The organism is Cylindrospermum sp. FACHB-282 (assembly GCF_014697195.1).
In the GTDB taxonomy this organism is placed as follows: domain Bacteria; phylum Cyanobacteriota; class Cyanobacteriia; order Cyanobacteriales; family Nostocaceae; genus Cylindrospermum.
The window spans coordinates 1-57,671 of the sequence record NZ_JACJRJ010000039.1 but is presented as its reverse complement, the minus strand read 5'-3'; the positions used below and the strand labels follow the sequence as shown (position 1 = coordinate 57,671).

43 protein-coding genes and 1 pseudogene (1 of these 44 running past the window's edge) are annotated in these 57,671 nt (G+C 40.7%); 22 read left to right on the top strand and 22 right to left on the bottom strand.

The genetic code is table 11. From position 1 onward, the window contains the following. The 8 genes from nuoH to H6G32_RS19085 form a co-directional block, all read left to right on the top strand. Positions 1 to 1,059, top strand: partial view of an NADH-quinone oxidoreductase subunit NuoH gene (gene nuoH, locus H6G32_RS19120; RefSeq protein ID WP_190461081.1) — the 3' portion only. Its footprint begins 60 nt before the window's first position; the window shows 1,059 of its 1,119 coding nt (coding positions 61-1,119); its start codon lies beyond the left edge, outside the window; its stop codon occupies positions 1,057 to 1,059. Positions 1,060 to 1,165: 106 nt separating this feature from the next. Then, entirely contained in the window at positions 1,166 to 1,747 is a 582-nt protein-coding gene (gene ndhI, locus H6G32_RS19115) for an NAD(P)H-quinone oxidoreductase subunit I (protein ID WP_190461079.1), read from the top strand. Positions 1,748 to 1,820: 73 nt separating this feature from the next. After that, positions 1,821 to 2,417 carry an NADH-quinone oxidoreductase subunit J gene (locus tag H6G32_RS19110; protein WP_190461093.1) on the top strand — a complete coding sequence of 199 codons (597 nt, stop codon included), beginning with the start codon at positions 1,821 to 1,823 and terminating at the stop codon, positions 2,415 to 2,417. A 47-nt stretch (positions 2,418 to 2,464) separates the two neighbouring features. After that, the gene (gene nuoK, locus H6G32_RS19105; protein ID WP_015209496.1) at positions 2,465 to 2,770 is read left to right on the top strand and encodes an NADH-quinone oxidoreductase subunit NuoK; all 306 of its coding nucleotides are present in this window, start codon (positions 2,465 to 2,467) and stop codon (positions 2,768 to 2,770) included. A gap of 6 nt (positions 2,771 to 2,776) precedes the next feature. Next, a complete protein-coding gene (locus tag H6G32_RS19100; protein ID WP_190461078.1) occupies positions 2,777 to 3,697 on the top strand; it encodes an NAD(+) kinase in 921 nt (306 codons plus the stop codon). 453 nt (positions 3,698 to 4,150) lie between these two features. Further along, positions 4,151 to 4,945, top strand: coding sequence for a GNAT family N-acetyltransferase (locus H6G32_RS19095; RefSeq protein WP_190461075.1), 795 nt, complete (start codon positions 4,151 to 4,153; stop codon positions 4,943 to 4,945). 136 nt (positions 4,946 to 5,081) lie between these two features. Then, positions 5,082 to 6,719, top strand: a complete 1,638-nt coding sequence (locus H6G32_RS19090; protein ID WP_190461074.1) for a glycosyltransferase family 39 protein — start codon at positions 5,082 to 5,084, stop codon at positions 6,717 to 6,719. Between the two features lie 304 nt (positions 6,720 to 7,023). After that, positions 7,024 to 7,482, top strand: a complete 459-nt coding sequence (locus H6G32_RS19085; RefSeq protein ID WP_190461072.1) for a DM13 domain-containing protein — start codon at positions 7,024 to 7,026, stop codon at positions 7,480 to 7,482. A gap of 254 nt (positions 7,483 to 7,736) precedes the next feature. Here H6G32_RS19085 and H6G32_RS19080 read toward each other — a convergent pair whose 3' ends face one another. Next, on the bottom strand, positions 7,737 to 7,934 hold the full coding sequence (locus H6G32_RS19080) for a hypothetical protein (protein ID WP_190461070.1): 198 nt from the start codon (positions 7,932 to 7,934) through the stop codon (positions 7,737 to 7,739). A 298-nt stretch (positions 7,935 to 8,232) separates the two neighbouring features. On the opposite strand from H6G32_RS19080, the gene H6G32_RS19075 reads away from it, so the two are divergent. From H6G32_RS19075 to H6G32_RS19035, 9 genes are all read left to right on the top strand, one after another. Next, the gene (locus tag H6G32_RS19075) at positions 8,233 to 8,520 is read left to right on the top strand and encodes a Mo-dependent nitrogenase C-terminal domain-containing protein (protein WP_190461068.1); all 288 of its coding nucleotides are present in this window, start codon (positions 8,233 to 8,235) and stop codon (positions 8,518 to 8,520) included. Between the two features lie 192 nt (positions 8,521 to 8,712). Next, positions 8,713 to 9,393: a response regulator transcription factor gene (locus H6G32_RS19070; protein WP_190461066.1), complete on the top strand. Its 681-nt coding sequence runs from the start codon at positions 8,713 to 8,715 to the stop codon at positions 9,391 to 9,393. 933 nt (positions 9,394 to 10,326) lie between these two features. Continuing rightward, positions 10,327 to 11,295: an arsenosugar biosynthesis arsenite methyltransferase ArsM gene (gene arsM / locus H6G32_RS19065; protein WP_190461064.1), complete on the top strand. Its 969-nt coding sequence runs from the start codon at positions 10,327 to 10,329 to the stop codon at positions 11,293 to 11,295. A 46-nt stretch (positions 11,296 to 11,341) separates the two neighbouring features. Continuing rightward, entirely contained in the window at positions 11,342 to 12,328 is a 987-nt protein-coding gene (gene arsS, locus H6G32_RS19060) for an arsenosugar biosynthesis radical SAM (seleno)protein ArsS (protein WP_190461062.1), read from the top strand. 907 nt (positions 12,329 to 13,235) lie between these two features. Further along, a complete protein-coding gene (locus H6G32_RS19055) occupies positions 13,236 to 13,709 on the top strand; it encodes a MerR family transcriptional regulator (RefSeq protein ID WP_190461060.1) in 474 nt (157 codons plus the stop codon). 37 nt (positions 13,710 to 13,746) lie between these two features. Continuing rightward, the gene (locus H6G32_RS19050; protein ID WP_190461058.1) at positions 13,747 to 16,767 is read left to right on the top strand and encodes an HsdM family class I SAM-dependent methyltransferase; all 3,021 of its coding nucleotides are present in this window, start codon (positions 13,747 to 13,749) and stop codon (positions 16,765 to 16,767) included. Positions 16,768 to 16,770: 3 nt separating this feature from the next. Next, positions 16,771 to 17,427: a hypothetical protein gene (locus tag H6G32_RS19045; RefSeq protein ID WP_190461056.1), complete on the top strand. Its 657-nt coding sequence runs from the start codon at positions 16,771 to 16,773 to the stop codon at positions 17,425 to 17,427. Between the two features lie 128 nt (positions 17,428 to 17,555). Then, a complete protein-coding gene (locus H6G32_RS19040) occupies positions 17,556 to 18,557 on the top strand; it encodes a zinc-dependent alcohol dehydrogenase family protein (protein ID WP_190461054.1) in 1,002 nt (333 codons plus the stop codon). A gap of 12 nt (positions 18,558 to 18,569) precedes the next feature. Further along, positions 18,570 to 20,795, top strand: a complete 2,226-nt coding sequence (locus tag H6G32_RS19035; protein WP_190461052.1) for a pentapeptide repeat-containing protein — start codon at positions 18,570 to 18,572, stop codon at positions 20,793 to 20,795. A gap of 13 nt (positions 20,796 to 20,808) precedes the next feature. Here H6G32_RS19035 and H6G32_RS19030 read toward each other — a convergent pair whose 3' ends face one another. From H6G32_RS19030 to ilvN, 13 genes are all read right to left on the bottom strand, one after another. Beyond that, the gene (locus H6G32_RS19030) at positions 20,809 to 23,001 is read right to left on the bottom strand and encodes a GumC family protein (protein WP_190461050.1); all 2,193 of its coding nucleotides are present in this window, start codon (positions 22,999 to 23,001) and stop codon (positions 20,809 to 20,811) included. A 39-nt stretch (positions 23,002 to 23,040) separates the two neighbouring features. Further along, positions 23,041 to 24,252 carry a DegT/DnrJ/EryC1/StrS family aminotransferase gene (locus tag H6G32_RS19025; protein WP_309232610.1) on the bottom strand — a complete coding sequence of 404 codons (1,212 nt, stop codon included), beginning with the start codon at positions 24,250 to 24,252 and terminating at the stop codon, positions 23,041 to 23,043. A 72-nt stretch (positions 24,253 to 24,324) separates the two neighbouring features. Continuing rightward, complete coding sequence (locus H6G32_RS19020; protein ID WP_190461048.1) at positions 24,325 to 25,344, bottom strand: ATP-grasp domain-containing protein; 1,020 nt, start codon at positions 25,342 to 25,344, stop codon at positions 24,325 to 24,327. Between the two features lie 60 nt (positions 25,345 to 25,404). After that, the gene (locus H6G32_RS19015; protein ID WP_190461047.1) at positions 25,405 to 26,748 is read right to left on the bottom strand and encodes a phenylacetate--CoA ligase family protein; all 1,344 of its coding nucleotides are present in this window, start codon (positions 26,746 to 26,748) and stop codon (positions 25,405 to 25,407) included. Between the two features lie 82 nt (positions 26,749 to 26,830). Continuing rightward, complete coding sequence (locus H6G32_RS19010; protein WP_190461045.1) at positions 26,831 to 27,496, bottom strand: sugar transferase; 666 nt, start codon at positions 27,494 to 27,496, stop codon at positions 26,831 to 26,833. A gap of 470 nt (positions 27,497 to 27,966) precedes the next feature. Further along, positions 27,967 to 29,238 (bottom strand): glycosyltransferase family 4 protein, encoded by a 1,272-nt coding sequence (locus H6G32_RS19005; RefSeq protein WP_190461043.1) that lies wholly within the window; start codon positions 29,236 to 29,238, stop codon positions 27,967 to 27,969. Between the two features lie 85 nt (positions 29,239 to 29,323). After that, positions 29,324 to 30,469 carry a glycosyltransferase gene (locus H6G32_RS19000; RefSeq protein WP_190461041.1) on the bottom strand — a complete coding sequence of 382 codons (1,146 nt, stop codon included), beginning with the start codon at positions 30,467 to 30,469 and terminating at the stop codon, positions 29,324 to 29,326. 3 nt (positions 30,470 to 30,472) lie between these two features. After that, on the bottom strand, positions 30,473 to 31,651 hold the full coding sequence (locus H6G32_RS18995) for a hypothetical protein (RefSeq protein ID WP_190461039.1): 1,179 nt from the start codon (positions 31,649 to 31,651) through the stop codon (positions 30,473 to 30,475). A gap of 50 nt (positions 31,652 to 31,701) precedes the next feature. After that, positions 31,702 to 32,910: an O-antigen ligase family protein gene (locus H6G32_RS18990; protein ID WP_190461037.1), complete on the bottom strand. Its 1,209-nt coding sequence runs from the start codon at positions 32,908 to 32,910 to the stop codon at positions 31,702 to 31,704. Positions 32,911 to 32,963: 53 nt separating this feature from the next. Further along, positions 32,964 to 34,124 (bottom strand): glycosyltransferase family 1 protein, encoded by a 1,161-nt coding sequence (locus tag H6G32_RS18985; protein ID WP_190461035.1) that lies wholly within the window; start codon positions 34,122 to 34,124, stop codon positions 32,964 to 32,966. Then, positions 34,121 to 35,392: an oligosaccharide flippase family protein gene (locus tag H6G32_RS18980; RefSeq protein ID WP_190461033.1), complete on the bottom strand. Its 1,272-nt coding sequence runs from the start codon at positions 35,390 to 35,392 to the stop codon at positions 34,121 to 34,123. Before H6G32_RS18980 ends, H6G32_RS18985 begins: the two co-directional genes overlap by 4 nt. 386 nt (positions 35,393 to 35,778) lie before the next feature. After that, positions 35,779 to 37,827: a polysaccharide biosynthesis protein gene (locus H6G32_RS18975; RefSeq protein ID WP_190461031.1), complete on the bottom strand. Its 2,049-nt coding sequence runs from the start codon at positions 37,825 to 37,827 to the stop codon at positions 35,779 to 35,781. A gap of 984 nt (positions 37,828 to 38,811) precedes the next feature. Further along, on the bottom strand, positions 38,812 to 39,330 hold the full coding sequence (gene ilvN, locus H6G32_RS18970; protein ID WP_190461029.1) for an acetolactate synthase small subunit: 519 nt from the start codon (positions 39,328 to 39,330) through the stop codon (positions 38,812 to 38,814). 274 nt (positions 39,331 to 39,604) lie between these two features. Here ilvN and H6G32_RS18965 point away from each other — a divergent pair, with 274 nt between their 5' ends. Next, positions 39,605 to 39,967 carry a phospholipid-binding protein gene (locus H6G32_RS18965; RefSeq protein WP_190461027.1) on the top strand — a complete coding sequence of 121 codons (363 nt, stop codon included), beginning with the start codon at positions 39,605 to 39,607 and terminating at the stop codon, positions 39,965 to 39,967. Positions 39,968 to 40,057: 90 nt separating this feature from the next. On the opposite strand, the gene H6G32_RS18960 is transcribed toward H6G32_RS18965, so the two are convergent. Further along, a complete protein-coding gene (locus H6G32_RS18960; RefSeq protein WP_190461024.1) occupies positions 40,058 to 40,975 on the bottom strand; it encodes an alpha/beta fold hydrolase in 918 nt (305 codons plus the stop codon). Between the two features lie 510 nt (positions 40,976 to 41,485). On the opposite strand from H6G32_RS18960, the gene infC reads away from it, so the two are divergent. Beyond that, a complete protein-coding gene (infC, locus tag H6G32_RS18955) occupies positions 41,486 to 42,019 on the top strand; it encodes a translation initiation factor IF-3 (protein ID WP_190461022.1) in 534 nt (177 codons plus the stop codon). Positions 42,020 to 42,225: 206 nt separating this feature from the next. Then, entirely contained in the window at positions 42,226 to 45,231 is a 3,006-nt protein-coding gene (locus H6G32_RS18950; RefSeq protein WP_190461020.1) for an MFS transporter, read from the top strand. A gap of 173 nt (positions 45,232 to 45,404) precedes the next feature. Here the strand turns inward: H6G32_RS18950 and H6G32_RS18945 are convergent, their stop codons facing one another. From H6G32_RS18945 to queA, 4 genes and pseudogenes are all read right to left on the bottom strand, one after another. Further along, positions 45,405 to 46,400, bottom strand: a complete 996-nt coding sequence (locus H6G32_RS18945; protein ID WP_190461019.1) for a DUF389 domain-containing protein — start codon at positions 46,398 to 46,400, stop codon at positions 45,405 to 45,407. Positions 46,401 to 46,553: 153 nt separating this feature from the next. Continuing rightward, positions 46,554 to 46,688 (bottom strand): annotated as a pseudogene (locus H6G32_RS26835) (AI-2E family transporter); the annotation flags it as partial. Positions 46,689 to 46,745: 57 nt separating this feature from the next. Beyond that, entirely contained in the window at positions 46,746 to 47,066 is a 321-nt protein-coding gene (gene cutA, locus H6G32_RS18940; protein WP_190461016.1) for a divalent-cation tolerance protein CutA, read from the bottom strand. A gap of 91 nt (positions 47,067 to 47,157) precedes the next feature. After that, positions 47,158 to 48,297: a tRNA preQ1(34) S-adenosylmethionine ribosyltransferase-isomerase QueA gene (gene queA / locus H6G32_RS18935; protein ID WP_190461014.1), complete on the bottom strand. Its 1,140-nt coding sequence runs from the start codon at positions 48,295 to 48,297 to the stop codon at positions 47,158 to 47,160. A gap of 1,348 nt (positions 48,298 to 49,645) precedes the next feature. Here queA and H6G32_RS18930 point away from each other — a divergent pair. Continuing rightward, the gene (locus tag H6G32_RS18930) at positions 49,646 to 50,074 is read left to right on the top strand and encodes a hypothetical protein (RefSeq protein ID WP_190461011.1); all 429 of its coding nucleotides are present in this window, start codon (positions 49,646 to 49,648) and stop codon (positions 50,072 to 50,074) included. A gap of 318 nt (positions 50,075 to 50,392) precedes the next feature. Here the strand turns inward: H6G32_RS18930 and H6G32_RS18925 are convergent, their stop codons facing one another. Both H6G32_RS18925 and H6G32_RS18920 read right to left on the bottom strand, forming a co-directional pair. Continuing rightward, positions 50,393 to 51,271 (bottom strand): hypothetical protein, encoded by an 879-nt coding sequence (locus tag H6G32_RS18925; RefSeq protein ID WP_190461010.1) that lies wholly within the window; start codon positions 51,269 to 51,271, stop codon positions 50,393 to 50,395. A 707-nt stretch (positions 51,272 to 51,978) separates the two neighbouring features. Next, entirely contained in the window at positions 51,979 to 54,984 is a 3,006-nt protein-coding gene (locus H6G32_RS18920) for a UPF0182 family protein (protein WP_190461008.1), read from the bottom strand. A 421-nt stretch (positions 54,985 to 55,405) separates the two neighbouring features. Here H6G32_RS18920 and H6G32_RS18915 point away from each other — a divergent pair, with 421 nt between their 5' ends. Further along, positions 55,406 to 55,849 (top strand): cyclic nucleotide-binding domain-containing protein, encoded by a 444-nt coding sequence (locus tag H6G32_RS18915; RefSeq protein WP_190461006.1) that lies wholly within the window; start codon positions 55,406 to 55,408, stop codon positions 55,847 to 55,849. Between the two features lie 105 nt (positions 55,850 to 55,954). Here H6G32_RS18915 and H6G32_RS18910 read toward each other — a convergent pair whose 3' ends face one another. Next, on the bottom strand, positions 55,955 to 57,316 hold the full coding sequence (locus H6G32_RS18910; protein WP_190461004.1) for a cobyrinate a,c-diamide synthase: 1,362 nt from the start codon (positions 57,314 to 57,316) through the stop codon (positions 55,955 to 55,957). Positions 57,317 to 57,671 lie beyond the last annotated feature (355 nt).

Genomic DNA, 57,671 nt, shown 5'->3' with positions numbered 1-57,671 from the left:
CCACCAGGGGCAGCCAAAGCTATTTGGATGCCATTACCTATGATACTGATGCTAATTGCGGCAACGGTGGGGGTACTAGTCTCCACCTGGCTAGAGCGGAAAATTTCCGCCGCCGCACAGCAGCGGATTGGTCCAGAATACATGGGTCCTTTTGGGTTGCTGGTGCCTGTAGCGGATGGACTGAAGCTGGTATTTAAAGAAGATGTAGTACCAGCCAATTCAGATGCCTTTCTGTTTACTCTCGGCCCAATTATTGTTGTAATTCCGGTATTTCTGTCATTTCTGATTGTTCCCTTTGGACAGAATATCGTCATTAGCAATGTGGGAATGGGGGTATTTTTGTGGATTGCTTTGTCCAGTATTCAGCCGATTGGCTTGTTGATGGCTGGCTACGCATCTAATAACAAATACTCCCTGTTAGGGGGCTTGCGGGCCGCAGCGCAGTCCATTAGTTACGAGATTCCTTTGGCGCTGAGTGTGCTGGCGATCGTCATGATGTCTAACAGCCTCAGCACCGTTGATATTGTCAATCAGCAATCTGGGTACGGCATCCTGGGTTGGAACATTTGGCGGCAACCAGTCGGTTTTCTGATCTTTTGGATCGCCGTCCTTGCCGAATGCGAACGCTTGCCCTTTGACCTACCAGAAGCGGAAGAAGAACTAGTAGCAGGGTATCAAACTGAATACACGGGGATGAAATTCGGTTTGTTCTACCTAGGTTCCTACGTTAACTTAATACTTTCTTCCCTGTTGGTAGCAATTTTGTACTTAGGCGGTTGGGATTTTCCCCTTCCCCTCAACCTGATAGCTAATTTGCTGGGAGTAAGTGAAGCAAATCCTGTGTTGCAGATAGTGGCTGCTTCATTGGGTATCACCATGACCATACTCAAAGCCTACTTCCTAGTGTTTATTGCCATCCTGTTGCGCTGGACAGTGCCACGGGTGCGGATTGACCAATTGCTAGATTTAGGGTGGAAGTTCTTGTTACCACTTGGTTTGGCTAATCTCCTATTAACCGCCGCCCTGAAACTAGCTTTTCCCGTCGCCTTTGGCGGCTAATGCGTGATGGGTAATAGGTAATGGGTAATAGTTTTTTCCTTTTTCCCAATTACCTTTTTCCTTTTTCTCAATCATCTGTCACCTGAAAGGAGTAGAAACACAAACAATGCTAAAGTTCCTGAAACAAGTTGGTGATTACGCCAAAGAAGCAGTACAAGCTGGTCGTTATATTGGTCAGGGGCTGTCTGTCACCTTCGACCACATGCGGCGGCGTCCAGTTACCGTACAGTACCCTTACGAAAAACTGATTCCTGGCGAACGGTTTCGCGGTAGGATTCACTTTGAATTTGATAAGTGCATCGCTTGCGAAGTTTGTGTTCGCGTTTGTCCGATCAACCTACCTGTAGTTGATTGGGAATTCGACAAAGCCAGCAAGAAGAAAAAACTCAACCACTACAGCATCGACTTTGGAGTTTGTATCTTCTGCGGTAATTGCGTGGAATATTGCCCGACTAACTGTTTATCGATGACAGAAGAATACGAGCTTGCCACTTACGATCGCCACGAACTGAACTATGACAGCGTCGCCCTGGGTCGCTTGCCTTATAAAGTAACAGATGACCCAATGGTAACGCCACTGCGCGAACTGGTTTACCTACCCAAGGGCGTCTTCGATCCCCATGATTTGCCTGCCGATGCTCCTCGTGGTGGTTCACGCCCAGAAGACCTAGTAGAAACAGAAAAATAAATGTCTTGAGTCAAGAGTCAAACTAATGACGAATGACGAATGACCAATGAACAATGACAGAGGACAAAAAACAGTGAATTTAGCGGAAGGAGTTCAGTTTGTTTCATTTAGCGTACTGGGTGTGATGATGATTGGGGCAGCCCTTGGGGTGGTGCTGTTCTCCAACATCGTTTATTCCGCCTTTTTGCTGGGGGGAGTATTCATCAGCATGGCGGGCATCTACTTGTTGCTAAATGGTGATTTTGTAGCAACAGCACAAGTGCTGATTTACGTTGGGGCAATTAACGTACTGATTTTGTTTGCCATTATGTTGGTCAACAAGCGGCAGCCTTTTACAACCTTGCCCACAGCCTGGGTGCGGACAGTAATCACGGCTGTAGTAAGTTTAGGATTGTTTGCCCTGTTGAGTACAATGGTGCTGGCGACTCCTTGGGCTTATTCCACTCTTCCTCCGACTCGCGAAAGTTCTATAGTTTTGATTGGTGAGCATTTCTTCACTGATTTTTTACTACCGTTTGAACTCGCTTCGATTTTGTTGTTGATAGCGATGGTGGGAGCGATTATTTTGGCACGTCGCGAGTATTTCCCATCTGACATACAGCGAACGGTTTTGACTTTGCCAGAACGCCCCAGAGAACTAGTCTCAGCAAGTAGCGAAACAAAAGAGTAAGATTTGCAGTTAAGCAGCCAAATGTTTCAGAAGGGATACCCAGATTCATGCAACTCCAGTACTTTTTAATACTAGCAGCAGCTTTGTTCTGCATCGGCATCTATGGGTTAATTACCAGCCGCAACGCTGTGCGGGTGCTGATGTCAATTGAGTTGCTGCTGAATGCTGTTAATCTGAATTTAATGGCATTTTCCAACTTCCTCGACCCAATATTAATTAAAGGCCAGGTTTTCACGGTTTTTGTGATCACTGTGGCTGCTGCTGAGGCGGCGGTGGGTTTAGCGATCGTGCTAGCCATTTATCGCAACCGTGATACCGTCGATATGGAGCAATTTAATCTCCTGAAGTGGTAACTGTGCGTGCAACTCAAGCAGGTAATCATTGCTTATAAAGCGCGAGATTCCCAGAGCAAACGCTGGGCTGAACTCTGTGCTAAACAACTAGAAAATCGTCAGTGCCAGGTGTTGATGGGGCCTAGTGGGCCCAAAGATAACCCTTATCCAGTGTTTTTGGCGTCAGCGAGTCAACCAATTGATCTAGCTTTGGTACTCGGTGGTGATGGCACTGTTTTAACTGGTGCCAGACAGTTAGCCCCTGCTGGCATCCCCATTCTGGGAGTGAATGTGGGAGGTCATCTGGGGTTTTTAACTGAGTCAGTAGATGAGTTTGAGGATACAGAGAAAGTTTGGTACCGGCTGTTGGAAGATCGCTATGCTATCCAGCGGCGGATGATGTTGCAGGCAGCGGTGTTTGAGGGTCATGGGTCTAATTTAGAACCGGTGACTGAACGCTATCTCGCTTTGAACGAATTTTGTGTCAAACCCGCCTCTGCTGACCGGATGATTACCTCAATTCTAGAAATGGAAATCGACGGTGAGGTAATCGATCAATATGTGGGGGATGGGTTGATTATTTCCACTCCCACAGGTTCCACAGGTTACACCGTATCTGCCAATGGCCCAATTATGCACGATGGGATGGAGGCGATTACTATCACTCCCATTTGTCCCATGAGTCTATCTAGTCGCCCCCTCGTCTTACCCCCTGGTTCCGTGGTCAGTATTTGGCCTTTGGGAGATTACGATTTAAGTACTAAATTATGGATGGATGGGGTGTTATCTACTTCAATTTGGCCTGGTCACCGCGTTGATGTGCGGATGGCTGATTGTCGGGCCAAGTTTATTATTTTGCGAGAGAACAATTCATATTATCAAACGCTACGGGAGAAGTTGCTCTGGGCAGGTACCAGGGTTCGCTACAGCAATAATCACCGAAATTAATTGAGGTATCTTCCTAGCGCTTGTGCCATTACTCGCCTGTAAACCCAAAATTATACTAGCCCCTGCGGTGCATCCGGGGGCTTTTTAGCTCTATTGTGACGAATAATAAAGTATCTGAGCAGAGCATTTTGTATCTTATTACCAGATTTTTTTGGCGGTCATGTGCATAATAAAAGCACTCTATCCTTAAGGCGATTCAGATAGCTATGTTAATCCTACAAATATCCCCTCTAGCCCCACTCAAAAAGGGGGGATTTTAGCCCTCTGATTAAGGAGGGAGTAAATCCTATCTGCACAGAGTTATCTAATTTAAATCTTTTAAAGCTTGAAAAAAAGGTTTATGAAGGATAGGTTATCGAAAATTGCTCCTATAATGCTGCGCCAAATTAGTTTATTTTGTATTAGCTAAATTCTCATAGGATGGATATTTCACTAATCTAAGTAGGAAAACAGATGGAAATTTCTGATCATCATCTCAAGTACGCACTGAATCCTCCTGATTTTCCCGTCTTGCAAACTGAAAAATATATCCTCCGGCTGGCTTCGACTGAAGAAGAGTTAGAATCCGTTTTCCGCTTGCGCTTTGAAGTTTTTAATCTGGAGCTAGGTTTAGGATTCTCTAGTTCTAATCTTACCCAAATGAATCGAGACAAGTTTGATGAAGTTTGCCATCATTTGATACTGATTACCAAACATACTGGTAAAACAATTGGCACTTATCGGATGCAAACCTATACAATGGCTGCTCAATGTTTAGGGTTTGATGCTGCCGATATATTTAATCTTCATGGGATTCCCGATTCTGTGCTTCAGGCATCTGTGGAAGTTGGATGTGCATGTGTAGCTCAAGAATACCGTAACAGTCAGACGCTTTTACTACTATGGGAGGGGCTAGCAAATTATCTCATTTGGAGTAGAAACCAATATTTTATTGGCTGTGCATCATTACTCACACAATCTCCTTGGGAAGCTGCTTGTGCTTATAATTATTTTCAGCAGCATGGCTTGATGCATCCGAGTATTTTGGTTTATCCTAATTCAGAATGTTGTTTGGAACTTCACCAAGATTGTGCAGATTCTTGTAAGGTAGAACTTCCTAAGATTTTGCAGGCATATTTAAGTATCGGAGCTAAAATATGCAGCCTTCCAGCAATTGATCGGCAGTTTAAAACTATTGATTTTTTAATTATATCGAATATCAAAAATCTAGCTAGATGGCATTACCCAAATCTGGTCAAAAATCTATAATTCTACATCTTGACTGATAGCATCGGCTTGAACGTATGAAGTGTGATCATCTATGGTAGGCCGAGTGCTTATCGCACTTCATCTAGTATATTTAACTTAAATATGTAATCTTAGAGACGTATTAACCAACTAACTTATGCGGCATCTTACACTCATTCCGAGTTGGTTGCGGTTTTTAATTGTTGTCTTGTTGGTAGTGGGTATATTTTTTCGCTTTTTTAACCTTGGCGGCAAAGTTTACTGGCACGATGAGACTTATACATCTTTGCGGATTTCTGGTTACACTGCGACTGAAGTAAAACAGCAAATATTTAATGGGCGGGTAATTTATAGAGAAAGTTTTGGCAGGTTCCAACGTCCTAATTTAGAAAAAGGTTTAAGTGACACGATTAAGTCTTTAGCAGTTGAAGAACCCCAGCATCCACCACTTTATTACATAATAGCTCGACTTTGGGTAGGAATTTTTGGTTCCTCGGTGACAACTATCAGAAGTTTATCTGTATTTATTAGTTTGCTAGTTTTTCCCTGTGTTTATTGGCTATGCCGAGAATTATTTAATGTGCCGTTATCGGTGCCATTTTTAGCGATCGCACTTATGGCTATCTCCCCCATTCACCTCGTCTATGCCCAGGAAGCGGGAGAATATATGCTTTGGTTAGTAAGTATATTACTATGCAGTGCAGCACTTCTGCGAGCTATGGGGCTAGAGTCAAAAGATAGAAATGCACGCATTTTTAACTGGGTGATTTATGCAGTAACTTTGGCTCTGAGCCTCTATACATTTTTGTTAAGTGGATTTGTGTCAGTTGCTCATGGAATTTATGTGATTACCATTGCCAGATTTCAGTTGACTCAAACCGTTAAAAATTATCTTCTAGCATCCTTGGCTGGGTTTATTGCCTTCATGCCTTGGATGCTGGTGATAATAGATAAATTTGGGCAGTTTCAGCAGTCAATAGATGGGGAAACAATGCAGTTACCCCTGATAAATTTAATTCAATCTTGGCTGATGCAGTTAAGCCGAATTTTTTTTGATTTAAACTTTGGCTTTGAAAATCCTGTTAGCTATTTAATTACGCCAATATTTTTAATTTTCGTTGGATATGCAATTTATTTTCTTTGTCAGACAACTAACATCAAAGTTTGGTTATTTATCATCACATTGATTGTGGTACCAGCATTTCCCTTGATGTTACCAGATTTACTTTTTGGAGGGACTCGCTCACTTGCTGAACGCCATTTAATCCCTGCTTATTTAGGTATGCAATTAGCTGTGGCTTATCTACTAGCTAACCAGCTATATAATGGCAGTTCGTCGCGCCGCATAATTTGGCAAATGATCCTGGCATTCGTAATTATTTGTGGACTTGTATCTTATCGGGTAAGTTGTCAGGCAGATACCTGGTGGAATAAGGCAATTAGCTATAACCATCCGCAGGTTGCTAAAATCATCAATCAGTCTTCTCGCCCACTTGTAATTAGTAATTCTTTTGGCACTAATTATGGAAATATATTTTCTTTGAGTTATCTTGTGGAGCCAAATGTGCGGTTTCAATTGTTCAAAGGTGAAGTTATTCCCAAAATTGCTGATGTTTTTACAGATGTATTTTTATTTAATCCTTCAGATGCTTGGCGTAATGAAATCAAGATAAAATATCGGTTTAAATCCCACATTATTTATGGTAATGATCATTACTTAGTCTGGAAACTAATAAAGCCTCGTGTCTTGCGTCGGCGTAATATTCCCCGCCAAAACAAATTATTCGGTGGTTGATAATGTAATCAAAATCAGAACCTACTATTTAGTATACTCTTGTAAAAATATGGTTTTATGACTAAATATAGCAATTACCATTCAAGTGAGGTAGAGAAAGAAATAATTAACCGCAGATAAACGCAGATAAACACAGATAACTTTGTACCTCATTAGATTAGGAAACGCTATATTGATACAGGTTATTAGAATCAAATAAATATAACCAGAGTAAATATTAAACGAATTCTCAGCTTAAATTAATATTAGTGAGGGCAAATGGCTTTAAATTGTCATTAGAGATAAATTTTGGCAGGATAAAGCGATGAAGTTTCAGCATTTAGCTCTGGGTATTGCTACCGTTTTAAGCATCGGCTGTACAAAAGAAGTAAACTCAAGTCCCATAGTTAACAAGAGTCCATCCGCTACAACTGTCAGTAGTCCAGTAGCTGTAGCAAAGTCTGGAAACTTTAAGGCTGGGGAACACTCCACTCAGGGAACAGTCAGCGTCGTTACAAAACAGGGGAAACGGTACCTAGAGTTTGATCAGCGTTTCAAAACTAATGAAGGCCCTGATGTATTTGTGATTTTATATCGTTCTGATATGCCGCCAATATATGGTATTAAAAAGAAGGATTATATGAGTATTGCTCGTTTACAAAAGACAAGCGGTTCTCAACGTTATGCATTACCTGATAATGTGAAGCTGGCAGATTTTCGCTCTGTGGCGGTATGGTGTCGCAAATTCAATGCTACTTTTGGCTATGCTCCTTTACCAGGGTGAATGCAAAAATGATTTTGCTAATAAAAATTGTCTTTCACCCAATCCTCTAATTACAAAAGTGAAACAAATTAGCAAAATTTGGCAGCAAACTGTGATAACAGATTTTCTGTTAATGCTAACTCCATGTAGATTTTCTCCCTACTGCATCACTCACGAAAAAAAGAGTGGATAATCGCAGCTGTTACACCACATTATCCACTCGGAAATTACTGAATTAGAGTCTGACTATTTCAACTAGCAAAAATCCCCACCAATTAACGCGACTCAGTACCTTGATTAGGACTACCTGCTACAGAATCTTCTCCTGGTGCTTCTGGTGTAGCGGTAGGTCTAGCATCACTTTTTTCAGCATCGCCAGTTTTGCGAATATCTTCTTGGAGTGGGGTTTGATAGCCACCTGATGCAGTCGGTGTACTCTCTTTCTTCTCAGATTTTTGTTTTTGTTTTGTCATGATTACAGTCCTACTATTTAACCTAGGAACAATATTAAAAGTTAAGGAATGTAAAAACATCTATCTACAATCTAGTGATCACTGATGGAGCTATCTGTCTTAAGTATTATCTACTAAGTACTTAAATCTCAACAAATATAACCCTATGATTGCTTAGATATAGCCTGAAAGCAGGGTGGGTCAGCAAGCGATCGCAGTCACTGCATAAATCTGTATCAATCAACCGTATATAACTATAGAGATGCAAATCCAATAAACTTCACCAACTTTGAAATTCTTAATTATGAGGTGAGTAATTATGCTCCACTTTACTCAAACTTCTTTACACAACGACCTCCTCCACCCAATCCGCCAATGGTTGGAATCCATCGAAATTCATAACTCCAATCTCGCGCATTTCTTGTGTAAATCAATCCCTGCTCAATGTCCATTTGAACGAGACATCAAACTGTTTGGCCGCCAGTTATTTCACATTCCGCCTATGTGTAAATTAAATCCCCTTTACGAGCAAGTCGTGGGACTGCGTTTCAAAGCCCTCTGTTATCTTGCTGATGAATGCGGTGAAGATGTTACAGTCTATTGCTAATAGCTAGTGAGGGCGTCTTCTGATTTAGCAGTTAAGGGTAATTACAGACTTACGGTTGTTACTTACTCAGCTTTATACTAAGCTAACGTAGACCTAATTGAATGTCTGGCTATTGAGTAGCTAGTACATCTCTAAAGAGTTCTTAGTCTGTGTTACTGCTTACCATCCCCTGCTGAAATCATTAACATCATCATGACGCACATCTTACTGGTTGAAGATGAAGTCAAATTGGCTCGATTTATAGAATTGGAACTGAATTATGAAGGTTATCAAGTCAGCGTCGCCTACGATGGATTAACCGCACTCACCGCAGCGGAAAAGTTGCGTCCGGATTTAGTCATTTTAGCGTCGATGCTGCCTGGTGTATCGGGGTTGGAAATTTGCCGCCGCTTACGAAGTACGGGTGATCAAGTGCCGATAATTTTATTAACCGCCAAAGATCAAGTAGGCGATCGCCTTGCCGACTTAGATGCTGGTGCTGATGACTACATCCTTAAACCCTTCAGTGTTGAAGAATTATTAGCCAGAGTCCGGGCCAACCTGGGAAGAACCAATTTAAGGGACACCGCAGATATCTTAGAGTTTGCAGACCTGAGTTTAAATCGTCGCACAAGGGAAGTACATCGGGGCCAGCGGTTAATTGAGTTAACTGCTAAAGAATTTGACTTACTAGACTATTTACTCGCTCATCCCCAACAGGTGATTACAAGCGATCGCATTTTACAAGAAGTCTGGGGTTCCCACTTCATCAGCGATACCAACATGATTGAACAAAACATTCGCTACTTATGCCTAAAACTCGAAGCTAACCACGAAACGCCCTTACTGCAAACAGTCCATGGTGTCGGCTACGTCTTGCGGGATGGTGCCTGATCAAATTATCACTAGGATACTACAAAGATCAACCCCGAACGAAACCAGAACTTACGCATTGACAAAAAATGGTAAGTATGTTTATCGATTTTATTCATTGAAAGTCCTATAAATTGTGCGTTAGGGAACGCACACTACGCGTAGGATGCGTAACTCGAAGCTAACCACGAAACGCCCTTACTGCAAACAGTCCATGGTGTCGGCTACGTCTTGCGGGATGGTGCCTGATCAAATTATCACTAGGATACTACAAAGATCAACCCCGAACGAAACCAGAACTTACGCATTGACAAAAAATGGTAAGTATGTTTATCGATTTTATTCATTGAAAGTCCTATAAATTGTGCGTTAGGGAACGCACACTACGCGTAGGATGCGTAACTCGAAGCTAACCACGAAACGCCCTTACTGCAAACAGTCTATGGTGTCGGCTACGTCTTGCGGGATGGTGCCTGATCAAATTATCACTAGGATACTACAAAGATCAACCCCGAACGAAACCAGAACTTACGCATTGACAAAAAATGGTAAGTATGTTTATCGATTTTATTCATTGAAAGTCCTATAAATTGTGCGTTAGGGAACGCACACTACGCGTAGGATGCGTAAAGAGACGCATCGAAAAAGCTTGAAAAGAGGGTAAATTTGTACAGTGTACAGTGCGTAAGTCCTAGAAACTACTCCCTGAAAGCAAAACCTAGCTAAAGCTAACCAAAAACAACACTTAACCCGTTTTAAAGGGTTAAAGCTTTAAGCCGGAAATTTATTTCCAGGCTAACTGAAAGCAAAACCTAGCTAAAGCTAACCAAAAACAACACTTAACCCGTTTTAAAGGGTTAAAGCTTTAAGCCGGAAATTTATTTCCAGGCTAACTGAAAGCAAAAATTCAGCCAATTATATTAGGATGCAAAAAGCTAACTCCACACTAGTGCAATGACTTATTTAGAAACAGCGGCGCAGTTTTACCACGAAGTTGCTCAAACACCACAAGTAGGACTTTGTTGTGTCCAAAGTACACCCCTGCAATTACCAGGGCTGAAAATTCCTTTGTCCATGCAAGCAATGAACTATGGTTGCGGCACAACAGTTCACCCCACCGAACTCTTCAACCAACCCACCGTCCTCTATATCGGCGTTGGTGGTGGCTTAGAAGCATTGCAATTTGCTTACTTTTCCCGCCGTGCAGGTGCTGTAATTGCCATTGAGCCGGTTGATTCCATGAAAGAAGCCGCCACCCGCAACCTAGAAATAGCCGCTCAAGAAAACCCCTGGTTTGACACCAGCTTTGTAGAAATTCGCCCCGGTGACGCCTTTAATTTACCAGTTGCCGATGCTTCTGTAGATATAGTGGCGCAAAATTGCCTCTTCAACATCTTTGAACCAGAAGATTTAACCCGTGCATTAAAAGAAGCATATCGGGTATTAAAACCTGGTGGACGCTTGCAGATGAGCGATCCAATTGCTACACGTCCCATACCCGCACATTTACAACAAAATGAACAGCTACGCGCCATGTGTTTATCAGGCGCAATCACATATCAAGAGTACACTCAACGCATCATTAATGCTGGCTTTGGTCAAATTGAAATTCGTGCCCGTCGCCCTTATCGGCTGCTAGATACCCAGACTTATCACCTAGAAGAACATTTACTTCTAGAAAGTCTCGATTCTGTCTCCTTCAAAGTTGCTATTCCTGAAGATGGTGCTTGTATATTCACCGGAAAAACAGCAATTTATACCGGGACTGAACCATTCTTTGATGATTCAGCCGGACATTTACTGCAACGAGGTATTCCCGCCGCCGTGTGTGATAAAACCGCTGGTAAACTTGCAGCTTTCAACCCAGCAGAAATCATGATTACAGATTCTACCTGGTATTATGACGGCGGTGGTTGTTGTTAACATTTCAGAAATGGACAATTTCACCTTGCCACACCAATAATTAACTATGGTTCAAACAGCAATCACACCTTTCATCCATAAATTAAATACCCCCTTGACGAAAAGAGGAATCACGGTTTTACAAATTAATCTCGGTAAGCGCTGTAACCTCGCCTGTACACATTGCCATGTAGAAGCTGGGCCAAAACGGACAGAAGAGCTTTCCCCAGAAATTTGCCAACAGTTGATGTCCTTAATTCACAAATATCCAGAAATTCAAATTGTGGATTTGACTGGTGGCGCACCAGAAATGAATTATGGATTTAAGCCGTTGGTAGCAGCGGCAAGGGAAACAGGTAAACAGATAATTGTCCGGTCTAATTTGACCATTTATTTTGTCGATGGATTTGGTGATTTACCAGAATACTTTGCTAAAAACCAAATTAGAGTTGTAGCTTCTCTCCCCTGCTATCTAGCAGATAATGTTGATAAAATGCGGGGTACAGGGGTTTTTGATGAGTCAATTAAAGCCTTGCAATGGCTTAACCAACTGGGTTATGCAAAAGAGCCAAATTTAATTGTGGATTTAGTTTTTAATCCCCAATTGCCCAGCAGCGAAAAATTTTCCTTAGCGCCTGAACAGACTAACCTAGAACGAGATTATAAAATGTTCTTACAAGAACATTTTGATATTGTGTTTAACAACCTCTTCACCATCACTAACTTACCCGTTGGCAGAACTAAATTACATTTAGAGCGTAAAAAACTGTACGCCAGCTACTTGCAGTTTTTAGAGTTGCAATTTAATGCCGATACAATTGAGCATTTAATGTGTCGCGATGAGCTTTCTATTGATTATTTGGGAAATGTTTATGATTGCGACTTTAACCAGATGATGAATTTACCTGCAAAAACGCCCAATGGTGAAACCTTGACAGTTGCCAAATTGCTAGAAGCCGGTAGTTTAGACTTGATTAAAGAAGTGCAAACTGCTGCCTATTGTTATGGTTGTAGTGCTGGCTGTGGTTCTAGTTGTGGTGGTGCTTTGGTGTAAAGTTTTCTAAAGAGTGGCAAAATTTTCATCCTAGCTAAAGGTTATATCCTTGATTTGTCCATGGATTTGGCATGGGGGATTGATTGATTAAAAAAGTATTTATGTCATCAAAAAACAACTATGTAACAAAAGTTGTGGCGCTGGCATAGTAAATAGTCAAATGGGTTTATGATGAGGTGAGTTAAGTCTCCTCACACCACACCAAAAGTCCGTGGATTATTCTCAAATTCCACGGTTTTATTTTTTCACTAGTGATAATCAAAGAAGAAAAGCCAGGGCGAATAGAATTCGCGGCTACACAAACAAAGTCCACCGACCTGGACTGTCGCAGATAGATGAGACTTGATTCAAGTTCGTAGTTATCGCTTCAGCGCTAATTCTCACCATCAAAGCTATTAGTTGCGGTGGCGTCATCCTCAAAAAGTTCTGTTACCAAAACTGTTACGAAGGCGTTGCTTTTGGACAGTTACTTTATGATAGTAAATAGTTAAACTCCTCACACCACACTGAAAGCCGCAAAACTCCATGTTTCGCGGTTTTTTTTGATCTACGGTAGTAGAAACGTTGTATGCAACATCTCTACATTGGTTAGCGGTTTTTTTATTATGGCCAATTAAACGGACATCATATAATCTCTGCGATCGCCCGAACAACCTTTGCAACTGGCAAAGTTCGACAAGTAAGCGGCCCTAGAGGCTCTCTAAAATAAGCAAAAATCGCTACTAAGTATAAGTTGCTTAAGCCTAACTAATTACCTTTGATCACCGCTAAGACAGCATTATATAACATTTTTTAAACAAATATTTCAAAAAATCTTATTTTAGGATATGTTTATAACAAGTGTTTAAAAGTTAAACTAAAATTTAAACAAAACAGTGCTGTATTTCGATGGAGTACAAAACCTTTTATGGCTAGTGGATTTACTAGACAAGAAACCATCGCTTTGACTGGTATAAGCTCTGGCAGACTAAGCTACTTAGATCGAACTAGGTTAGTAGTACCAGAAAAGTTTGGTAATCCTCAACACCCTAAAGTTATTTATAACTGGCAGCAAATTCTAGAAATCAAAACTATTGAAAGACTGAGAGAGAGACTTTCATTACAGGAAATTAGAAAAGTTTTAGATTTTTTAAAGTTAAGAAATTATGAATATTCATTTTTTCAGCATCGCCTTGTTTTTGTTAATTCCCAACTTTATTTAATTGAGAATATGCAAGATTTTGGACTTATGGTTTTAGAAACATCTGGAAAAAATCAGGGTCAAGTCGTAATTAACGAAATTGGAGAAATTGGAGATGTAATTACAGAATTAGCAATAGAAGCAGAGAAACATCATGTTTTAGATTTTGATAAACGGACAGGAATAGTTTTAAAGAGGTAAGAGAAACACATACAAGGATGGGAAGGAGAAACCAGTCATGAGTTCTAATATAGCTGCAAATCAAATATATCAGCGAGTAATGGAGCATACTGGCTTCTATCGTCATGGTGTACCAACTACAGGAGTTACAGAAGCAGAAGATATTCGCAAGAATTTAGAAAAGTTGATTAAATACAGTGCGGTAATTAATCCTGAGCAAATTAACGCTACAGCAATATATGAATTATCTGGCTCGCCCTGTATTTATTTTACTCAATTAAATGAACCTAATCCTACAGAGTTAGCTAAACTACATAAACTGTCTTGGAATCATGGTTTAGCACCTATGTTGTGGGTAATTACTCCTGATGAGGTTTTACTTTATAACTCTTATTCTCAACCAAGAGAACAGGATGAAATTGATCCAAATCGGAATTTAATTGAGAGATTTAAAACAACAGAAAGCGACTTAAAACGTATGAATAAATACGCTAGTCGTTTGCAAATTGAATCGGGTAAATTTTGGCAGTGGGAAAAAGCTAAAAAAATTAATCGTCAACAAAGAGTAGATTCAGTTCTTGTAAAAGATTTAAATGACGCTGAGAAAGAATTGACTAAAGATCAAAAATTAGATCGTCAATTTGCTCACGCGCTTTTAATACGTTCTGTTTTTATTGCTTATTTGCAAGATAGAGGTATTTTAAATCAAGCCTTTTTTAGCAATCGCTTTGGAGTAGAATCGTTTAACACATTACTAAATAATAAATTAGCAACTTATAATTTGTTTGAGTGGTTACAAACAATTTTCAATGGAGATTTATTTCCTGTTTCTCCAGAAGAAAAAAATGCTATAGATAACAAACATCTCAAAATTGCACAAAGTTTAATAGGTGGTGTAGAAACAATAGCAACAGGACAACAACGTTTATGGCGTTTTTATGATTTTAAAGTCATTCCCATAGAATTGATTAGCTCAATTTATGAAAGTTTTATTTATGCTACAGATGCAAAAACAGCAAAAGAAAATAGTACACACTATACACCTATTAATTTAGTTGATTTGGTACTGTCTGAAGTATTTAGAGAATTAGATGGTGATGCTAAAGTTCTAGACTTGTCCTGTGGTTCAGGTGTATTTTTGGTTGAATCTTTGCGGAGATTAGTTGTTAAGCGTTGTACTAACGGAGAAATTCCCACTCGTCGTCTAATTAGAGAAACTTTATATAATCAAATCTTTGGCGTAGATATAGAACCGAAAGCTGTTCAAATTGCTGCTTTTAGTCTTTATTTAACGGCTTTAGAATTAGATTATGAATTAGAAGAAAATCGTCAATTAACAGATGATTTAAAATTTGAAAAGCTGATTGGTAAAAATCTATTTACTAGCGACGTATTTAATGAAGAAGCAGAATTTAACAAAATAGAAACTTTTGCACAAAAACAATTTCATGCAATTGTTGGTAATCCACCTTGGACAAAGCCTAAATCAAATAAATCACCAGAACAGTATTGTAAGCGCAAGCGTCCTGAATCTGGTTATTCAGGTGGATATCCTACAGCTTATGGTACACCTCCAGATCAAGCATTTTTATGGCGTATTGGCGACTTTGCTAATGATAAATCTTGTATTGGCTTAATTTTACATGGTAAACCATTTTTCAGTAATCACTCAGCAGCTAAAAAAGCAAAAGAATCTCTGTTAATGAGATATAAGCCAAAAGTTATTGTTAACTTATCTAAACTGCGTCTAGATGATTTATTTCCTAATGCTAAAGCTCCAGCGATGATTTTAATAGCAGAAGGTAAACGTTCAGAACAGAGAGATTATTTTTACTTTGTATGTCCAGATCGCTCTGTTGATTTTCAACGACATGGCATTGTTGAAATTGGAGCAGAATATATTAAAAAACTTCCTGTTTTTAGCACAGCATTAGATCCAGATATGCTGAAACTTGCTACTTGGGGTAGTGCGAGGGATATGTCCTTGCTTCAAAAATTACGGTCTTTCTCAAGTATTAGAAAAATCGCAGACAATGAACTCAAAAATGGATTTAAAAATGGTAATCATGAAGCAGTACCACACGAGTTAATAGGTAAAAAATGGCTATACTCTGGCCAAATGCCTAAATATCAGATGAATATAGATGACTTAGCTATTTTGCCATATCACAGAATGGAGGCTTCAAGAAAGCCTGAAATTTACAAAGCTCCATTGGTTATAATCTCACAAAGTATTGATGAAAATCAGGCATTTTCTGCTTTTAGTCAAGAAGATATTGTTTACACACAAAAGTATTGTGGTATTTCTTTCCCAACAGAAAAAGTAGATATTGCTCACTATCTCAATGGTGTCATCAATTCCTCACTCATAAGCTATTTTTTGTTCTTGACAGCTTCATCCTGGGGTATTGAGCGTGAAGAAGTTACAAAACAAGATTTAAAACGTATTTGTCTTCCTCAACTTAACAAAAATAACGAAAGATTAATTACTAAAATTATCGAAATAGAAAGTACATTGCGCGAATCTCCCACTAAGTCCGTTGAAAAAGATTTGAAAAAACAACTTGATAAAGCTGTATTTGATCTCTATGATTTAAATGATGATGAACGTGTTTTAGTTGAAGATACTACACAAATCACGATTGATTTATATATGAATCGTGAAAAATCAACAAAATTAAGAGAACCTAAAATTAGTGAGTTAGAAGCGTATGCTTTACATTTTATGAGTGTGATTGAACCATTTTTTGACACGCTCAAAGAAAGAAGTATAGCTGCTGATATATTTGATATTGCTAATACACCATTACAGGTGGTTAAATTTAGAATACTACCATATTCAGGTCGTGAGCAAATTGTACAAACTGTTCAGGCTGAGGATTTAATAACTGTGCTGAAAAGCATTGCGAAACAACTACCACCAAAATTTGGTGATCGTGTTTTTACACGACGCAATTTAAAAGTTTATGTTGGTGAAAATATTTATATCATTAAACCTTGTCAACTTCGTTACTGGAGCCGTTCTGCTGGGTTGAATGATGCTGATTCTGTTTTACTTGAAAATTTAAGGATGAATTAAGTTATGTTGTTGCCATTGGATGATTCAGGTACTGCTGGACAACCATCATTTATTAATCGCAGAGACATTATTGCAACAGTATTTGATATTATCCAATCAGCTTGGATTCAAGTATGTCAAAAACCAGAGATTAATACCAAAAGTGACGAAGATACTATTGCTGGTGCTTTACATAATCAAATGTGGATAGAAAAGGAAAATCGTGGGATAAACGGACCACCAATAATTGTGAATGAAGCTGCAACAAGACGTTCTCAACGCAGTTTCAAACCTGATGGTTTTATTGATTTTAAAATAGTTTATTCCTGGGGTATTGAAGATTATTTTGGTATAGAGTGTAAGCGAGTTAGCAGCACAAACCCAAATAGACATTTAGCAACAGATTATGTTAGAAAAGGTGTAAAAAGATTTGTTGAATGTACATACAGTATAGGTCATGACTATGCAGCAATGTTAGGTTTTGTAATTGATGGTACAGTTCAAGACTGTATTGATTTAATTCGCGATCGCTTGAATAAATATAAAACAGAAATTTGCTTAAAAGAAGATTGGACTAACGAAAAAAGTTTTGGTGCAAAACAAGATATGTATCGCACTCGTCACCTGCAAAATGGACACAATATAATGTCTATCCTCCATTTATTTCTTGTAGTTAATTAATTCTGATACTTCCAGCGTGATAGTCGCGGATCGGTGCGATCGCCTTTTCCTCCTCTTGACAGTTTAAATCCAACCCTACCCAATTAGGCTAAAGTTGCAAATAACCGTGCATCTAGGAGGAAAAAATCATGAAAGCAGTCTTAATGACAGCAGCAGGAAAACCCGAAGTACTGCAACTACAAGAAATCCCCAAACCCACACCGGGAAATAGAGAACTATTAGTCCGCTTAGTAGCAGCCGGCATTAACCCCCTTGATACCAAAATACGAAGCCGCAGCACATTCTACCCCGAACAAATGCCAGCCATTTTAGGATGTGATGGTGCTGGTATTGTGGAAGCTGTAGGGGCTGACGTTCAGCAATTCCGCTTAGGAGATGAGGTATATTTTTGCTATGGCGGCTTAGGGGCACACCAGGGCAATTACGCAGAATACACCACCGTAGATGAGCGGTTTGTGGCCCGTAAACCCGCTTCCGTCTCCTTTGCCGAAGCAGCAGCCGCCCCGCTAGTATTAATCACCGCTTGGGAAGCTTTGTATGAACGGGGACGACTAGAACCAGGGGAAAAAGTTTTGATTCATGCCGGTGCTGGTGGTGTCGGCCATGTAGCGATTCAACTGGCAAAACTCAAAGGTGCAAATGTCGCCACAACTATCGGTTCAGAAGATAAAGCAAACTTCGCCAAACAATTAGGTGCTGAGGAGACAATTTTTTACAAACAAACAGACTTTGTCCAAGCGGTATTAAATTGGACAAAGGGCGAAGGCGTAGATTTGGCTTTTGATACTGTCGGCGGCGAAATTTTTCACCAAACCTTCCCCGCAGTCCGGGTATATGGCGATATTGTCACCATTTTGGAACCAAAGGCCAATACAGTTTGGAAAACTGCCAGAGAACGTAATCTCCGCATTGGTTTAGAATTAATGCTTACACCAATGCTGCTAGGATTAACAGAAGGTCTTGAGCACCACGGCGAAATACTCAAACAATGCGCCACCTGGATAGATGAAGGTAAGTTAAAAATTCACGTTAGTCACAAATTCCCCCTTGCAGAAGCAGCAAAAGCTCACCAATTACTGGAAACTGGGTCTATCACAGGTAAAATTGTTTTGCTGATGAGTGATGAATAATAAGCAAGCAATTTGAACAAATTTTGTTTTCAACCGGGAGGAACGCAGAGGTTAAACGCAGAGGTTCGCAAAGTTTCTCTGGGTACCTTTGCGCTTTCTTTAGCTATCTGGTGGGTTGTACTCTTTTCTCTGCCAGTAGCGGCACAACCAGAACGCACACCCTTAACTCTGGAACTCTTACAAGAACGACTACATACGCCCATAGTCAGAGAAGGTAATTTAACTGTAGATTTACGGCAAATGCTGATAGATTTACGACCAGAGAATACTGGCTTCCGCGATGCTTTTTATCAAACTTTGCGAAAAGAATTGCAAAAAACTAGTGCAAAACCGTTGGGTTTAGATTTGAGTAATTCTCTGATTCAGGGGGATTTTGTGGGTAGCGATTTGGGTTTGAAAACACCTCTCTATGCCCAAGAAATAGCCCCCATTTTTACTGCTACTGAACAAGAACAACTGGAACGGTTGCGCTTGGTTTGTTTGCAATCATTAGCGATCGCCTTACCCAACTCTAAAGACTGTAGATCCCTTTTGGCACCTGAGTCAACTACCTCCAGTCAACTCACTGTTTTCCGTGGGGCCTTGACACTGGTGCAAACTCGCTTCAATGGGGAGGTGCAGTTCCTCAATACATTCTTTCTTCAGTCTGTGGATGCCCAAGGTGCCACTTTTCTCCAACCCACTAACTGGACAGAAAGCAGATTTAGCCGTCCTGTCAGTTTCACATCTGCCATTTTCCGGCAACCAACTAAGTTTCAGGGTAGTATTTTTTTTAATAAAGTTAATTTTAAAGCAGCCACATTTCAAGAAACTGCCGATTTTCAAGGTAGCATCTTTACCAATAATGCCAACTTTAACCAAGCGAAATTTAAGCAGTTGGCTAAATTTAGTAATGGGATATGGCAAGGAAATGCAGATTTTTCTGGGGTAGATTTTGCTAACCAGGCACAGTTTACAAAAGCGGATTTTCATCAGTTTCTCTTGTTCACAGAAGCAATTTTTGAGCAAGCTGTGAGTTTCCGAGAAACCCAATTTAATCAATCTGTAAATTTGCAGGGTACTAGCATTCTCAATCAAGCAGATTTTAGTGATGCTAGGTTTGCCAAAACGGCTTTTTTAAATGTACCTGGTCTAACTTTTAACTCTAACCGAGCGAAAATTTTGGGCAATCCTGGTCAGATTGGCGAGAGGTTTTGTATACCTAGCTTGCAAGGTAATCAAAATATTTTGCGAAATTTGGGGCAAAATTTCCGTCAGCAGCAGCAAATTGCTGATGCAAATCAGTTGGAGTACACAAAACAGCGATTACGATTAATAGAATTAAGCCGCCGTTTGGTAGGGACTAATATTAATAGTGCAAACCTTAGGAGGTTGATTAATTTGGGTTTTTCTCCCACTCAGGCATTAGCTATAAAACACCGCCGTCAGATACAACTGTTTCGCAATAGCCGAGAGTTATTGACTTTAGCAGATATCGATTTAAAATCGTACAATCAAATTAGCGATCGCCTAGTTGTGAGTGAACCCCTTTCTCTGGGAGGGTGGTTATTGCAAGCTTGGATTTGGTTAGGGTTGAGTGTGCTGTTGCTGTTAAGTGGCTATGGTACAGATTTTTGGTTAGTTTTTGGGGTGGGGGGAATTGCGATCGCCTATTTTGGCTTGCTATTTTGGCTAGTTGACCGCTACCGCCGTTTGCGCCCTGTAGCAATTATTCCCACATATTACGAAACTATTTCTATCTTAACTAGCTTTAGCTCTTTAACATTCTTTAGCTTATTAGCCATCTTTCGCAATGCCGAACAGCCTTGGCTTACCTTAGGATGTCTTTTAATTATTATTTTACCCTTACCCATAACTTTATTATGCCGACTTTATCAACAAGGGCGTTATCACGACTTAATGAATGTTTCTTACTTCACAGAAGACGGTACTTTCCGGCAGTTACGATTACTAATTGGACGTTTACCAGTAATCCCTAGAAATCCCACATTCCGCGAAAGATATATGTCCCTGTTGTGGAATCGCCGTTGGAACTGGCTCAACTACTACGACTTTAGTCTCAATAACCTAGTGCGATTAGGATTTAATGATATCCGCCTACGGGACGAACATCTTCCTGGCATTATCGCCGCACTTGCTTGGTATCAGTGGAGTTTAGGCTTACTTTATATTACCCTAGTTTTGTGGACTCTCTCCCGCACAATTCCCGGATTAAATTTGTTGATTTATCTGAAGTAACTCTGATGTAGTTTTATTTTTTAAGTTTGATTTTTTTAACTTGATTAATACTTGCTTCAGGGTAATCTTGCTTAGAGAAATAGTAGTAGCTGTAGGGTTCATTTTCAGGAATTACACCATTTACAACTTGTCCCAAAACATTCTGACCAGATTTTTCTAAAACTTCTTTAGCAAAAGCTGCATTCACAGAATCAACTACCCCTGGACGAACTACCAACAAAACACCGTCAGCCATTTGACCCAAAGTTGCAGCATCAGCAGCAACATTTAATGAGGGAGCATCAATAATGATGAAGTCATAGCTAGCAGTAAAAGTTTCTATCAACCGCGCCATTCGTTTCGAGTCTAGGAGAGATGCTGGACTAGGAGGTACTACTCCAGAGGTTAGGACATCTAAATTATCCATAACTTTTTTGATGGCTTTTTTGATTTCAGTCTGTCCAACAATCAAATTACTCAGACCTTGACTATTAGTCAAATCCCAGATTTTATGCTGAACTGGACAGTGCAAATTTCCATCTATCAGTAAGACTTTAGACTCCATTTGAGCCATTGCTACAGCCAAATTAGTCGCTACTGTTGTTTTACCTTCTCTGGGTACAGAACTGGTGACAACGAGGACTTTTAGCTCTTTATCAGCACTCATAAACTTCAGATTTGCCCTGAGCATTCGGTAAGCTTCACTGATTGGAGAACGAGGGAAATTCTTAACAATAGCCCTTTCGCTATAAAACTCCGTTTTTTCATCTCCACGAAGGGATTTTTTCAATTTGCTTACAGAAGGAATTACCCCTAATAAAGTTAATCCCAGTAATTCCTTTGCCTCATCAACAGTTTTGATAGATTTATCTTTTGATTCCAAAATAAAGATCATCAACAAGGTAGCTAAGATAGCCAGTAAAACAGCACTCACGATCATCAGACTAGAAGAAACTGGCTCATCAGGAACTTCTGCATCAGATATCTTAATAACGTTACCTACATTTTGATTTTCTGCTATTTGGCTTTCTTGTAGCTTTTGAAGTAAAAGTGAATAAGTAGATTGGGCTGATTGTAGTTTGCGTTCTAACTCACGTTGTTCTTGTTCTAGTTGAGGAAGCTGATTGAGGCGTTTTCTGTAGATATATTGTAACCTAATTAAGGTGGATAATTCATTAGTTAGACCTTGATGGCTTGTCTCTAGTTCCATCAGCTTGGCAGTGAGTTGCTGTTGTAGCGTCCCCATTTGAAATGTGCCATTTAAGTTTGTTGAATTTGTCCAATTAGCTTGTTTTGTGCGCTGTTGTAGTATCTCATTTAAAGCTTCAAGCCTCTGTCTTAAGTTAATGATTTCGGGATGAGATTCCTGGAGTATTACCCGCCTAGCTGCAAGTTGAGATTCTAGTTGTTGGATTTCTTTCAGGATATCTTGCACCCCAGTAGACTGGCTAATAGAATTTACAGCTATCGCTACATCAGGGGTCATAGCTAATTGATTTTGGGTGGAGCGAAACTGAGCAGCAACGTCAGCTATTCTAGATTGAGTATCACGGATTTGCTTTTCTAAATCTGAACTTATTTCCACGCCCTTGGTGGCTTCTTGTTCTAAAGAGATAATTTTGTTTTTCTCTTTAAAATTGCGAAATGTAGCTTCTAATTTACGAAGAATTAACTCAGCATTAGGTACTTGTTTTTCTAGAAACTGGCGGGCAGTAGTTGCTTCAGCTTTCTGGGAAATTATATTGTGTTCTAAATATATTTCCATCAGGGCGTTAACAATCTGCGCCGCTATTTTAGGGTTTTTATCCTTATAAGAAATCTTCAGAATATCAGTTTTTTGAATCTCATTGACTGTGATTTGTTTCAAAAAATCTTTAGTTTTTAGGGGTTGTCCTTTAGGGGTTTTTAGTTGGAGCTTGTCTATAGTTTTTTGCACAATAGGTACAGAACGGATCACCTCTGCCTCTGTATTTAGAGGATTGGTTTTGTTGTCCTGTACCAGTGGTTCTAATTTACCTATTTCTGTGCCTAATCCTGTTAGAGAAGAGATACTATTTACCTTTTGCAGCTTCAGCTTGCCTTCGGCAATATAATTAGGCTTTCTCAAAGATAAACCTAGTATTGAAATCAATAAAATGGGGAAAAATATTCCTAATCCCAGTAGCCAACGACGCTTGATAATTTGCCAATATTTATCAAAACTTAAAGTAGATTCTGTTGGTTCCATAAATCAAGTTTAAATTTTTACTGGGTGATAAATAAATGCTTAAAATCTTGCTAGCTCATCAACGACTGGGGCATAAGTTTTTCCTAAAGTGGATGGCGGCCAGGGTACAGGTTCTATGGGGACGTTTGGCCCAGCGGAGCTAATCGCACTAATTACCCGTTCTAAATCTTGGTCTGTCAGATTAGATCCAGAAGGCAAGCAAAGACCGCGTGCAAATAAATCTTCAGCTACTGCACCGCCAATACAATCACATTCAGCAAACACTGGCTGGAGGTGCAAAGGCTTCCACACAGGACGGGCTTCAATTTGCTCTTTAGCAAGTGCGAGGCGGACTTGTTCGCGATCTGCACCAAAAGCTTCTGGATCGATTGTGAGGCAGGTTAACCAGCGAGTGGCACTACCAAAGCTGGCTTCTGGCATGAATTCTATTCCTGGCAGACTTCCTAAAGCCTTTTGATAAATCTCAAAGTTGCGTCGTCTAGCTGTTACTCGCTCACTCAAAACACGCAGTTGACCGCGACCAATGCCGGCTAAAACGTTACTGAGACGATAGTTATAGCCAATTTCTGAGTGTTGGTAATGAGGAGCCAAATCACGTGCTTGGGTTGCCAAAAAACGTGCCTTTGCTATTAATTGTGAATCGTCGGCAACCAACATTCCTCCACCAGAGGTAGTAATAATTTTATTGCCATTGAAGGAATAAATGCCAATGCGGCCAAAAGTTCCTGGGGAACGCCCTTTGTAGGTAGCGCCTAAAGCTTCAGCAGCATCTTCGATTAAGGGAAGATCATAGTGATTGCAAATTTTGAGAATTGGCTCGATATCTGCACTTTGACCATATAGATGGACGAGTACAACCGCTTTGGGTAATTTGCCAATGGGGGCGCGGTTCTCTAGCTCTAGTCGCAATAATTCTGGATTCATGTTCCAGGACGTGCGATCGCTATCAATAAATACTGGTGTCGCCCCTAGATAGGTAATGGGATTTGCGGTAGCGATAAAGGTCAGAGTAGAGCAAAAAACCTCATCCCCTGGCTGAACACCAACTAATCGCAAAGCTAGATGCAGAGCGGCTGTACCAGAACTGACCGCCGCAGCATGACCAGCCCCAATTACTTGACAAAATTCTTGCTCGAAAGCATCGACATGGGGGCCCACAGGGGCGATCCAGTTAGTGTCAAAAGCTTCTTGGACAAATTCTAATTCGCGATCGCCTATGTGCGGTGTTGAGAGGAGAATCGGTTTGTTAATCATAACCTTAAAAGAGGTAAAAGATAGATTAATAATGTTTTGTGTGGATATTTCTGGGGAACTTGGCAATGTTTAGATATGGACTAACTTAGTTACGAGGCGATCGCATTTTGAACTCATAACATTGGCTTCAACTTTCAGCCAACCCATATCTGCCGTTTCTCCATTGAACCAAGCTATTAAAGCAGCCGGGAGATTTGCCCCTGCCATGTGAGAAAAAGGGTATCCACCACCAAAACGCGGGTTCATTTCTATGACATAGAAACCTTGGGAATTAACAATCACATCACAATCAAGGTTGGCAATATGACCAAGTTTGTGACCAATTTTTGCCCCTAAATTTTCTAGGGTTTCATCTCTAACTGTTATGGCTCGGTCTGTTTCTCCTGCTCTCATTGCTAGCTTGCGTTTGACAAAAGTAGTTATATAACGACTTTCTAAGTCATTAATCACATCGATACCGTATTCTTCACCAAAAACTCGTTGCTGAATCAGGACACATTGTTGTGGAGCAGATGCACTGATATCTGCTAAAAATGTTCTAGACAAAAGCTTGTTTACAAAGCTATAGACTAATTGCAATTCTTCATCATCTTCAGGGTAGGCAATGCCAATAGAGGCACTTCCCCAACGGGGTTTTACTACTACAGGGAAAGTAATTTCACCTCGCTCAAGCCCTTGACGAGCTTCTGCCAATGAAAGGTATGTTTGTGGTACTGGGATGCCGCAGCTTTTTAAGAATTCAAATGTTGCCCACTTATCAAAACAAATATCAATAATTTCTGGAGCAGAAACTACTGCTAATGTTCCTACCTGAAGAAAGCGATCGCGCTGCCTTGCCAGCAATGGCAACTCCAAATCATTTAGCGGAATTAGCAAACCAACTTGATGTTCCTGACATATATCTAGAAGCGTCTCGAAGTAGTCGATATGGTTAATAGGTGGTAATACAAAACCTTGATCAGCTTCCTGTAAAGACGCGGCTTCTGCACTAGCATCGCCAGCGAACACCAGCCCTCGATTTCCTAATATTTCTTGGAAAAACTTAACGAGGTAGTTACGTCTTCCTGCACAAGTCAACATGATGTTCATAGATATTAACCCTAGCTGCTAGTATTTCTTGAAAATGCCTTGTTATGTAAAGACTATTTCTTAGGCATTAGAGGAAGACAGTACCTCATTTGAGGGATCATATAAGCTAACAATGTATTTGCGCTTACCAGAATTCAACACCGGAATTTCGTCAACATAATCAATCTCAATTTGAGCATCGGCTCCCAATATTGCCTTGCATTGCTCAACAATAAATTGCTCTTGGGTGAATGTTCCGTTAACGCAGAGGCGCAGGTTATAGCAGGTTCGACTCTTCTGAATAAACTGAAACTGCTTGACAATGCCTAACCTGCCTAATACCTCAAACATGTCATCAAACACAAAGGAGACGAGCCTTTGTCCCCCAGTGTCATACACCATATCGAGGCGACGTCCTTCTAAAGACTCAAGAGTAGGAGTGGCAAACTGAGGGCAGCCATTGGGCACGATAGAGCCTATATCGCCAGTGTCATAGCGGATCATTGGTAGGGCATAGTTGTAAAGATCGGTAACGACAATACGTCCAGGTGTGCCGGGAGGTGTCGGTTCATCCCGCCCATCCAAAGCGAGGGTTTCAAAGAAATAGCTGGCGCTGTTGAGATGAAATCGACCAGAGGTAGGGCATTCGGAGGCGAGTACACCACACTCTTGGTTGGAGTACCTTGACAAAACCCGACAGTCGAAAGCTTTGCGGATGGTATCGCGCATATTTGGGTAAAGCGGCTCTGCAAGACAGAGAACTCCCTTGACTCCAAAAGATTTGGGGGTGTCTCCTTGGGAAATGACATGACGAGCAAGGTCATACATCACCGAGGAGTAGCCAATGAGTATTTCGATGTGCCTGTCTTTTAGGAGTGTCAGCCGTTGTTGCTCGAAGGAGGCAAAATTTTGGGTGCGAACATCGAACTCAACCTCGTTTTGCTTGAAGCGTTCAAAGGGGGTTTTTGGGAAGGTAGTTCCTATGGTTCTAAATAACGCGTGTCGGGTGCCCACACTATACCCAATCAGAGAATTAAAGCAGATCAGTTCTGCTAATACTCGTTGGCGCTTACTTGGATTCTGAACAACTCGAAAAGGTGTGCCAGTTGAACCACTGGTCTCCATTATTTTCAGCTTTTTTCCCTTGAAGACTGTTGACTCAAACCGTTCAAATGAGTCCCTGATGATGTTTTTGTTGACTACAGGAAAGTCTTGAAGCCTAGCAGACTTATCATAGTTTTTATAATAGTCCGTGGTCTGAACTGCGTGAGTCAGGAGAGATTGGATCTGCTGGGCTTGATGTTCAGCTAGAAGGGATTTATCTGCTGTCACCTGTTGAATGTTACGAAGGTGGTTGTAAATGGGCGCACCCCGCAGATAATCTAGTCCCCAAAATAAAGCTTTGCGTGCATTTGTCGTGATCATATAGTTCTTAGCTTTGGTTCACTACCTAATTAACTGGTTTATGGAGGTTGGGGAAAATTTCTAGCCAGTAGGGCTTTAGTTGCTAATCTACGGGCAGTCCTAACTGCTTTTGGCGGGATTTAGCAAAATTACCTTCTTGATTGGTATCAGTATCTATGTCGCTACGGGCAATTACTTTCCAAACAGTCATAAACAAGATGTAAATATCTAATGCTAAGGACTGGTTTTCAACATACTGAACATCAAGTTCTAGACGCGCTTCCCATTGCAATCGGTTCCTTCCGTTAATTTGGGCTAATCCAGTGATACCAGGAAGCACAGAATGACGCAGACCCTCGCGCTCGGAATAGTATGGTAAGTACTGAACAAGTAAGGGCCGAGGGCCGACGAAAGACATATCTCCTTTCAACACACTCCAGAGTTGTGGAAGTTCATCAAGGCTTGTTTTCCGTAAGAATGTGCCTAAATTTGTCAGCCGTTCGGCATCTGGTAGTAAATTGCCATTATTATCTCGCTCATCTGTCATGGTGCGAAATTTGTAGCAGGTGAACAGCTGACAGTCTTTGCCAGGACGTTGTTGAGCAAAAATAACTGGACGACCTATATTTAGATAAATAGCGATCGCCACACCGATTACTAGGGGAGAAAACATAATCAAGGCGATCGCTGCTACTACTCTATCCAATACAGACTTGATAAATCTGCTAATCTTTGTTGGGGGATGGCTCTGTAAATTACTAGCCTTCATAGATCCACTCTGCGCTCAAAAAATTGAAATAAATAGAAAAGAAGATATCCTGTACTGGATAATTTTAAAGAAGCAAGTAGATGCAGATATACATACCTGTATCGGCAAAAACCTTGCTTCTTATAAGTTAAACAGCACCGATATTTCTCGTAAGAATTCATCTTGGCCAATCAATTTAATGAATGACCATAACATATAGATTGCCTCATTTTTGGCAGAAACTTCCATTATTAATTCAGGAAAGATTTTGGGAATTTATAATCAAGTTTGTCAACAAGGTGAATCAATATCAGTAGTTTTAATTCCTTACTAATTATTGATAAATATAACTAAAACTAGCCAATAAATATAGCCAGTTTGGCACTAGTTTTAGTTAAATCAAATTTAGTTATAAATATCCATATAATAGGCATATAACTAGCACAATACTATATATCAAAATCAAAATATTTCCTAAGACAGATTTATTTTCAGACAAATTGAGCAGATTTATGCATTGACAAATCTGTTTTATTTTTGGCAGAATTAGCAGATGCTAATTTTTCTAAAAAATCAGCATATTGCTGATATATTGTATTTCCATCCATATTTTTACTGGCATATTCTAAACCTACAGTTCCCATTTCATTTAATAACTCGCGATTTCGAGCCATTTGCAGTAATCCATCTGCTAATGATTTGGCATTTCCTGCCTCATATTGCAAGCCAAACTGATATTCTCTTAAGATTTTCTGGAAATTACCCTTGATTGAAGAAATAACAGGAATACCCAGAGAAAGATAGTCAAAAACTTTATTGGGAAAATTAGATGGCCAATCTGATGTAAATGGAACCAAACCTACATCAGATTCCTGCAAGATAGGTAGAGCAACTTCAAAGTTTAAACGACCTTTAAAGTTAACATTTTCTACACCTAAATTTTCCGCAACTTCCTTAACCTTATTGTAAGTAGGCCCATCCCCAATCAGAGTAAACCTAATTGGCTGATCAGCACAAATTTTTGCTGCCTTAACCACGGTTTCCAAGTCATAAAAATGACTAAAATTTCCGATATATGAGACATTTAAAGGTGCCTCTGACTTCTTGTCTTTGACTGCTAAAATTGGCAAAAACCGAGTGTCAAAACCTAAGGGTAATACTAGAGAACTCGCCTGATTTTGAGACTTCCTAAACTCAACTAGATAATCTAGATATTCTGGAGAAACTGCCACTAGACCATCTGCAAGTCCAGCCGCAATTTTTACATCTTTTTTCAAAGAATAAAGCAGAGTATCACTCAAAATATTTCTGAGTGAGTAAGGGAATACAGATGCGATCGCTTTTGGCCAAGCATCTTGCATATCCACCAGTCCTACAGCACGGGTTGCTGCACAAAATTCCATAGCAATACGAGCTGATTCAGTCGGAGGAATACTAGCTACAACTGCATCAACAGGTTCTGATGCGTGCAGAGATTTCAAAGCCTGGCCAACTCTACTGCCATAAACGCGATGGCTAATAATACGTCGCAGAGAAACGTTTTTATAATAAGGTGGCACATGAACAAAAACTACTCGTAAACCGAGGCTTTCATCAGTTGTAACTTGGCTCCTATATTGTTTAATACTGTGTTCAAAATCAGCAGTAATCCAACTCACTCTATGTCCTCTAAGAATGAGTTCATCAACTAGCATACTGTATCGATGGCGTCGCTTGCTTTCCCAAGGTAGAGAATCAAATGGATTGACAATAACAATATGCATTTTTGTCTCCTAAAGGTAAAGTTTTTTTTGATTTAAAGGACTTGTTCAAAATGCTTTTAATCAGCATCTCAACACTTATTTGGCACTAAATATTTTCGCTGATGATCCGTTCATACTCTCTTAGCGATCGCATACCAATATGTGACCAAGAGTATTTTTTCTCAACTAAATTTCTGGCAGCCTGTCCACGTAGTGGCAGTTCTGATCGGGCAGCTAGAACACTAGAAATACCTTCAGCAATGGCTGCTGGGTTTGGCTCAACTTTCCATCCAGCACCAGCAGCTTGCACCTCTTTTGCCATATTTGTCCCTGGTGTGAGGAGGCAAGGTATTCCATAAGAAAGAGCCTCCAAAACTGCCATTGGATGCCCTTCAAAGCGGGAGGTATGTATAAACAAATCTGTACTCTGGAAAACCTCTTGTTTTTTCTCTTGCCAAACTGGGTCTTTTAGATGAATAAGATCCTGAATTTGATAATTATTGATCATCTCCTGAAGTTTGACCTTACTCCCCTTGATGTCAGACCCATATAAAAGTACCTGAACTTTAGATAGCCTCAACTTTTGTTGGATCATCGAACAAGCTTCTACCAACAGGTCTAATCCTTTATGGTGGATGTCGAGCCGTCCTAAAAAAACAAACTTTAATTCAGCCTTACTACCAGGTTTAGCTAATACTTGACGGGGTGGTAAATCTACTCCGTTACCAACTACAAATACTGGACGATTCCAGATTTTTTTCACATCAAATGCTTCTTCTTCGGTTAAACAGTGCAGTGCTGCTGCATTTTCTACCATCCAATTAAAGAATAAAAAGTTGCCTACCTTTTTCTTCAGATGTTTCTGCTGTTGTGCCCCCTCGGTCATGCCACCGTGAGGCGTAATTATATAAGGAATTTTTCTTTGAACAGCCTCATAGGCAAGTAGAATATGCTCCAAGATATATGTACTGTGAAAAACAATTATGTCTGGCTGATTCAAAGGTTGAGGCATTGATGCGATCGCCGGATAACGCGGCAAATTAAGGATAGAATTAACTGGATAAAGTTCGGGCTTTTCATAACACCCACTGGTTGAAGTAGTCAACAGCCCAGTTTGCACTCCTAGACGCTGAAGGCTATTAACAGATGGAGGGATAGCAAAGGTTAGTCCTGAAATCTGATTGTGGGTAATTGGTGCAATATGCAGGATAACAGTTGACTGTATTTGTCGTTTCTCAAGGATCAGATTCATCAGTTACTCCTTTGATAATTTGTAGATATGTACATCTCCAGCTTTAATCAAACCACTCAGGTTTCCATCTTGAAAAACCATACCTGACGGACGTCCAGAGAATAGCGCTTGGGCTGGGCCTTTTGCTTTTGCAGGAATTTTCAAGGCTACTTGTCTTGTTTCTCTATTTGATGTATTGATTAATATCAAATAAATCCCGCTATCATGTATCCACTGTCCAGCCAATAAATCATCAAATTTGGTATTAATTTTCGTCAAATTACCTTCTAATAAAACTGGAGTGAGCTTTTTAATTTCAGGTGTAATAGACTTAACTTGATTCCATATATCCGGATGATCTCTGATAAAGTTTTCGTCGTCGTCATAAGTGTAGAAGAGAATTCCTTTAACCCCAGCAATTAATGCTTGGTAAGTCATGTTGTAGACTTCGCTAGCAGTTGGCCAGCGCTGTCCTTTCCAACTGAAAGTCTGGAGATTGGCAATCACTGGACGATTGTTTTTCTGTGTTTCAGCGTAACCAAGATTGAAGACATAGCTTACTTCACTTAAATCATTAGGTAAATTTTTTGGTTTGTTGTCGAAAGGATAGCCAATTGGGTAAGATTGACCACCAATTAAGTCGGCAACATGGGAATATTTTTCCCATTTCTTTGTCCAGTTACTAATACTGACATAGGTATAATGCTGGGGATCTATTGCTTTGACTTCTTGGTGAAAAGCTAATATTTCATCACTGCTATTGCGGTCACCAGCATCATCAGCAATACCCCAAGCAAGAATGGCCGATTTATCCTTGTATTCATTGACGATACCCAGATTGGAATGGTGCTTAAGTTCAGTGATGATATGAACACCAATTCTTTTAGCTTCATCCAGAAAAGTACCATATTCGTCAAGGTTTTCCCAAAATACGAACATGGTGTTAAATCCAGCAGCAGCAATCTCGTGTAACGCCTTAATTCGCTGCTGAGGATTCATTGAAAGGAAGTAGAACCCAAAGGGAAAAAATGGCTTTTTATTAGCATCTTTAATCTCAATTAAAGTACTCAAATTCACAGGCATATATGTCTCGGCTGCTGGTAAATACCATGATGAAAAAATAGGTATAATCAATAAAGCAACTAAAAATAAAATGCTAGAGTGGATAAATTTGCTAATTGATTTTTTCTTGTTTTTAGTCATAGCATAATTCCTCAATTTTGGATTAATTAGAGATTAATAGGTAAAATCTACTAGTATTTATTTTGATATTTACCTGGATTTGATTTTGTGATGATCACCCCTATAGACAGCAGATAAGCAATAGTTATTCCAGTACCGAAAGAGCCAAACATTCCTTCACCCATAGATAAAACCCAAAAAGAGGTTGTAATAACTAAAGGAGCGATGGCATAACTATCTTGTTTTGCATATTTCTTGAAGTACAAAAATGCATAACAAAAGCTGGCTATCGCAAAGCAGACCATTAAAAGTGCTGCGATTATGCCATTGATTCCCAGGATATCAATAATGGTATTGTGCGCTCCTAAGCCAAAATTTAATTCAAAGTAATCACTACCGTTACCTAGTAATTGCATTTCTGTTAATGTCTGATTCCAGATATAGTCCCTTCCACTTACAGAATCCTTATTTTGAATTTGTGCAATCTGCTCCCATAACCAGGGATTTTGTGTACTAAATATCAAGAATAGGGCAATGACAATCGTAGCTATGATAAAAATTATCCCCAGATATTTAGGATTTCTTAAAATCTTATTAATTAATATAGAAAACATGGCAAAAAATGCAATTAAGGATGTACGAGAATTTGCTAAGAGGATAACAAGTAAGCTGCAAAATAGAATAAAATTAAGTAATAAAATATGTGATAATTTGTTTTTCCGGGCTGAAAAAGCACCAATTAGCAGAATAAAGACACTAGCTGACATTGTTAGAGCAGAACTGCCTAGTTGATTAGCATTAGCAAATACACCTCGATATAAGTTATCTTGAAATTGCCAGAAGGGATTTAGCAAAAAAGAAGCAATAATATATGGCAATGTACCTAGTAAAGTTGCCAACACAATTATTAGGTTGGCAGATGTATTCATTAACTTGGGCAATGCATAGAAAAAAATAAGTGGGATGCCAACAAGGAACCATAAGCCATCTCTCATCATTGTTAAATCTTCATTGGCATAACCTGATAAACAGGCTGTAAACCCGAATAAATACCATACAAAGACAAGAGGTGGAGGGTTGATAGGAAAATGCCCAACATAACGACGGGACATTAGTAAAAAACTTAGTAAACTTGTGCCAATTAAAATATAGCGAAGTCGGGATACGGCTGGATCAATTGGTGAATCTGCATTACCTAATCCCAGAAGAGATGATCCGCCGAGTAAAAGCGCGAGAAGTATCACTATAATTGTCTGTTGCCTGCTAAATTTACCTCTCATAATTTCTGCTTATTTAAAAAGTAATTTCAGGTTTCATGTCGTGCTATTAAAATCTATAAGTGTTTATGCAATTGCTGAAGATAATAAGATGGCAATTGATTGCTTCTGCTCCCAATAGCAAAGGGACTGTTTTCTATGGTGGTTAGGGCTTCTTGTTGAGTAATCATCACTTTTTTCTTAGTAGCAGCTATTACTGCCTCAGCCCAGACAGAGGCTGGTTGTAATAAGGAAATTCTTTGTAGCAAATGCTGAAGCACATCTACTTCCTCTGGGATAACATCTGAAAATACACAGGGTATGCCTGCTGCTTGTGCTTCAATTAACACTAATCCCAGACCTTCATAGAGGGATGGAAAAAGAAAGACATCCATAGCACCTAATATGAGTCGGGGCACGTCAGAACGTACTCCTGTGAGGATTACATGGTCTTTTAAGCCTATCTGAATGATTTTCTCCTCTATATCTGAACGCAAGGATCCATCACCTATTAGTAAGAGGCGCATCTTTGGTTCTCGCTTGATTACCTCTGTGGCAATATCTAAGAGAAACTGATGATTTTTTTGTTGGTCAAATCTGCCAATATGACCAATGACGAGGGCGTCTATAGGTATACCCAGTTCAGCACGTACAGTAACTGGATCAACAAGAGTTTGAAACGGTTTTAGATCAACTCCACAGTACAAAATCTGCCAACGTGGATCAGTTTGCCAAGATAGACCAAATAAGTCTGCGGCGGCGATGCGGCTAGTTGCTAAACCTGTTGTTGCGTGGCGGGCGATCCACTTTTTCATTAAAGCTAGATAAAACCGCTTTTTCCATCCTGCTTTAGCCTGAATTGAGGAGGTATCAAGGTGGCTATGGGCAATACGAACAGGTACGCCAGCTTGCTGTGCTAGGCCAAGGACATAGCCGCTAAAGTAATGAACATGACTATGAACAATGTGATATGGGCCATACTCACGTAATATGCGTAGGAAATTATGGGCGTACAACCAGGGTTGTGAGGAATGAGGACAGGTAAGAACTTTGCTCCCAAGGGAGCGAATCTCTTGATCGTAAGCGCTCTTTTGAGTTGTGTGAACTAAAAAATCCATCTGGAAGCGATCGCGATCAATGTGCCGCAAAATGTGCATTAGCCATGTTTCAATCCCACCCCGATTCATCCCCCCAACAACATGAAGGATGCGTATTGCAGACTGATCACCAAACATCATGATTGTGATTCTCCTTGTTTGTAGCCAAGCTGTTTATGCAATGCATGGAGAATAACTGCCAAACTAAACCCTGTTTGGATAATTACCGCAATCAATAGTGCGATCGCTGCCCCTAGCAATCCCCACTTGGGCAACAACCAGAGGCAAGCTATGGCTGAAATACTGGCCACAGCAGTAAACAAAGGCATTTGAACCCGAAAGTAGCGAGCTGCCGTCATTCCATAACCTAGGAAATTCGATATGTAGGTAATTGCCGCAACCACCATCAGCCAAATAAATAAATTTGTCTGCTCGGCATATTCAGCTTGATACAGAAGAGTCAGGATCTGCCGCCCAGCAACAACAGCTACCAGAACCCCTGTGGCGCCCAGTACAGCTGCGATTCCTACCAACTTTAGTAGCAGCCTACGGAAAGATACTACATCTCCTGCGGTATAATATTTTGCTAATCTAGGGCTAGCAGATTCTCCCAAGGCACTGACTACTATGCCTCCCGCTACCATTAGATAGGCGATCGCCGCAAATATCCCCAGTTCCCGCTCACCTAAATATCGCTCAATAAAATAACGGGGAATGTTGGTATTGAATGAAATTAGCATCATCACAAACCCCAAAGGTAAACAGAGCCATACCAGCTTTGCTAAGGTTCCCAAATGCCAACGTGGTTGCAATTTTGATCCCGGCTTTAGCATCAAAACACCACTAGGAATGTCATAACCAACCAGAACCACAGCCCAAGCGCAAACTAACCCAAATACACCCCACAGAACACCTCCCGATACATATACTCCGATGCCTAGTAATAGCAGTGATAAAGGGCCTTTGATCATCAGCGAAATTGCTATGCGCTCCATACGTTCGTGCTGTTGAATTAACCCATAAAACACATCACTAATCGACTCAAAAGCCTTTGCTAGTCCGATCAACAAAATAACGAAGGCTGTTTCCCTGTGATATCCTCCTGACAAACTAATGATTGCAATAATCAGCAGCGCCAACGCTGTCGAAATCAACCTCAGCCCCAGGTAATCTCTAAACAGATACTGCTGTTTAGCGTCTGTCGCCTGGACAACTCGTAACTGGAGATTTGTAAACATCATTACGGGTGCTGTTACCGCCAGCCCCAAGGTAAACTGCCCTACCATTTCTGGACGACCGAGTTTAGCCAGCACCACAAGCATTCCCCACTGACAAGCTGCATAGACACCATTACCAATAAATGTCCAGGAAAAGTTACGACGTAGTGTTAGGGGCTTATTTTCTTGCATATACTTGTGTTTTTCTCATCCAACTCTTTGCTAGCATTCTGGAAAACTCTGCGTCTGTAGCGGTAGTGCCAACCGCTCCCGAAGGGATACACAAATCAAATAGGATTGCTATAGTTACACCAATTTCAAAAAAGAATGTGACAGATATAGCAGTGGCTAAGGCGGTTAGGACATTCTTTAAAGCTCAAACTCAGTGATGACAAGGGTTTTACTTTTGCATGAGTGCAAGAGTGCCTTCTGCTATACAAGCCCGGAAACCCTATCAATTCAAGCTTTTTGAATTTTGTATCCCTGACGGGAGCCGTAGGCTCTATAAGAGAATTTTGTTAGCGGAGCTCCTCTTTCAGAGGCATTTTGAATTTTGAATTTTGAATTTTGAATTGGTATTACACCCCTTGTGGTTCCACTTTTACCAACATATTTCCCTTGGCAGATGTAATTACACTTATATTATTTGCAGCTTCTACAGAAAGCAGGTTATTTTCTAAATATTTAGGGCTGTATCCCGACACTAGCTGTGCCAGCAAAAGCAAGATAGAATTAATATCATTTTTAGCTGCTGCGACCCGTAATTTTTCTACGTTAATAGCTAAAATTTCGGGAATAATCCGACTGGCATTTTTGACAACAAATAGTTTCTCATGTTCTGTAGGCTCATATTCTTCTCCTTCGATAAAAAGTTCTTCAAACAATTTTTCCCCAGGTCTTAACCCTGTAAATACAATGTCGATATCTTTATTGACTTGATACCCTGAAAGGCGAATTAGTTCTTCAGCTAGCTCGACAATTTTGACGGGTTTGCCCATATTCAACATTAAAACTTCGCCACTGCGACCCAATACTACAGCCTGTAAAACAAGTTGAACTGCCTCCGGGATAGTCATGAAATAACGACAGATATCAGGATGAGTGACGGTTAATGGCCCACCTTTAGCAATTTGTTTTTGAAATGTGGGAACCACACTACCACGACTGCCTAAAACATTACCAAAACGCACGGTAACATAATGCTTTCCACTTTTTCTGGCAGCTTGCAGCACTAACATTTCGGCAACTCTCTTACTAGCACCCATAACATTGGTGGGATTAACTGCTTTATCTGTGGAAATCATCACAAAATGTTTAACATCATATTGCAGCGCCAATTCTATTAAATTTTTTGTTCCTATTATGTTGTTGGTGATTGCTTCTGCTGGATTTAATTCCATTAAGGGGACGTGCTTGTGAGCCGCTGCATGGAAAATTACATCTGGTTTAAATTGGATAAAAGCGTGTTTTAATCGAGTCTGAAAGCGAATATCAGCAATGAAAGTAGCAATATGAGGAGTATTTTTTTGTCCTTGGCTATCAGTTTTTACTAAGTGAATAAGTTGTTCTAATTCTTGTTGAATATTGAATACAGAATTTTCTCCATGTCCTATCAGGATGATTTTAGCCGGACTACACTGAAAAATTTGCCGACACAGTTCACTACCAATTGAACCTCCTGAACCTGTGACTAGTACTGTTTTTCCTTGGAGAAATTCGCAAACTCGATCAATATTAGTTTGTACTGGTTCACGTCTGAGCAAATCTTCAATCCTCACATCCCTAATGCTATTTACTCGCACCCGGTCATTGATGATTTCATGTATGCCTGGTAAAGTGCTGGTTTGTGTTCCAGTTACTTGGCAAATATCTACAATTTCTCGAATTACTTTTCCTGCGACCATAGGCATGGCAATAAGCACTTTATGGATTTGGAGAGATTTGACAATATCAGGAATTTGGTAGCGATTGCCTACTACAGGAATCCCCCGAATATGTGCATGCAATTTCTGCGGATCATCGTCAATGAAAGCAACAGGATCAAAACATAGTTGGGGATTTCTTTGAATATCTTGCACGAGAGAAACTCCCGCACTACCAGCACCAATAATCAGCACCCGCTCCCGTGGTTTAAATACTGTTTGTTGTTGACTAGCTCTTTCTAGAAACCGAAAACTGAAACGCAGCCCCCCAATGAAAATACATGACAGCAACCCGTCAATTAAGGGTAGTGATTGTGGCAGAGTGCCAACAGAAAAATCTGGTATGTAATGAATGGCTGCAAATAAGATAATTTGGACGAATACCGCACCCAGCATCAACGTGGCTATATAGGTCAGTTCATCAATACTGGCATAGCGCCAGTAACGCCGATAAAAACCAAAATTCCAAAAGACAATTAGTTTGACTACTAAAAACAGAATTGTGGCGATCGCTAGTTCTGATATATCTACTTGTAGATATAAATTGCTATCTAAATTCAAAATCAGAGCTAGTAATGGTGTGACAAAAAAAACAATAATGTCAAGAAGAAACAAATGTCTATTTCTCAGCTTTAGCAATTTTATCAATGTATTATTAATAGATTTTTGAGCTATTCGTTGGTAAACCAAAGATAATGAATTCATGCCTGCAAAAACCTCCATAGCAATCTAAAAATCATCTTAATTGCGTGGAAAAATATAATATATAATTTCAGAGGATGATCCATATCATAAATTAACCTAAATAATCATCTTGGCGCGTCTGAATTGCCCTATCCAATATTCACTTACAGGAAATTTCAGCAGGCAATGATTTTGTTTAATTGACCGTGCCAATTTTAGATTTTAGATTTTGGATTTTGGATTGGTTTTCGGTACAAGCCCCGCCTTTGAGAAAAACCTGTCCTTTCATTGGCGGTTCCAACGCAAGGAAGGCGGTTTATATAATCTCGTTTTCACACAAAATATTGGGTGAAGCCGCGCTGCGCACCGAATTTACCCATCTAACTAATAGATTTTGGATTCTGACTGCTAATGAAAGGATAACTTTAATGAAACCCCTTGTGGGCGGAACAAATCTAAAATCATTAATCTAAAATCCTCAAGCTGTATCACAAGAGTGTGTACAGTAAATCTAAAATAGCAAATCTAAAATCCAAAATTGTTTGACCCTAGACTCCTCTGAAACTTGCCCAAACAGCACAGTTATTCAGGCTAGAAATAGATGTAGTTGATAATCGCAAAGCAACAATTGCCCACTCCCAAAGGCAGTTGGGATTCGGCTAATAATTTAGTTACAGCAGTTTTCAGATGCATAGACTCATATCTTGCATCATCGACTCAGATGTACATTCAGAAAGCACATATACGGTTAAGACAAATTTGAACCTAGCTGCTGATAAAGTGTCTTTAGTAGGCTGCTCAACTCCTCACTTGATTAATACAATACAAGGAAGAATTGAAGCGAGTCATTAGCACTTTCTACCAACTTCACCACCAGATTCTGAACACGCGATTACTAAATTAAGTAAGTGCCATTTCCGAAAAATACATAAGCAGCAGACATAGTAAAAATTTTTACCATATCTACTGCCTGATTGGATTATGTAATTTATTTATATTCGCCGACTAAACCTTTGCTTCCAAAGACTTGAGCAACTCAGTATTTACACCCGATTCACGAGTCAGGGCTATTTTGCCAGTGCGGGCGATTTCTCTGAGACCGAATTTTTGCAGCACTTGCACGATCGCCACCATCTTACCTGGATCTCCGACAACTTCTAGAGTTAGAGAATCTTCCGCCACGTCTACGACTCGCGCCCGGAAAATCTGAGACAGTTCGATCACTTCGGCGCGATTGCTGCTGGTAGCATTCACCTTTAAAAGCATCAATTCTCTCTCAACGCAAGGAATTTCGGTAATGTCTTGCACCTTGAGGACATTAACCAGTTTGTATAGTTGCTTGGTGAGTTGCTCAATTACGCGATCGTCTCCAGGTACAACCATCGTAATTCGGGAAACCCCTCCCTGCTCCGCTGGGCCAACAGCAAGGCTTTCAATATTAAAGCCGCGACGCGCAAACAAACTAGAAATGCGGGATAGAACCCCCGCTTCATCTTCTACAAGCACCGAAAGAGTATGTTTCATCTTCGCCGACAGAGGCTAGGGGAGTATGAGAAGTACCCTTGGATTTATCAGGGTAGCGACCACCACTAAACACCACTAAATTTTAAATTGTAGGTCTAGATTCCCATTGTAAACTCAATAAGGGCACACAATGCATCCTGAGATAGAAGTTGTCTAGAGATTACACCGCTAGAAAGAATCTTCCTGAGTACATATCTTTACAGGGGTAGATGCTACTTTTTCCCCAAGCCTTTATAGTTTTATCCTAGAAACGTTTATTTAGAGAGTAGTTTTTATGGGTTGGTTACAAAGACTTTTTGGATTGGAAAAACCGGAAAATGCACAAGTAAATCCGACTCCACAGCCAGTACCACAGTCTGCTACTGCTACCGCTACTGCAACTCAAGCAATTCCCCCAGAGCGCCTTGGATTGAACGGAGAATACGACCAGAGTGGATTGGCTAAACGAGTAGCATTGGCCTTTGATCAAGATCCCCAACTTGATGATGTTAATACCCTCTGGGTTGCTCAGACTGGTAGCACTGTAGTCTTAAAAGGCAAGGTTCCCGATCAAAATATTCTCAACAAGATGACCTCTGTAGCGCGGTCAGTAAACGGCACTACAGACGTTGACTCTACCCAAGTCTCAATTGGCTAACTACTGGCTTCAGTTAGTTGCTCCCATAGTTGAGTCGGACTAAACAAAATCCAGTGATGCCGCTACGCCTGATTTTTTCCCACCTGTAAACTACTGGCGATCGCCCACTAACCTCTCAAGCCAATCTAAAATTATTTGGTTCACTTTTTCTGGTGATTCATCATGGGGGCAGTGTCCCACATCTTCTAGATTGAGCAGTTCTAATTTATCGTTGTATAAAGAAAATCGGCTAGCCAGTATGGGGGGAACAAATCGGTCTTTTTGCCCCCAAATTAAGAGCATAGGAATTGTTAAGTTTGGTAATACTGTCTTGACACTGGGACTAAAGTTAATACCAATTGCAGCTTTAAAGAGGGCAGCAAAAGCACGGGCAGAACCCCGGTCTTGGGGGGGCCCGGCTAAAATATCTATGAGTTCATCGGTGACCGCCTCTGGGTTAGCGTAGGCCAAACTAGCCCAGCGACGCAGCACCCCGGGACGGCGCACTAGGTGAAATACAGGTTTCAGTATCAGCCTAGAAGCAACAACATTTTTAATAGCCCTGACAATGGGTTGGAGAAAAACGGGGATCGCTTCTTGTTCCAGTGAAGGATCGGGCAAACTCATCATCACGATACCTTGCACCATGTCAGGATGGGCTAGGGCCGCGGCTAAGGAAATCAGCGAACCATTGGAATTGCCTACTAATACCACTGGTTGGCGGATAAATGCTTTCCAAAAGTCGTAAACCTGCTCAACCCAGAGTCCTATGCTGTAATTGACCGGGGCTTTTTCTGAAGCGCCAAAACCCAGCATATCTAGGGCGTACACTGTGTGGAATTCGCCTAAAACCTCTAAATTATGTCGCCAATGACCAATGGAAGCGCCAAACCCATGTAGCAAAATTAGAGGTGTGGTTTTTTGGTGATTTTGGTCAGGGCGGATGTAGGTGTAGCGGGTTTGCCAACCCCGCCAAATCCAGTCCCTTTGATTACCAATCCGATGCTGCCAATGTATTGCAGTGGTCACAATTACCTCCAATTTTTCCGCCTCTAATTTGAATATAAGAGTCTAATTGCAAATTTTTAGTGCTAAGTTTGGGAGAGTTGCGACAATTATCTGCCTAGATCAAGACCAGCCACGAGAACTTTTCTCCATAAGTTTCTTAATAGGTTTTGTCCCAATAGATTGCTAACTCCCTTGTGTAACATAATATGTTACTTCTGATTTGATAAATTTTTTGTATATGTCGTCTTGATATGCTGGCAATATACTGCCCAATCAAAGGGTCAATGTATTGACCAAAAATTGTCACAATAGTTAATATTGGCCGATGTTGTGTAATTTAGATTAACTCTTGCAAAGAAATTCTCTCAGAGTGAGTAAAATGACAAATACAATGACGCAAGTCATGTATGGATTCGCTAACCTAGAACTAGAGACTCATTGCTAATTTATGAGTTATTTGAAGATTTTGCCTCAGAGGCATACCAATCAAGACCAAGCCAAATCCTTAACTAAGAGCTCCCACAAATCCTAATGCCTGTGATTGAGAAAAAACGAACTCGCGATCTGCCCCAAATTAATGAACGGATTCGCTTCCCGAAAATTCGGGTCATTGACACTGATGGCGCCCAACTGGGAATTATGCCGCCGCAGGAAGCACTACAACTAGCAGAAGAAAAAGAACTAGATCTGGTGCTACTCAGTGACAAAGCTGACCCACCGGTTTGCCGGATCATGGACTATGGGAAATACAAGTTTGAGCAGGAAAAAAAGGCGCGGGAAGCCCGGAAGAAGCAGCACACGGCTGACGTAAAGGAAGTGAAGATGCGCTATAAGATCGAAGAACACGACTATAATGTGCGTGTTAAGCAAGCAGAGCGCTTTCTTAAAGATGGTGATAAAGTCAAAGCTACTGTGATGTTCCGGGGTCGAGAAATTCAACACAGTGACTTAGCAGAAGAATTGCTCAAGCGGATGGCAACAGATTTGGAGCCATTTGGTGAAGTGCAGCAAGCGCCGAAAAAAGAAGGACGCAACATGATGATGCTCCTCTCACCCAAAAAGTAATCCTTTGAGTGTTCTACAGATGTAGAATAACTCAAAGACAAAAACGACCATTGAGTCTAAGGTCGTTTAAATTAATCAAAAACTGATAGTCCTGAGAGCTGAGTGGGAAAAATAATACTCAGATGCTCAGGACTTTTGCATTATGAGTAACTGTTATGCTTTTTACTTGCCCGTTGCGCTGTGATGACACCAGAAACTAAAACTGCATGGAATTGAAAAATCACTGGTTAGCTGCAAATAAAGGCGCTCTGCCACGATTGCTTCAGTGGGTGAATCTCCGACCAGAGGAGGGCGAACGGACTTGGATGATGTTTGCCTTCTACACAACTGTATCTGTAGGATTGCGGTGGGCTGAGGACAGTACAGTAGCGCTGTTTTTGGATGAATATGGGGCTGCCTCCCTGCCTTTGATTTATATTGCTAGTGCAGCCATTGGTGCTGGACTGGTGGTTTTATATTCTTGGCTGCAAAAGGTTTTTCCCTTGCGTTGGGTGATTGTGGCGATCGCACCTTGTATGGTGACGCCTTTATTTTTATTAGTCTTATTGCATTGGAGAATACAGGCCAGCTACCTAGCAATGATTATTGTGTTTCTGCTCAGGCTGTGGGTAGACGCATTTTATGTGGTCAATGACCTCAACACCGCCATTATTGCCAATCAACTATTCAATATTCGGGAGATTAAGCGCACTTACCCACTGGTGAGTAGTGGTCTGTTGGTGGCTGATGTGATCAGTGGCTTTAGTCTGCCTTGGCTGTTGAAATTCGCCACACTAAATACGGTGATTCTGATCGCCTGTATTGTAATTATGATCGGGGCGGGAATTTTATTTTATTTAAGTTATCACTATCAAGAAGCTTTTCCCGATACCCCGCAACGAATGATTCCCGAAGAGCAAGCCGGACGTCACCGTCGCCTCAAAACTCCTCTAAAGCGCTATGCCTGGCAGTTGTTTGCCTTTGTGGCTTTGTTGCAGGTGATTGGGTTGTTAGTAGACTTTCAGTATCTGCGGGAGCTAAAGTCTACTTTGGACAACCAAGAACTCGCTAGCTTCTTGGGTCTATTTGGTGGGATTGTTGGACTGTGTGAGTTAGTGACGCAGTGGTTTTTTTCCAGCCGACTGATCGAACGGATTGGAGTATTTTTTACGGCGGCGCTTTTACCAATCACCGTCGGGTTTGTACTCCCCTGTGCTCTAGCCTTGCTGACTTTATTCTTAGGAACACAAGGGCAAGGCTTTTTCTGGGGTTTGATGAGTCTCAAATTCTGCGATGAACTTCTGCGCTACACCTTTATTATTAGTAGCGGGCCTGTACTCTACCAGCCAATCCCAGAGCGAATTCGCAGCCGGATGCAGACATTATCCGGAGGCACTGCTGAAGCGATCGCCACAGGCTTCACAGGATTATTAATTATTGTAACTCTGTTTTTCACCGTGCAATTTGTCCCCTTACCACTACAAAAGTGGGTATTGATCGGCGAAACAACCCTGGTAGCTGGAATCTGTTTAAAAGTAGTTTGGGAATTGCGATCACGCTATGTAGACCTATTAGTCTTAAGTGCAGAACGGGGAGAATTGAGTGCGGCCAATGTAGGCTTGCGTGTCTTTAAGCAGGGGGTAGTTAAAGCTTTAGGAGAAAAAGGCAGCGACGCAGATAAACGCTCTTGTCTAGAACTTTTAGCCCAAATTGATCTCCCAGGCGCAGGGAAAGTTTTAGCACCCCTGCTAATTAAATTAACCCCAGATTTGCAGCGCCAAAGTTTAGAGGTGATGCTCATGGGAGAAGTAAACCCCGATTATGTGCCTGAAGTTCGTTATTTGCTAGATCAGCCCTCAGGAACTATTGACCCCGAAGTTTTTGCCTTGGCCCTCCGCTATGTTTGGCTGGCTGATCCAAATCCCAATTTAAGCCTACTAGAAGAATACCTACACCCCCGCCAAAACTCACTCATCCGCGCCACCGCCGCCGCTTTGTTGTTACGTCAGGGAACGCCTATGCAAAAGGTAGCAGCTACCAAAACCATGCGCCGAATGCTGACTCATAAACACGAACGGGAACGGATGAATGGAGTCAAAGCACTCAGAGAAGCGGTTTATTTACAGGCCCTACGAATTCATATTCCGAATTTGTTACAGGATGTGTCTTTACGGGTGCGCTGTGCTGTATTGGAAATGATCGCCGCTACCCATTTGGAAGAGTACTATTCGGCACTACTAGCAGCACTTTACTATAAGTCAACCCGCACTACAGCTACCCAAGCCCTAGTGCGCCTAGAAAACGAAGCGCTCAAGATGCTCTTGGAACTAGCTACGGATGTTTACAAACCGGAAGTAGTGCGGATGCACGCTTGGCGTACCATTGCCCAAATCGGCACTTCCGAAGCAGTGGAGACTTTATGGCAAAACTTGGAAATCTCTAGGGGCACTACTAGGGATCATATCCTCCGCAGCTTACTGAAAATCAACCAACAACCAGGAATTACTAGTTTAGTGGATCGGTTCTATGAAAGTAGGGTAGAAGCTTTAATTGAGCAAGAATTACGCTTTTTAGGTGAGATTTACTCTGCCTATATAGACTTCAGAACAATAGACTCTCTCAACAGCCCTCAAGCCAGTCAGCGGGTGATGATTGTCAGTGAATTAATGCAACGCTCTCTTCTAGAGTGGGAAATGGATATTAAGGAGCGGTTATTGTTGCTATTAAAACTGCTTTATCCTCTAGAAAAAATGCAGGCGGCAGCTTTTCATCTCCGGTCTCAGTCACTGGTCAGTTTAGCACGGGGATTAGAAATTTTAGACCATACTGTGTATTTGTCTTGCAAGCCCCTATTGTTGAATATTTTAGATCGGCGATCGCAACAAGATAAACTCCAATATCTTGTAGAAGCCAGAATGGCAAAATATGAAAATATGTTAGTTAGCGACCGACTCCGCAAATTGATCATGCAGGGTAATTTGCTTTCTGACTGGTGCTTGGCTTGCTGTTTTCATTTCGCTCAAGTTGCTCGCATCCGATTGACAGCTACCGAAATTTTGTTAACACTACGTCATCCTACAGGCTTTGTCCGGGAAGCAGCAATCGCCTACCTAAGTGCAGTTTCACACCGCATCTTCCAGGAAATTCTCCCCCACCTGCAACAAGATCCTCACCCACTTGTGGCGGCTCAAGTTAAAGAATTGATGCAAAAACACCAGATCCATCAACGGTAATTACCTCAAAACATCAGGGTATTGACGTTAATGGCTACCCACTCGTGATATTAACAGAAATTACTTCTGTTAAAAGATGAAATAGTTGAAAACTATATCAATACAATTGGTCAGGATGTCGCTAAGTTGATGGGACGAAGTGAATTCAAAATCGCAGTTCCCGCCACACCTATTTAGTCTAGCTCTCGCCGGATTTCCTCCACCTGACCAACTTCAAAAATTAAGGTGAAGGGTTGCCCCATTTCTTTTTCGATAAACTCTTCCAATAACTGCACTTGTCGGGGTGTTACTCTTCCCTTTGCCCGCACACTCAGGCGGACTTCTGGAGGATTAGTTAACCAGTTTGTATTAGTTTTGAGCAACTGCAATCGCCCAAAAGTGACAGTTCGGTTCAACAACGCCCGTTTGACACTGTTTTCCAGTTGCGCTTGGCGTACAAGTCGGGCAAAGCTCACACCTAAGGGAATGACAAGTATTGAGGTCAAAGCCACAGTCCAAATCAGGGGTTGACGCGCTCTCGCCATAGAAGTGTAACCTGCTACCAGGAATGTCAGCATACAGGAGAGGGTGATTCCCAGTAAGTTGGTGAGATAGAGCAGAGTTGCTCCTAAACTGAGTTCCCAGTTTCCTTGTGCCAAGCCTAAGCCAATTACACAGATGGGAGGCATAAGGGCGACAGCGATCGCAGTTCCCGCCACACTACCAGAAATTCTTGGCTCAATTTTAGCGTAGCCACTGATACCACCAGCCGCCACGGCAATTCCTAAATCTAACAATGTTGGTTCCGAACGGGCCAGCACTTCACTACCATAGTTAGGCAGCTGCACGAGTAAACCGAGACAGTAGGCGATCGCCACTGCTAGCAATGTTCCCACCGCTACAGCAATGACGCCTTTGCGAAATAAGCTCACATCTGCTTGCAACGCACCAAAGGCTAATCCCCGAATTGGCAGCATTAGGGGGGCAACAATCATCGCCCCAATAATTACCGCGGCACTGTTAGACAACAAACCAAAGCTAGCGATCGCACAAGAACTAATAATCAAAATTATGTAAGCAGAGTCTAAGCTAGACTCTGCTAGCAAATCTTTATGTAGCTGTTGGAGTTGTTCTGGCTGCGAACCTTGGCGTCTAAAATTTTTAAAGCGGTCTTGAATGTTACTACCCAAGATTTGCCTCCTAAAATAGCTATCGAAGCGCTTCGCGCCGGACTCTTGATTCGGAACTGTCTAAGAAAGACAAGGAGGAATTTGTTGATGAAGTTTTTGTCTTCTCTCTTCCAATTACCCATTACCAAATCTCTATCAATTCTTAAATCTTTGTCAATTTAAAGTTTTAAATACAAGTTCTTGAATCCAAGTTTTAGCAACTACTGCCAATGGTAACGCCATGAGTAACCCTAAACCACCAAAAAAGCTGGCGAAAAAGATTTGTGATGTGAGTGTAAAAGCAGGTAAAAAAATATCGACTAATCAAATAGGCTCTGGAATTTTTGTCTGAATTTGGGGTTAATTTTATTTTAGATATTGTTTCAACCAGCTAAGATAATCATCACTTGCTTTGAGAATGGGTAAAACAATAATTTCAGGCACATCATAAGGATGAATTTCTTTAATTGTTTGTTCTAATTGATCATAGACAACCAGACTACTTTTGATCAAACAAATCCATTCTTCGTTCTGACAAATTTCATCTTGCCACCAATAATGACTGGTAATAGGTCCAATAATTTGAACGCATCCTGCCAATTTTTCTATTAATAAATTCTTGGCAATGTTATCGGCATTTTCTTTATTTGGTGCAGTAGTTATGACAGTGATATATTCTTGTGACATGGATAAGTTTCTTTTGGTTTTTGATATTGAATCAAATATATTCCTTGCTGACAGACAAAAATAATATTCAGTCTCTAATTATTTTAGAATATCAGCGGCATTCGGGCAAAATTAACATACTATCCCCAAAGGAGTAAAAGCGATATTGTGAAGAGATCGCCTCTCTATATAATTCGAGTAATCTATCTCGGCCAATTAACGCACTAACAAGCATCAATAAACTCGAACGAGGTAAGTGAAAATTAGTAATCATTCCATCAATTACCCGCCAACGATAGCCAGGATAAATAAAGATATCGGTTTTTCCTCGAAACGCAGTTAAATTTTGACCTAACTGTTCGGCTACCTTAGCCGAACCTTCTAAAGCTCTAACCACCGTAGTCCCCACCGCAATAATTCGTCCTCCCTCTGCTTGAGTATCCCGAATTTGTTTAATGGTTGTTTCAGAGACATCTATCCATTCTTGATGAATATTGTGTTTAGTGATTTCTTCAACTTCAACCGGATGAAAGGTTCCGCTACTAATCTGTAAAGTAATATGAGCTTGATTAATACCTTGTTTGCTAAGTTCTTCTAATAATTCTTGCGTAAAATGTAATCCTGCTGTTGGTGCTGCAACAGAACCAGGTTGTTGTGCATAAATAGTTTGATACTGAGATGGGTTCGCCTGAGATTCTTGTATAAAAGGAGGCAAAGTGACAGTACCAAGTTGTTCAATTTTTTGCCATAATACTTCAGGAGTAGATACCTCAAATTTTAATAATTGAGTGTCTTTCCCCTCATTTGTGTCTATGACAGTAGCTTGTAGTAAAGGAATCTTCTCGATAGGGTCTTTATCTGTCGTTCCAAACCAAATTTCACTACCAATGTTCAACTGCTTTTCTGATTCCACTAAAGCTAACCAATAGCCAGGGATTTTCTCTTCTAATAAGAATACTTTTACAGAATTTCCAGTCGATTGTTTACCATCAAGTCGTGCTGGAATCACACGGGTATTGTTAAAAATCAGTAAGTCTCCTGGGGATAACCAACGAGGTAAATCTTGAAAGATACTATGGCGATGGGTGGTTGGAGAATTAACAACTAATAAACGTGAGCTATCTCTAGGCATCACAGGGGTTTTGGCAATGAGTTCTGGTGGTAAATGATAATTGTAACTTGATAATAAGATATCTTCTTGGACAGGATTTGACTCAACCAAGGGTAGATTCTTTTGAGGGTATTTAATCATGCCAAAGACGTGTAAATCTAGTAGATGTGAGTTCAGTGGAACGGACTGTGTGCTGAATATTTTTACGCTCTAGATTACTCTGTATTGTCTGAGTACCAGCAACTTCACTAGCCCAATGGCAGCCTATTTTATACCTTATCATATAAACCTGAATATGAAAAGGCAAACCAGCTAACTCACCAGCCCACTCAATAATGCCACCTCACTTTGTGAAGTGAAGTAGCTTGATAAATATCAGTGCGGATATTTTCGTCGCAAAGCACAATGCTATCTAAAGAATTCTCTTGGTGGGAATTTGTTCCTTTTCGGCGAGTATTCATGGCAATTAACCGCCTCTTCAGTCAGCACAATATCAGGCTGCACAGCACACTTGAGATAATGATTATTAGAAAAAAAACGACAATTTTTACAGGGAACTTGCTGTAAACTATTGATTGTAAAAACCATCTTATTGTCTAAATTTGTGCGTAGCTTTCGCAAAAGTAGCAGCAAAATAGCCCAACTGACAATAAAGCTCAGGGGAGTTAAAGATATAACTAAATCTGGGACATTTAAGCCATCAGATTTTGCTGGCTCCTGCTTAACCTCACTTTGCGTTATCTGATGAAAATTCCTATTTGTTGCTACATTTTGTAGTAGTATCTGATCAACAGACATATTATCTATCCTTCGCTATATAGCGTTTCTCTATCATGTGAGGTACACCGTAAAAAGCGAAAGTCTTGATATACAACATCCTAATGTACCTCACTAGCTCAGGAAAGGCTGTATATCTTTCTCATCTAATTTTTGATAACAACAATGTAATTGCTAATTTGTCAGTTGGCATCCAGTTTTAGTTGGAGATTTTCAATTTCTGACTAAATATCTTCAATCTAAAATCTCCAGTTATTTTAATTATGGGTAATTAGAAAAACTACTGGATACTGACTATTAGTTTAGTATTGTTGAGGCTGCTCTTTATCTCTTCTTGAGTATGAGCATTGCATTGCTACTGATTAGATTAGGCTTGTGTTAAACATCTTGAAATTCATACAGACAGATACAGAACAGATAGAGAACTGTGTTAATATCAATTTCTCAGTTGCTGCTTCTTCAAAGCTGACTATTCGCAAGATTTTAATTATATGTGTAGCAAAAGAAAAGTTCATATATCTCTGTCGATAGTTTTGCTTGTTCTTTTATAAATGTGTATCCAAAGGCATACATTACAAGACAAACTGATAACTGGATAATTTTCATGTTAGAATTTATCGGCAGATAGGGAGAACTGTTACTTGCCAGGGAAAGCACTGTTAACTTTTATTGACAAAGTTTCATAATTCTTACCAGTTTGTCTAGAAAATATATGCATATAAGCTTTTTCAGTAGGATTCCTGTAACGTCTCTAGTATTACTCTGGGTGGCTTACGGGTTCTTGGGATGGTATATTGCGGCTCATCACATTGTTTGGTTAGTGGGAGCTTTTGTGGCGGCGATTGCTATAGTTCTAGTGCGGAAGAGTTTATTTTGGTTAGACGGTTTGGTTGCTTTTGGTTCTCAAACCTTAGTTGTTATCTTAGCTTTAAGTGCGTCAATTGCTTTAATAGCAACTTGGTCGCTATTATTCAGTCTTTTTCTCATGCCCGTAGCAACTACGATATTAGCTGATTTAGAAATGCGTTTTGCTGGCTTTAGCAAAATCGATTCTTTTTGGGTTTTAACAGTAATCGCAGTCTTGGGTTTGGGTATTGGCGAAATGATAGATATTCTATTTTTACCCAGTAGCAGGTACTAATGGGGATTGGGTAATTGGAGGAGACAAGAAAGAGACTTCATCAATAAATTTACCCTTCCAGTAAAGAGTTCCCAATCTGCCAGATATCCGACTGGTAAAAAACGTTTAACTGAGTTATACCATTTTGGATTTTGGATTTTAGATTTTGGATTGGAAACCGCTTGGTGTATCTGGGTTTTCTCTGTCCATCTGTCGCCATGATTTTTCTTTCTTAGTATTAGCTATTCTGAAACTGAAACAGTGGGAATACAGGTTGTAGCAACTGATGACTACTGATGACTAATTCCCCACCAAGAAAGTTTTCTATTTATGCAGCAATTAAGTGTTTGTTAATGTTACTGGACTCAAAGTAATACATAAATTACCTACTTGTTTCATACAATCTGTAATAGCTATACAAGAAAATACATATTCATTGTTATTAGTATACAAATAATTAACTTCTAAGTTCACAATTTCTCCAGAGAAGGCGAGATTTTCGGCTCTTAACAAGACTTTGACAACAATATATTTAAATTCTTTTTCCTGTAAAATATTTTTTAATAAATAACCAGTAGCGCCGATTAAGATGTTTGCAAGTATAGCAACAGGTATAGCCGGAAAATCAGGAAAATGTCCGGTACAATCTTCTGATAAAACAGTTCCTATAGATGCTTTTAACTTGTTATTAACTATAGATATACTTTGCAAAGATAAAGATTTTTTATAAGGATTTATACCCATTTCAAAATTTGTACAAGTCTGAAACTTTTTATAAATCTTTATAAAAACTTTTTCCGGAATTACATGATAATAAATCTTTAAACTATTGATAGTTATTCCCAATTTATTTGTTATTGAAGTTATCGCAACTGCTGACCTTTTATTAAGAAGAAAACCTTGAGCAGTGCCACGAACATAATTGCCTATTTCAGAATCCGGCTGGTAAGGATTGCTAATAAATTCAGCATTATGTGCCAAATAATAATGCTTGGTTTGGTTGGGATTAAATATAGCAATACAGCAGGCTCCAAGTATAGCTAAATGTCTTCCAGTTTCCGCAGCAGAGATCACAGCAGCTTCCATTCCTAATGGTTGTTGTATAGGAATATCGGCAGACAGAGTTCCATTTTCATTGAGTTCTAGGTTTTCTAGAGCAAAGTAGGGAGGTCTGACTGATATCAAATTAAATAGCTCTTCAAGATTGATGCTTTGCATATCAATTTAACATAGTGGTGTAACAATGCTATTTGGGCTAACAAAGGCTTACGGAGGCTTTCCCTAGCCTAAAAATTTAATCAACCAAATATCATTTATAGATAATTTGGATTTGGAGAAAATTCATATTTGCTGGGAGCTTTTGGGGGCAGGGGAAACCCATCTAAATCTTCTTGATAAAATACCGGATCGATAAGTCTAAGAAATAATCAGATTTATGGTTTGATTGATTTTTTGATGGTCATAGCATTTACCCACAATCTTGTCAATAAGTAGGCGTTAATGCAAATATTTTGGGGATTATTGAGATTGATCTGTCCTGATTGATCATGAGGCGTTTACCCTGCTTTTGGGGGTCATGGTGAAAACTGACGTGTAAGCGCCATTGGTTAGTATATTTTTTAATTAAACCAAAAAAAATTATAATTGTTTAATGTGCGCCAAACAATAGTAGCGGATGTTAGTAAATTTAGCGATGGCGCGGAGCGCTTCTTTATGAGGCGATCGCCATATAGAAATTTTCGGGTTTCATTAAAGTTATCCTTTTATTAGCGGTTCCTGATCCAAAATCTACTCCTTAGATGCTTAAACTCGGAGCTTTTGGTGGCATCACCCAATATATTGTGTGAAAAGAAGATTATTAAAGCCGCCAAAAAGCTTTGGCACCGCCAATTTTGTCCAGGTTTTTCCCAAGGGCGAGACAGTTACTAACCAGGTGGGACTGTTTCCTCTACAGGACGAATAATTGTCGGCGCAGGTGTGACTTCTGGCTGAAAAATAGCCTGCAATGCCTGTTCTAGGGTTGGTGCCATGACAATTCGGTTTTCGTAAGCGACAACTACTCTTACCAGAGTTGGCAAACTATTTTGTGTAGCTTCTAAATAAATTGGCTCAACATATAGCAGAGATTGCTTAATGGGAATCACCAAAAGATTACCCTGAATTGCTCTCGAACCCTGGCGATTCCACAGAGAAATTTGCTGAGAGATTACGGGATCTTGGTTAATCCGCGCTTCAATTTGCTCTGTGCCGTAAATCAGGCGCTCTTTAGGAAAGACATACAGTAGCAGCTTACCGTAGTTTGCCCCATCTGATCGCGCTGCTAACCATGCAATTAAATTTGTCCGTTTTTTGGGAGTGTAGGGCAAAAACAGAATAAATTCTTCTTTAGGAGAGACTGCATCAACAAAAGAGAGGGTGGGGAGGCTGGTAATCAAGTAATATGGCTCTACCTGACGGGTTTCACTGCCATAGATTTCATTAGGAATCTGCCACTGGTCTTCCCGGTTGTAAAACACTTGGGTATCCGTCATGTGGTAGATCATCAACCGCTCAGATTGAATTTTGAATAAGTCCTCCGGGTAACGGATATGGTTGCGGAGGTTGACTGGCATGGCACTAAGCGGTTTGAACAGCTTGGGAAATATAGCTGACCAAGTAGCAATTATCGGATCTTTGGCATCTGCGGTGTAAAAGGTAACGCTGCCGTTGTAGGCATCAATCACCACCTTGACAGAGTTGCGAATGTAGTTGATGCCATCGCTACCTGTGTCTGAGTAGGGATAGCGATCGCTTGTTGTATAGCCATCAACAATCCAGTAAAGGTAATTTTTTCTACCTGGCAACTGTTGATGAGTATGATCAGGATTGGGGTCAGCAGCAACTAAATAGGGATCTTTGTCAAATTGCAAAAAAGGTGCGATCGCTCTAATTCGTTGGTTAATATTCCGCCGCAACAACACCCTCGTCTCTGGCAAAAAGTCCCTTGTGAGTACCATCTGCCAATCCTTGAGATACATGGCAAATAGCCACCGTCGCCACAGCGAACCGATTTGAATACCACCCAAGCCATCGTAGGTATTGTAAACATTATCTCTGCCACTGGGATAGTCTAGTTCTCTCACCCTTGTGCCAGTCATTACATAAGTATTAGTAATTTCACCGTAATAAATCCGGGGCTGCCCAATGGGAATGCTGGCACGAATGCCTTGGCTGGAAGTGGTGAGGGCGCTATCATTACCGCTAATATCTTTAACAAAATATTCTGGTAGTCCACCAGGAACAACTGTATTGACTGGACTGACGGTAAAGCCATAACCGTGAGTATAAATTAAATTGCGGTTAACCCAGGTCTGAGCTTGCTGTGGTACAGCACTGTAGTCTAATTCCCGTGCGGCTATCAGTACCTGCCGCCGTTCTGTGGGTTCAAATGCTTGTTGGTTAGTTGCTGGTGGTTGGCGTGGGGTTACGTCTGTTTTTAGGGTGTAGCGATCAATATCGGCATCAGAAAATTTATAATATGGTCGAATTTGTTGTAGCTGGCGATTAGTTTCTAATAGGGGCCGCTGATCCCAAAGGCGAATATTGCGAATTGTGAGGTCATTGGCTTTGATATCAGCTTCAGTTAGTGTTCCTTGGGGGTTGAAGGTTCTGGCATCAATCGCTTCTAAATCGAATGCCTGCCGAGTTAAAGCGATAGTCCGCTGAATGTAGGGTTCCTCTCGTTGCAATTCGTTGGGCTGGACTATTAAATATTGCACCAACTCAGGTAAAACAAAGCCAGCTGCCACAACCAGGAATAAATAAGCCCCCAACCCATAAACGACGAAGGGCTGATGCTGAAATTTGGGTTGCCAAAAAATTGTTCGCCATAGCAGGTAAAATGCGATCGCTACTGCCAGAATGGACAAAACTTTGTAGCCAGGCAACTGTGCCATGACATCAGTATAGCTGGCGCCATAACTCACCCCACGGGAAGAATAGACTAGTTCATAACTACTCAGCCAATAACTCAGGGATACCACCAACAGCAAACAACCCCCCAAACCGGATAAATGACGCTGCTGCTGCTGGGAAAACCCAGGAAAAACTCCCTCACTCAGGCTGTCGGAGGATAGTAAATAGGTGAGAGTAACGGCAATCAAGCCATACAAACATAATCCCATCAGCCACAGTTCCAGTAATTCCCAGACTGGTAGAGAAAAAATGTAGAAGCTGATATCTCGACCAAATAAAGGCTCCCTACTGTTGAAGGGGGTAGGATGTAAGTATTGCAGCACCTTGGCCCAGTGTTGAGACAGCATCAGCCCAAACTCGACACTGAACAAAATTGCGATCGCTCTGAGCAAAGATTGGGGATAAATTAATAAGAAAATCGCCATTCCCAAAACCAAGCCAAAATACCAAACTTGGGAAATTATCCGCCTCAAGAGTTGCCAAATTATCTCTAAGCGGAACAGAGCAGGAACGGCTAAACTAGCTTGATTAACTTCCGAATGCCAGTAAGCAACGGTAATTTCGCCATAGTGTACCAGCATTAACCCTACTAACAAGCTCAATCCCAAAGCTAAGATTAACAGCCCGCGCCATCTTAATTGCCAGGGTTGGGATTCAGGTATCCGGGTTTTATTACCTCTGGCTAGGGAAGGACTGAGAAAATTTTTTAGCTCCCTACCCCTGACTTGTTCTATCTTCAGAGACTCCGGGTTCTTCAGCCGTTGAGCTAAAGCCAGGTTTCCTAGTAGATAAGCCGCAGTTATGCCAGCTACAACTACCCATAAACCACCTTGAGTTACTGTCCTCAGCAAAAATACTTGCAAATATCCGACTTCCTGAAACCAGAAAATCTCAGCACCCAAGTGGGAACCCAGATCCCAGAGTAGTAGCAACCCCAGGAATACTATAAATAGTCGAAAGCACCATTTCCAGAACATTCCTTGGTAATTGGTAAGGGTTAATTGGTAATTAATATTATTGCTACCAGGGTATACTCAGTCCTTGGGAAAAACCTGTCCACAATTGGTAAGCCAACGCAAGGAAGGCGGCTTTTACAATCTCGTTTTTACCCCCATCACTAATTTTACCTGTCTTAGCGGCGATGCCTTGACAAAAATATCTGATGCTCTTCAGATAAACTATCCATTGGGAACATAAATGTATTGACGAGCATTACTTATTGCCTCACAGGTATAAGATTAAGCTTGTAAACATTTCACTAGACGGGATAATCTGTGTTTAAGAGTGATCTTCAAAGGCAGATGCCGATCAACATCGATTAATTCGGTTAATATGGCTAATTGCCCTCTTACTTCATGTTGGATATCTTGGCTAGTGTTTCAGTTGTGACCTGTAATTATGCTTACCAGCGTTGACCGTTTATTATTTGTCCGGCGAGTCCCAATTTTTAAGGAATTGCGGGATGATTTTATTGTGCGGCTGGCTTCAGTGATGAACGAGTTGTCATATCCAGCTAATTACAGCATCTTTAAACAGGGAGAAGAGGGGCAATCGCTCTATATTGTTGTCTCAGGGCGTGTCAAAGTTCACATTGGGGAAACAAAATTAGCAGAGGTGGAGCAAGGAAAGTACTTTGGGGAAATGGCAGTATTTGATACTGAACCCCGTTCTGCCTCCGTAACCACCTTAGAACCTTGTGAATGTTTGGAACTAACCCAAGAGCAACTTTATGACGCCATTGAAGAAACTCCGGAAATCGCTGTGAATATCATTCGTGAGCTATCTCGTCTGATTCGCAGACTGAATGACAACATGAATGGGGTTAATTCAAAAAATCGTTAGTCATTTTGCTGATGCTGGCGATCGTATATTTGAGAATAACCAGTCAGTATTGTTTCTCTTCTATCCCTAGGGTGGCTTCCTTGATTGCAAAAATCGGCGTTGCAGTCAAATCAGACATTGCTTCACAAATTGCTGCGGCATCTCTACACTTTCCCCCCAGTGTTGATGCACATAAGAGGCGTGGAGAGTCGGCAAACTCCAACCTTCAAATCCCATATTTTCCTCACAATCGTAGCGAGAAGTGGCAAATAGGGGCTGTTTGGGAGGTGATATTAAACGGGAACGATGAAACTCATGTCCGTAAACATTTGCCCCTACTGGTACTAGCAGACTATCTTGCAAAGCGACTGCACGACGATACCCTAAAGTTAAACTTCCACCCATTTGGGCAGATGTGGGTAACACTCCCACCATCGACCAAGGGTTACCCTGAAAATCGATAATTTGCTCACATAAATACATCAATCCCCCACATTCGGCGATTGTCGGCATGCCTGCGAGAATTGCTGTTTTCACTGCATCACGAGCGCTGGTGTTTTCTGCTAGTTGCTGGGCAAAAACTTCCGGGAAACCACCACCGAAATACATTCCCTGCACGCCCTGTGGTAATCCTGCATCAGAAAGTGGACTCCAAAAAATTAGTTCTGCACCTAACTGTTGGAGCAAATCTAAATTATCTTGGTAGTAAAAATTAAAAGCTTTATCTCGTGCGACTGCAATTTTAACTGGGGGATGGGTAATGGGTAATGGGTAATGGGTAATGGGTAATGATTGTGATTGCAAGATTGGTAGTAGTTGATCCCAGTCAAAGCAACTATCGCCCAAATCAGCAAGGCGATCAATAACAGCATTCAGTTCTGGTAGTTCATCTGAGGGGATTAAACCCAAATGGCGATCAGGTATGGTGATGTTATCTTGACGCCGCAAAACGCCGATAATGGGCAAATTTAGGGGTTTTAGGGAATCTTTGAGTAGGGATAAATGGCGATCGCTCCCCACCCGATTGAGTACCACCCCAATTATATTAATTCTGGCATCAAAAGAAGAATAACCATGTGCGATCGCCGCCACAGAACCAGACAACCGACTACAATCAATCACCAACACCACAGGTATATCTAATAAGCGTGCAATATGTGCCGTACTCCCGAAGTCAGTTGGTAATTGGTTTTCTGTATCATGTCCAATACCATCAAAAAGTCCCATCACCCCTTCCACAAGCCCATATTCACACCCTTGAGAATGACGGTTAAAACATTGCTGTACATAACTTTCCGAAGTCAGCACCGGGTCTAAATTCCGACAAGCCCGACCAGTAACACGCTGATGAAACATCGGGTCGATATAGTCCGGCCCCACCTTAAAAGATTGCACCACCGCACCGCGACGACACAAAGACGCTAAAAGGGTAAGCGTAACTGTCGTCTTACCCACCCCGCTACGTTCTCCAGCAATGATTATAGACATTTTTGTAATTAGTAATTAATAGTTATTTTATTGATCATTTTTACTATAAACGCCAATTATTTAATTTTAGTGAATAACCCAAATCTTGAATCCTTTGATAATGAGATAAATTACCAGTCACTAACTAAATTTAGATTGTGACTAATAGCAATAGCAGCAATCATACAATCAGGATAACCAATTGTTTTGCCGCTTATTTCTAAATCAGCATAAATTTTACCCGCTAATACAGACGATTCCAATTGAACCTCACACGACTCAAAGTCGCGTGATTCCTGCTTCAACGATCTCTGCCTGAAGTAATTCAGGACTTACAAGTTCTCCACAGGCGTTTAGAGCCTCCGGGATACCCACG

Coding starts and splice junctions, on each gene's coding strand:
- ndhI (WP_190461079.1), top strand. CDS start 1,166: ATGCTAAAGTTCCTGAAACAAGTTGGTGATTACGCCAAAGAAGCAGTA.
- nuoK (WP_015209496.1), top strand. CDS start 2,465: ATGCAACTCCAGTACTTTTTAATACTAGCAGCAGCTTTGTTCTGCATC.
- H6G32_RS19095 (WP_190461075.1), top strand. CDS start 4,151: ATGGAAATTTCTGATCATCATCTCAAGTACGCACTGAATCCTCCTGAT.
- H6G32_RS19090 (WP_190461074.1), top strand. CDS start 5,082: ATGCGGCATCTTACACTCATTCCGAGTTGGTTGCGGTTTTTAATTGTT.
- H6G32_RS19085 (WP_190461072.1), top strand. CDS start 7,024: ATGAAGTTTCAGCATTTAGCTCTGGGTATTGCTACCGTTTTAAGCATC.
- H6G32_RS19080 (WP_190461070.1), bottom strand. CDS start 7,934: ATGACAAAACAAAAACAAAAATCTGAGAAGAAAGAGAGTACACCGACT.
- H6G32_RS19075 (WP_190461068.1), top strand. CDS start 8,233: ATGCTCCACTTTACTCAAACTTCTTTACACAACGACCTCCTCCACCCA.
- H6G32_RS19070 (WP_190461066.1), top strand. CDS start 8,713: ATGACGCACATCTTACTGGTTGAAGATGAAGTCAAATTGGCTCGATTT.
- arsM (WP_190461064.1), top strand. CDS start 10,327: ATGACTTATTTAGAAACAGCGGCGCAGTTTTACCACGAAGTTGCTCAA.
- arsS (WP_190461062.1), top strand. CDS start 11,342: ATGGTTCAAACAGCAATCACACCTTTCATCCATAAATTAAATACCCCC.
- H6G32_RS19055 (WP_190461060.1), top strand. CDS start 13,236: ATGGCTAGTGGATTTACTAGACAAGAAACCATCGCTTTGACTGGTATA.
- H6G32_RS19050 (WP_190461058.1), top strand. CDS start 13,747: ATGAGTTCTAATATAGCTGCAAATCAAATATATCAGCGAGTAATGGAG.
- H6G32_RS19045 (WP_190461056.1), top strand. CDS start 16,771: ATGTTGTTGCCATTGGATGATTCAGGTACTGCTGGACAACCATCATTT.
- H6G32_RS19040 (WP_190461054.1), top strand. CDS start 17,556: ATGAAAGCAGTCTTAATGACAGCAGCAGGAAAACCCGAAGTACTGCAA.
- H6G32_RS19030 (WP_190461050.1), bottom strand. CDS start 23,001: ATGGAACCAACAGAATCTACTTTAAGTTTTGATAAATATTGGCAAATT.
- H6G32_RS19020 (WP_190461048.1), bottom strand. CDS start 25,344: ATGAACATCATGTTGACTTGTGCAGGAAGACGTAACTACCTCGTTAAG.
- H6G32_RS19015 (WP_190461047.1), bottom strand. CDS start 26,748: ATGATCACGACAAATGCACGCAAAGCTTTATTTTGGGGACTAGATTAT.
- H6G32_RS19010 (WP_190461045.1), bottom strand. CDS start 27,496: ATGAAGGCTAGTAATTTACAGAGCCATCCCCCAACAAAGATTAGCAGA.
- H6G32_RS19005 (WP_190461043.1), bottom strand. CDS start 29,238: ATGCATATTGTTATTGTCAATCCATTTGATTCTCTACCTTGGGAAAGC.
- H6G32_RS19000 (WP_190461041.1), bottom strand. CDS start 30,469: ATGAATCTGATCCTTGAGAAACGACAAATACAGTCAACTGTTATCCTG.
- H6G32_RS18995 (WP_190461039.1), bottom strand. CDS start 31,651: ATGACTAAAAACAAGAAAAAATCAATTAGCAAATTTATCCACTCTAGC.
- H6G32_RS18990 (WP_190461037.1), bottom strand. CDS start 32,910: ATGAGAGGTAAATTTAGCAGGCAACAGACAATTATAGTGATACTTCTC.
- H6G32_RS18985 (WP_190461035.1), bottom strand. CDS start 34,124: ATGATGTTTGGTGATCAGTCTGCAATACGCATCCTTCATGTTGTTGGG.
- H6G32_RS18980 (WP_190461033.1), bottom strand. CDS start 35,392: ATGCAAGAAAATAAGCCCCTAACACTACGTCGTAACTTTTCCTGGACA.
- H6G32_RS18975 (WP_190461031.1), bottom strand. CDS start 37,827: ATGAATTCATTATCTTTGGTTTACCAACGAATAGCTCAAAAATCTATT.
- ilvN (WP_190461029.1), bottom strand. CDS start 39,330: ATGAAACATACTCTTTCGGTGCTTGTAGAAGATGAAGCGGGGGTTCTA.
- H6G32_RS18965 (WP_190461027.1), top strand. CDS start 39,605: ATGGGTTGGTTACAAAGACTTTTTGGATTGGAAAAACCGGAAAATGCA.
- infC (WP_190461022.1), top strand. CDS start 41,486: ATGCCTGTGATTGAGAAAAAACGAACTCGCGATCTGCCCCAAATTAAT.
- H6G32_RS18950 (WP_190461020.1), top strand. CDS start 42,226: ATGGAATTGAAAAATCACTGGTTAGCTGCAAATAAAGGCGCTCTGCCA.
- cutA (WP_190461016.1), bottom strand. CDS start 47,066: ATGTCACAAGAATATATCACTGTCATAACTACTGCACCAAATAAAGAA.
- queA (WP_190461014.1), bottom strand. CDS start 48,297: ATGATTAAATACCCTCAAAAGAATCTACCCTTGGTTGAGTCAAATCCT.
- H6G32_RS18930 (WP_190461011.1), top strand. CDS start 49,646: ATGCATATAAGCTTTTTCAGTAGGATTCCTGTAACGTCTCTAGTATTA.
- H6G32_RS18925 (WP_190461010.1), bottom strand. CDS start 51,271: ATGCAAAGCATCAATCTTGAAGAGCTATTTAATTTGATATCAGTCAGA.
- H6G32_RS18920 (WP_190461008.1), bottom strand. CDS start 54,984: ATGTTCTGGAAATGGTGCTTTCGACTATTTATAGTATTCCTGGGGTTG.
- H6G32_RS18915 (WP_190461006.1), top strand. CDS start 55,406: ATGCTTACCAGCGTTGACCGTTTATTATTTGTCCGGCGAGTCCCAATT.
- H6G32_RS18910 (WP_190461004.1), bottom strand. CDS start 57,316: ATGTCTATAATCATTGCTGGAGAACGTAGCGGGGTGGGTAAGACGACA.